Below are 57,671 nucleotides of genomic sequence, written 5' to 3'. Positions count from 1 at the left end.
ATGGAAGCGTTCCGTGAAGCAGAATCAGATGTAATGGAAGGGGCAGATTTCTTAATTGTAAAGCCAGCTCTTTCTTACTTAGATATCGTTCGTGATGTGAAAAATAACTTTAATTTACCAGTCGTTGCTTATAACGTAAGCGGTGAATATTCAATGATTAAAGCGGCGGCGCAAAATGGTTGGATTAATGAAAAAGAAGTTGTACTTGAAAAATTAATTAGCATGAAACGTGCAGGAGCAGATTTAATTATTACGTATCATGCAAAAGATGCAGCAAGATGGTTACAAGAAGGAGGTGCTAAATAATGAAAAAGTTTGATAAGTCGATTGCGGCGTTTGAAGAGGCACAAGACTTAATGCCTGGTGGCGTAAATAGCCCTGTTCGTGCCTTTAAATCTGTCGGTATGAATCCGTTGTTTATGGAGCGTGGAAAAGGTTCTAAAGTATATGATATCGATGGAAATGAATACATCGATTACGTATTATCATGGGGTCCTTTAATTCATGGTCATGCAAACGATCGTGTTGTGGAAGCTTTAAAAGCTGTCGCTGAAAGAGGTACAAGCTTCGGTGCACCAACAGAAATTGAAAATAAATTAGCAAAACTTGTTATTGAGCGCGTACCATCAATTGAGATTGTACGTATGGTTAACTCTGGAACAGAAGCGACAATGAGTGCACTACGTTTAGCTCGTGGTTATACAGGCCGTAACAAAATTTTGAAATTCATTGGTTGTTACCATGGTCATGGCGATTCGTTATTAATTAAAGCAGGCTCTGGTGTGGCGACGCTAGGTTTACCAGATAGCCCTGGTGTACCAGAAGGTGTAGCGAAAAATACGATTACAGTAGCGTACAACGATTTAGAAAGTGTAAAATATGCTTTCGAACAATTTGGTGATGACATCGCTTGTATAATTGTAGAACCAGTGGCAGGGAATATGGGTGTTGTTCCTCCGCAACCAGGATTTTTAGAAGGACTTCGTGAAGTAACAGAGCAAAACGGTGCACTACTTATTTTTGATGAAGTAATGACAGGATTCCGTGTTGCTTATAATTGTGGACAAGGTTACTACGGTGTAACACCTGATTTAACTTGTTTAGGTAAAGTAATCGGTGGTGGCTTACCGGTAGGAGCATACGGTGGTAAGGCAGAGATTATGCGTCAAGTTGCACCAAGCGGGCCGATTTACCAAGCTGGTACTTTATCAGGTAACCCGCTTGCGATGGCAGCAGGTTATGAAACGTTAGTACAATTAACGCCAGAATCATATGTAGAATTTGAGCGTAAAGCTGAAATGTTAGAAGCTGGTTTACGTAAAGCGGCTGAAAAACATGGCATTCCGCATTATATTAACCGTGCTGGTTCTATGATTGGTATTTTCTTCACAGATGAGCAGGTTATTAATTACGATGCAGCAAAATCTTCAAACTTAGAATTCTTTGCGGCTTACTATCGTGAAATGGTAGAACAAGGTGTATTTTTACCACCTTCTCAATTTGAAGGTTTATTCTTATCAACAGCACATAGTGATGCAGATATTGAGGCGACAATTGCGGCGGCCGAAATTGCAATGTCAAAATTAAAAGCATAATTTCTTAGAGAAAATCGCTCTCCATAAGGGGAGCGATTTTTTTTATTCATAAAGTAGCCTTAGGGAACATAAATCTGTAATGACATATAGTTTGGGAGGGGGAAAAGAAGTGGCACTAGATCATTCATTACGATTTTCATTAAAAGAATCTGTTTGGTTCCAAAAAGGACAGGAAGTCGAAGAACTTTTGTCAATTTCGTTAGATCCAGACGTTGAGATAGAAGAGCTTGATCATGAAGTTATCGTGAGAGGGCAGTTAGATTTAACGGGAGAGTATGTTGCAAGGCAAGATGACTCAGCTTATTCATTAAGAGAGCTATCACCAGCAAAGGCAATTGATTATGTAGAAACAAGGGAAGACGGGGTTAATGAGCTTGTCCATTCCTTTCCGCTTGAAATATCAATTCCAAGAAATCGAGTGAAAGTAATTGAAGAACTATATGTATCAATTGAGGAATTTGATTATGAATTAAAGGAAAATGGTTGCTTACAATTGTTAGCGGATATATCTATTACAGGTTTATGTGACGAGGAAAGAATTGAGGAAGAGGAAGAAGAGGACGACACGACATACGCTGAGTTAGAAGATGATTTAGAACAAGAGGATGAAAATAGGCCCGTACCATATGTAGAAGAACCATCTTATAAGGAATCAGATGAGTGGGAAGATTACGCATTTGAACCGTTTCAACTAGAGGAAAGAAAAGAGCAGGAAGTAGAGGAAGAGGAAATAGAAGAACATGAATTTGTGGAGCGTGTAGAGGAAAAAGAAACAACGCCACAATTTGAATTGTTCGGACGAAAAGATTTCAAGAAAGAAAAAGCAAAAAAACAAGAAGAGCAAGAAGAAGAAGCGTACTCACAGCGAGATGAAAATGCGCTTTATTTAACGAAATTATTTACGAAAGAACCGGAAGAAGAATTTACAAAGTTAAGAATGTATTTCGTGCAAGAAGGGGATACGATCGAATCTGTTGCAGATCGTTATGAAACGTCTGTACAAAACTTATACCGTGTAAATCAATCGGAAGATATATATTTGACTACAGGGCAAATTATATATATTCCCGTTTCAAAAGCAAAAGTGAAATAAGTGAGTGAGTTTTTTCACTCACCTCTTTTCTTTTCCTAGAAGTTATGTTTTGAACAAGAAAGGGTCATTCGTATGGATATTGAATTACGAAATCGCTATGAACCCATTGTCAGGCAATATAGATTGGATACGCAGCATATGGAAGAGCACGGAAGTGTAATGAAAATTTATACGAATCAAGGTCCGTATGCGTTAAAGAAAATACAAGATAGAAAATTAGAGCGGAATAATTTTTTGCATCACATTCAATATTTGAAAGAGAAAGGTTTTTCGAATTATGTACCTATTTATCATGCGACGGACGGAAATTATGTCTTAAGTGATGGGACATATAGTTATTATTTAATGCCTTGGTTAGAGCGTGCGGAAGGAAACGGTGAGGATAACGATCAATATCACAAAATGTTTCAGACGCTCGGAACGTTGCATCAAAAAACGGTGAAAGAGGAGACGTATACAGAAGAAGAGTTAGAAAAACATTATACAAATATATCCGACCGTTGGGAAAATGATGGTGAGATGTTAGAAGAGTTTCTTGTAGAATCTGAAGCGAAGTGGTATATGTCTCCGTTTGAATTACAATATTGTACGTATTATCACCATGTTATGAGAGCTCGCGAGTTCGCAACAAAGCAATTAAATGAATGGCATGATGCGATGAAAGAAAAGGAAACAACACGTACTACTTTCGTTCATGGGAATGTCTCGCTTAATCATTTTTTATTTGATTATGAGCGAAACGGCTATTTTATTAGTTTAGAAAAATCGCAGTTTGCAACGCCTGTGCAAGATATAGTAGATTTTTATTCGCGGTCTTTAAACACATATCCAATTGCACGGAGTGACCGCTTTGAATGGTATCAAATGTATCAAAAAAATTTCCCGTTTTCGAAAGAGGAGCAGCTTCTTATGTTTGCATATATGACGTATCCGTCGCATTTTATTCGGCAAATTCAGTCGTATACGAAAAGAAGAAAGAGTCGTAATGAAGAAAATGAGCTCCGCGGGGTGAAAAGTCTGCAGCAATCGCATTGGCTCGTTAGCAATACAGAATATTTCCTTTCGCAATTACAAGCTGCCCAGCAAGGGAACGGATGAAGAAGATAAGTAGGGAGAACCCTGCTTATCTTTTTTTATTAGTTCCATAAAGAGATAAAAGCCGTAGTTTCAAATTTATCTTGACGAATAAGGTTTCGTTTTTTACACTATTGTATATAATAATTAACAATCATATAAATGCATTGAAGGGGAAGAGTATAACATGAAACGTCTTCAGAGAGGAGAATCATTAGCTGGGAGATTCTCTAGATAGTTATGTTAGAAGGTAGCCCTGGAGCATCTTTTCTGAACGGAATAGTTCTCATTAGGAAAAGACGGATTTGTCCGTTATCAAATTAAGAGTATAAGCAAATTCTGAATTTGTTTGTAAATAAAGGTGGTACCGCGATGTCCCTCGTCCTTTTTTGGATGAGGGGCATTTTTTATTTTAAGGAGGGAAAATAATGTCAAACACGGAAAAGAATTTACCAACTAAATATGATCATATGTCCGTTGAAGAAGGCCTTTATCAATGGTGGCTTGAAGGCAAATATTTCGAAGCAACAGGAGACGAGAAGAAACAACCGTATACAATTGTAATTCCACCTCCGAACGTAACTGGTAAGTTACACTTAGGTCATGCTTGGGATACAACTCTTCAAGATATTTTAACTCGTACGAAACGTATGCAAGGTTACGATGTACTGTGGCTTCCAGGGATGGACCATGCTGGTATCGCAACGCAAGCGAAAGTAGAAGGGAAACTTCGTGAAGAAGGTATTTCACGTTACGATCTTGGCCGTGAGAAATTCCTTGAAAAAGCTTGGGAATGGAAAGAAGAATACGCTTCTCACATTCGTCAACAATGGGGAAAAGTTGGTTTAGGACTAGACTATTCTCGTGAACGTTTCACATTAGACGAAGGTTTATCTAACGCTGTTAATAAAGTATTTGTTCAATTATATGAAAAAGGTTTAATTTACCGCGGTGAGTATATTATCAACTGGGATCCAGCAACACGCACAGCTCTTTCTGATATTGAAGTAATTCATAAAGAAGTTCAAGGTGCATTCTACCATATGAATTATCCGTTAACAGATGGTTCTGGTCACATTCGTCTTGCAACTACTCGTCCAGAAACGATGCTTGGAGATACAGCGGTAGCAGTTCATCCAGAAGATGATCGCTACAAACATTTAATCGGAAAAACAGTTACACTTCCAATCGTAGGCCGTGAGATTCCGATTATTGCTGATGAATACGTAGAAAAAGACTTCGGAACAGGCGTTGTGAAAATTACACCAGCTCATGACCCGAATGACTTTGAAGTAGGTAACCGTCATGACTTACCACGTATTTTAGTAATGAACGAAAATGGAACGATGAACGAAAAAGCTGGCAAGTATAACGGTATGGATCGTTTCGAATGTCGTAAAGAGTTAGTGAAAGACTTACAAGAAGCTGGCGTATTAGTAGAAATCGAGCCTCATATGCACTCAGTAGGTCATAGTGAGCGTAGCGGTGCAGTTGTTGAGCCTTACTTATCAACACAATGGTTCGTAAAAATGGCTCCACTTGCAGAAAAAGCGGTAGAACTTCAACAAAAAGAAGAAGAAAAAGTAACGTTCGTACCAGAGCGTTTTGAAAACACATACTTACGCTGGATGGAAAACATTCATGACTGGTGTATTTCTCGTCAATTATGGTGGGGACATCGCATTCCAGCTTGGTATCATAAAGAAACTGGTGAAATATACGTAGGTACAGAAGCACCAACGGATATTGAAAACTGGAATCAAGATAATGACGTACTTGATACATGGTTTAGCTCAGCGTTATGGCCATTCTCAACACTTGGCTGGCCAAATGAAGAGGCAGCAGACTTTAAAAAGTTCTATTCAACAGATGCACTAGTAACTGGTTATGACATCATCTTCTTCTGGGTATCTCGTATGATTTTCCAAGGTTTAGAGTTTACAGGAGAGCGTCCATTTAAAGATGTATTAATTCACGGTTTAGTTCGCGATGAGCAAGGACGTAAAATGAGTAAATCTCTTGGTAACGGTATTGATCCTATGGATGTTATCGAGAAATACGGTGCAGATGCAATGCGTTACTTCTTATCAACAGGAAGTGCACCAGGCCAAGATTTACGCTTCAGCATGGAGAAAGTAGAATCTACTTGGAACTTCATTAATAAAATTTGGAACGCATCACGTTTCGTATTAATGAACATGGATGACATGAAGTATGAAGAAATCGATTTAACTGGTGAAAAATCAGTTGCAGATAAGTGGATTTTAACTCGCTTAAACGAAACAATCGAAAGTGTAACACGTAACATGGATAAATATGAGTTCGGTGAAGCTGGTCGTTCATTATACAACTTCATTTGGGATGATTTCTGTGACTGGTACATTGAGATGGCGAAACTGCCACTATACGGTGAAGATGAGACAGCTAAGAAAACAACTCGTTCTATTTTAGCTTACGTATTAGACCAAACAATGCGTCTATTACACCCGTTCATGCCATTCGTAACAGAGAAAATTTGGCAGCATTTACCGCATGAAGGCGAGTCTATTACAGTAGCAGCATGGCCAACAGTTCGCGAAGATTTACAAGATAAAGAAGCGGCAGCAGAAATGCACCTTCTAGTTGATATCATTCGCTCTGTTCGTAACATCCGTGCAGAAGTAAATACGCCAATGAGCAAAAAAGTTCAAATGCAAATTAAAGCAAAAGATGAGGCAGTACTAGCTCAACTTACGAAAAACAGCTCTTACATTGAGCGTTTCTGTAACCCAAGTGAATTAACAATTAAAACAGATCTACAAGCGCCAGAAAAAGCGATGACTGCAATCGTATCAGGTGCAGAGTTATTCTTACCGTTAGCTGATCTTATCAATCTTGATGAGGAAAAAGCTCGTCTTGAAAAAGAACTTGAGAAGTTCGATAAAGAAGTAGAACGAGTACAGAAGAAACTTTCAAACCAAGGTTTCGTAGCGAAAGCTCCTGCAGCAGTTATTGACGGAGAGCGTGCGAAAGAGCAAGATTACCTAGAAAAACGTGAAGCGGTTCGTCAACGTCTAGCGGATCTTGAGAAATAAAATATTTTTTCAGAGACTCACTATATTGGTGAGTCTCTTTTCTTTGCGTATAATAGAGGTATGAAGGTTGTCTTTTGAAAGGGGAATAACATACGTGATACATACATACGAAGAAGCGATAGGATGGATTCATAGCCGATTGAAATTTGGGATAAAACCAGGATTAGAAAGAATGCAATGGATGTTAGAAGAGCTCGGAAATCCAGAGCGTCATATAAAATGTGTTCATCTTGCGGGTACAAATGGAAAAGGTTCAACTTTAACATACATGCGCAACATGTTAGAGGGCGCGAAATATAAAGTAGGAACATTTACCTCTCCTTATATCGAAACATTCAATGAACGTATTAGTGTGAACGGAACACCAATTGCAGATGAAGAGATTGTGGAACTTGTAAATATGGTAAAGCCGGTCGTTGAAAAACTAGACGAGACGGATTTAGGAGAAGCGACCGAGTTTGAAATTATTACTGTTATGGCAATTTGCTATTTCGGTAAAGTTAATTTCTGTGATGTTGTTTTATTTGAAACAGGGCTTGGGGGAAGGTTTGATTCTACAAACGTTATTCATCCTGTTCTCACTATTATTACGAATATCGGTCACGATCATATGCATATTTTAGGGAATACACTAGGAGAAATTGCATATGAAAAGGCAGGGATTATTAAATCAGGTGTTCCAGTAATTACTGGTGTACAAGATGAAGAAGCATTGCAAGTCATTCAAAAGGTTGCGAAGGAAAATCATGCAAACGTATATGAACTTGGCAAACAGTTTACATCACTACATAAACATTCTAATGAAGATGGAGAACATTTTGATTTTGCTTGTCCATTCGCCTCATTTGAAGATGTTCGGATTTCGATGAAAGGTATTCATCAAGTAGGCAATGCTACAGTAGCGCTTATGGCCGTAATGTATTTAAAAACATATTTATCATTTTTAATTAATGAAGAGGAAATGAAAGTTGGATTACAGGAAGCGTACTGGATTGGCCGATTTGAAAAGCTACAAAGTAACCCGGATATTATTATAGATGGTGCTCATAATCCAGAGGGTATTGAAAGCCTTGTGAAAACAGTAGAGGCACATTACAAAGATAAAAATGTAGTAGTTTTATTTACTGCTCTTGGTGACAAGCAGTTACATAACATGGTAGGGCAATTAGAAGCCATTGCCGATGAAATTATTTTTACAACATTCGCCTTTGATCGTGCTATTTCTGCTGACAAACTTGCATCGTATTCACAAAAAGAATCAAAATTAATTTTTGAAGATTGGAAAGAGGCAATTGATACGAAGATTGAAATGATAGGAGAAAATGATGTTTTCATCATAACAGGTTCTCTATATTTCATTTCCGAAGTTCGAAAATATATTTGCGAAAAAAACTAGATAGTATTTGCTATCTAGTTTTTTGTTCTACAAATGAAGTCAAATGCATACATATAAGATAATTATATAGGATAATTTGGCGAATTCCTCTGACAAATATCTCGTTTTTTTGTGAAATGAATATGATATGATGCGGACAACGATAAGAGGTGAGGTGTGAGTGTATGGACAAGCAATCACGAACGATCTCGGTGAAAGTAAATGGAACAGAAGCGAAGTATGAAGAAAAGAAGAAAGATGAGTTTGAATGGATGGTAGTCGAAAGTGAAAGACCGCAAAACGTTGTACCTTTTAAAAAAGAAAAGACATCGTCTATGGCACAATACCGAAAGAAATGGAGTACAACAATAATCGCAATCGTTGCAACTGCAATTATTATCGGTACTGTATTTGGGATGGGGATAATTCATTTATTAACTGGACAAGGGACAACAGGGGAAGGTACGGTAACGGCTTCGAAGCAGACAGGTAATGAGGAACAAAAGGTGGACGGAACGGTAGAACAAAAAGCGCAGGTAGGAGCTGCATTAGAACCAATGAAACTATTTTTCGTTCAAGGAGGGCTATACTCCTCTGAAGAAAAGGGACAGGCAGCTATTGAAGAGTGGAAAAGTAATGGAGGCGTGGCTGCTTTGAAACCGAGTGGTGATAAGTATGCGTTAGTTGTTGGTGTTGCAAGTGATGAACAAGCTGTGAATCAATTAATAGGCCAGTATAAGCAAGATGGTGTTTCAGTTTTGAAAAAAAATTGGGATATTACAGATAAAGCATTACTCAAAAATGATAAAGAAGTGGGTGGGTTTTTAGCGAAAATACAGCCATTGTATACTCATTTTGAAAAATACGTTTTCGGTGTGCAAACTAGTGGAAAGAGTAACCCAAAAGATATAGAAGCAATCACAAAAGAGTGGAAAGCGATTGGAAAAGAAGGGAAAAGTATGAAGCGTGAAGATGCGAAGAAGCTTTATACGTACACGTCAGTAGCCGTGCAAACAATTAAGGAAGGGAAGAGTGATAAGGAATCTGTAGCTAAATTAAATCAAGTTATTATTGATGGCTTACTTTCATATGAAAAAATAGTTTCACAAAAAGTGAAATGATAATAAGATGAAGGAGAAAGAAGTATTTATACTTCTTTCTTTTCTTTTGAATTTAGAACAAAGTGCTTTCTTTGTGGGCAGAGTATAATCGTATTAAAAAAAATATTATTTTAATTAGAGAAAATGATATTTCTCTAATTTGTGGGAAAACTATTCCTTTGATACGATTGATAGGAATTGTTCTGCTTCATATGAGAAAGGAAGGAGAAAACATGAAAAAAATTATTTTAGCTTCAGGATCACCTCGGAGGAAGGAACTGCTTGAATTAGCTGATGTGCCATTTGAAGTTGTTGTTAGTGAAGTAGATGAGACGATTGGTGCATATTCATCACCTTCTGATATTGTTATGTCGCTTGCTTTACAAAAAGCATCTGCCGTAGCAGAAAATTATAGTGATGATATTGTATTAGGTGCAGATACAATTGTTACATATGAGTCACGTATTCTTGGAAAGCCGTCTAATGGGGCTGAGGCGAAAGAAATGTTACAATTATTATCAGGGAAAACACATGAAGTATATACTGGTGTTGCGATTATATTAAAAGAGAAAACGGTAACTTTTTATGAGCGTACAGAAGTGACGTTTTGGGAATTAACAGAAGATGAAATTGACGCATACGTTGCATCGAAGGAACCACTTGATAAAGCAGGAAGTTATGGGATCCAAGGGAAAGGATCTATTTTTGTTCAGCACATTCAAGGGGATTATTATAGTGTGGTAGGCTTGCCAATTGCACGTCTTGTTCGTGAATTAAAACAGTTTGATAGCGATGTAACCCATGCGTAAAATTGCATGGGGTTTTCTTTGAGAGAACTAATAAAAAAGAGGTGAAGAAATGAACGGTATTCGTGATGTTGTGAAAGAGGAACAGCCACGGGAGCGTTTATTATTAGAAGGAGCTGGAAGTTTATCGAATCGAGAGCTTCTTGCAGTATTACTCAGAACAGGTTCTAAAGAAGATACAGTTTTAACGTTATCAGATAAAATTTTACACCATTTTGATGGTTTACGAATGTTGAAAGACGCAACATTAGAAGAGCTAATAAGCATTCATGGTGTTGGAATCGCAAAAGCGTCGCAACTTATGGCTGCTTTTGAATTAGGGAGAAGAATGGTTCGTTTAGAATATCGGAATAGATATAGCATTCGAAGCCCGGAAGATTGTGCGAGTTATATGATGGAAGAGATGCGTTTTTTACAGCAGGAGCATTTTGTGTGTTTATATTTGAATACAAAAAATCAAGTTATACATAGGCAAACGATTTTTATTGGAAGTTTAAATACGTCGATTGTGCATCCGAGGGAAGTTTTTAAAGAAGCATTCCGTCGTGCAGCAGCCTCTATAATATGTCTCCATAACCATCCCTCAGGAGATCCTACGCCGAGCCGAGAAGATATTGAAGTAACAAAACGTTTAGTAGAATGCGGCCAGATTATCGGAATTGAAGTGCTCGATCATATTATAATAGGTGACCATAAATTCGTGAGTTTAAAGGAAAAAGGTCATATTTAAGACTATGCTTTTTACTTATTTTGTTTTATAATGTGATTTATGAGTTTTTTGTAGAAAATTATCTACAAAAAGGATACAGATATAAAAAAACGTACTGTTTTTATCATATAAAGTAAGAGAAAATGAGTCCGTGAAAACAAGAAAGGAAGATAAATAATATGTTTGGATTTGGTGGCTTTACTCGCGATCTTGGAATAGATTTAGGAACTGCGAACACGCTTGTATATGTAAAAGGAAAAGGTGTAGTTTTACGTGAGCCTTCAGTAGTAGCATTACAAACTGATACGAAACAAATCGTTGCAGTAGGTAGCGATGCAAAACAAATGATTGGTCGTACACCAGGAAACGTAGTGGCACTTCGCCCTATGAAAGACGGTGTAATTGCTGATTACGAAACAACAGCAACAATGATGAAATATTACATTCAACAAGCTCAAAAATCAAATGGATTCTTCTCACGTAAGCCATACGTAATGGTATGTGTACCATCTGGTATTACAGCTGTAGAAAGACGTGCAGTAATCGATGCAACTCGTCAAGCTGGTGCTCGTGATGCATATCCAATTGAAGAGCCATTTGCAGCAGCAATTGGTGCGAACCTACCTGTTTGGGAACCAACTGGTAGTATGGTTGTTGATATCGGTGGTGGTACAACAGAAGTTGCAATTATTTCTTTAGGTGGTATTGTAACAAGTCAATCAGTTCGTGTTGCTGGTGATGATATGGATGATTCAATCATTCAGTACATTAAGAAAAGCTACAACTTAATGATTGGTGAAAGAACAGCTGAAGCATTAAAATTAGAAATCGGTTCTGCAGGCGAGCCAGAAGGTATTGAACCTATGGAAATTCGCGGTCGTGATTTAGTAAGTGGTTTACCAAAAACAGTATTAATTCAACCAGAAGAAATTGCAGATGCATTAAAAGATACAGTAGATGCGATTGTAGAATCAGTTAAAAATACATTAGAGAAAACTCCACCTGAATTAGCGGCAGATATTATGGACCGTGGTATCGTATTAACGGGTGGCGGGGCATTACTACGTAACTTAGATAAAGTTATTAGTGAAGAAACAAATATGCCAGTTCTTGTTGCAGAAAACCCATTAGATTGTGTAGCGATTGGAACGGGTAAAGCATTAGACAATATCGACCTTTTCAAAACTGCTGCTCGATAATATTGCAAAATAAAAATCAATGAAATTAAGAGGGTGTGAACGTGCCACAGTTTTTCTTAAACAAAAGATTAATTGTTTTGTTAGTTAGTATTATTCTTCTCGTGGCATTGATTGGAATCTCATTGAAAGAACGGAACAGTTTAACATGGCCCGAGCAGTTTATAAAAGATACTGTCGGTGTTGTAGAACGTGTATTCCAAAAGCCAGCGAATTATGTTGCCGGATTCTTCGAAAACGTAGAAGATGTAAAGCGCACGTATGAAGAGAATAAAGAATTAAAAGCAAAATTAGATAACTATGCAAAGTTATCAGTTGACGTAAAGCAATTAGAAGATGATAAAAAGAAACTACAAGAGTTAACTGGTAAAACAGCGTTAAATAGCGGTTATACTGAAATTCCAGCTACTGTTGTTTCTCGTAATCCCGACAAATGGTACGATCTAGTTGGAATTGATAAAGGGGCACAACAAGGAATTAAAAAAGATATGGCGGTAATAACTTCACAAGGTTTAGTTGGACGAGTGAAAAGTGTATCTCAGTTTACATCATCAGTAGAGTTGTTAAGTTCTATGAGCCGAACAAACCGTGTTTCTGCTATTGTACAAGGACAAGAAAAAATCTTTGGGTTGATTGAAGGTTACGATAAAGAAAAACAATTACTTCTTTTCACAAAGATTGGCTCTGATGTACCAGTACAAAAAGATCAACTAGTTGTAACATCTGGACTTGGTGATATTTTCCCGAAGGGTCTTGTAATCGGAAAAATCGTTGATGTTCAGCCTGATCCATACGGTTTAACAAAAACAGCTTATGTAAAACCTGCTGCTGATTTAAATGACGTAGAGCATATTACGGTTGTCAAACGTGACACGCCTTCGGCACCGTTAGAATAGGGGGGGAAGAAGAGATGATGAAAGTTTTAAAAAGAGCAGCTCTTCCTCTTTTGCTCCTTTTTGTTTTTTTATTTGAAAATATGTTCTCTACTGTTGTTCCAACAGACGTCTTTTGGAAAGACAGTATAGCAGCACCTCATTTCTTTATAATTGTGTTATGTTTTATTACAGTGTACTATGGTCTGGTTCAAGGGATTTACTACGGACTATTATTTGGTTTCTTATTTGATACCGTATACACAGAACTTGTTGGTATATATATATTTGCTTATCCAATTTTGACATATTTAGTTTATAGTGCGATGAAGGTATTGCAATTGAATTTATTTATTGTTGTTTCTATCGTATTAGCTAGTATTGCAGCATTAGAGTATTATGTGTATGGATTTTTAACTTTGTTAGGGCGTACTCACATGTCGGCGTATGTCTTTTTCACCGATCGTCTCCTTGCTACTTTATTGCTAAATGGAATTTTCTTATTGATAGTTTGTTTCCCACTGAGACGATATTTAGTGCGTCTTTCAAAAGCGATGGAAGAAAAAGAAAAAAGGATTTTCTAATTTTATGTCGAATTGAATCGGTGGGGTGAACTTTAGTGGAAGAAAAAAAGCAACAAAATGTAACGATAAAAGGGACAAAAGATGGAATAACACTTCATTTAGATGATTGCTGTTCATTCTCTGAACTATTAAAAGAATTGGATGAAAAGCTTTCTACACATTACTATGATGGTGACGGACGTTCTTTGATTGAAGTGCGTGTTAAAGTAGGAAATCGTTATTTAACAGAAGTACAACAAGAAGAGATTCGTACGTTAATTCGCAATAAGAAGAATCTTGTTGTGGAATCAATTGATAGTGATGTTATAACAAAAGCAGAAGCAATAGCTTGGAAAGAAGAAACAGAAATTGTCCCTATTTCCAAAATTGTTCGCTCTGGACAAGTGTTACATGTAAAAGGAAATTTATTATTAATTGGAGATGTTAATCCAGGCGGAACGGTTATCGCTGGGGGGAATATTTTTGTCGTGGGATCACTAAGAGGGGTTGCACATGCGGGGTATGATGGAGATTCAGAAGCTGTTATTGCTGCATCTATTATGAACCCTATGCAACTCCGAATTAGTGATGTGACAATGCGGGCTCCGGAAGAGAAAGAGGACGGAGCGGAGGCGGCCGAATGTGCGTATATTAATGAGAACAATCACATTGTTGTCGATCGCCTGCAACTTCTCACTCATCTTAGACCTAATTTAACAAAGTTAGAAAGGGGAATTGTATAGCTGTGGGAGAGGCAATAGTAATTACATCTGGAAAAGGCGGCGTAGGTAAAACTACAACGTCTGCGAACATTGGTACAGCCCTTGCGTTATCTGGAAAGAAAGTGTGTTTAATTGATACAGATATCGGTTTACGCAATTTAGACGTAGTAATGGGGCTGGAAAATCGTATTGTATTTGATCTTGTTGATGTCGTTGAAGGGCGTTGTCGTTTACCTCAGGCTCTTATTAAAGATAAGCGTTTTGATGATCTTTATTTATTACCTGCAGCACAAACGAGCGATAAATCGGCGGTAACACCTGAACAAATGGATGAATTAATACAAGTATTACGTCAAGATTATGATTACATATTAATTGATTGTCCTGCGGGGATTGAGCAGGGATTTAAAAATGCTGTAGCAGGTGCGGATAAAGCAATCGTTGTAACAACACCAGAGGTATCCTCAATGCGTGATGCGGATCGTATTATCGGGCTTTTAGAGAAAGAGGATATTGAACCGCCGAAACTTGTCATTAACCGTGTGCGTAGTCATATGCTTCATGAACAGGATATGTTAGATGTTGATGAAATCGTACGTACATTGTCAATCGAGCTTCTTGGTGTTGTCGAAGATGATGATGAAGTTATTCGTGCTACGAATACAGGCGAACCTGTAGCGTTGCAACCGAGCGGAAAAGCAGCAATAGCTTATCGCAATATTGCAAGACGTTTGTTAGGTGAGAATGTGCCATTACAAGCATTTGAACAAGAAAAAGTATCGGTATTTACAAAGATGAAAAATTTCTTTGGAATTCGTTAAAAGCACTTCGCATAAATGCGGAGTGCTTTCTTTTTTTCTTCGCATGAATATCTTTCTTCCATAACTCATACATATGTACAAACTGTATATAACTGTTTCTATTTGAATAAGGCTCACTAAAGAAAGGAGACAGTATGAAGAATAGACGTGTGGAAGAAATTAAAAAGCGGATTGCGAAAAGGAAAGCAGAGCAAGAAAGGATGGAGGAAGATCAGTATTTTGCTGGAGGAGACTTTGATAGTGACACGGTATTTATTGAAGAAGGAGAGAAGGAAATTCACCCTCTATTTCGAAAAGAAGTTTTTCTCTTCAAAGTTTTGCTGTCAGCAATATTAGTTCTCTCAGTTGCTATTTTATTTAAGAATGCACCTTCTTCTTTTGATGGTACTAGAGCTGTCACAGAAAAAGTTATGCAAGAAGAGTTTCAATTTGCTACTATATCGAAATGGTATGAAAAGCAGTTTGGAAAACCTCTCGTTTTCTTTTCTCCAAATGAGAAAAAAGAAAAGGCTATTCAGCAAAAGGATTATGCGATTCCTGCCTCTGGAAAGGTGATGCAAGGGTTTCAAAAAAATGGCCAAGGTGTATTTGTTCAAACGGCTACAAATGCAACGGTTGAGTCAGTGAATGAAGGTGTAGTTGTTTTTGCGGGCAAGAAAGAGGAACTTGGAAATACAGTTCAAATTCAACACGCTGATGGCACGGAGTCTTGGTATGGAAATTTAAACGATATGTCAGTGAAGTTATATGATTACGTTTCAAAAAAACAAAAAATCGGAACGGTGAATAGCGACGAAAATAATAAAAACGGCAAATTTTATTTCGCGATGAAAAAGAATGAAAAATTTATTGATCCGATTCAGGTGATTTCATTTGATTAAATATAGAGAGGTTTTAACAAAAATTACAGTACATCCATTGTTTTGGGTTATTATCATTATTGGTATTTTCACGGCACGCTTTAAAGAATTAATATTACTATTTTGTATCGTTCTAGTTCATGAACTTGGGCATGCTTTTGCAGCTGCATATTATAATTGGCGTATTAAACAAATTCAGCTTTTGCCCTTTGGTGGCGTAGCTGAGCTCGAAGAACATGGGAATAAGTCATTAAAAGAAGAATTAATTGTCGTTATAGCGGGGCCAATTCAGCATATATGGATGATTGCAGTCGCTTATATTTTGTATCAAGCGGGTTGGGTAACTGATGATTTGTATCATTTCTTTGTATGGAATAATGTCGTTATTTTAGGTTTTAATTTATTGCCTATTTGGCCACTTGATGGTGGAAAAGTATTATTTAATGTATTATCATATCGTTTTCCTTATTTACAAGCACATGAAAAGATGATGAAATTGTCATGTGTTTTTTTTAGTGTAATATTAGGGTGGCAGTTATTTTGGAATAGTAATAACATTATGATGTGGGTATTACTTGTTTTTCTAGCGATTTCTTTGTATCAAGAATGGAAACAAAGACGGTACGCATTTATGCGCTTTTTATTAGAACGTTATTATGGGAATAAAAGAGATATTGAAAAAATTGCACCTATTGAGGTGAATACAGAAGATCGTTTATATACGATTTTCACGAAATTTCGTAGAGGATACAAACACTCTATTATCGTCCATGGAAAATATAAAGAGCATTACACATTGGATGAAAATGAATTGCTCTATGCGTATTTTGCTGAAAAACGAACAACTTCATCTGTTGAAGAATTGATAGGTTAGTGTTGACGATAACACTAACCTTTTATTATTGTAAAAGCAAAGAAAATTATAAAGTGAGGAAAGAATTTTGAAGACGTTATATATTAATTACACTGGTTCGGAAAAGCGTGTTGCGATAGAAGAGAAGCGAAAAGTTGTCGAGCTATTATGGAAACGTAATGAAGAGCAGGAAATTGTCGGACATATTTATGTTGGACGTATCGTAAGAACAATTGCTGGAATGAATGCGGCCTTTGTAAATATCGGATTAGAAAAACATGCATATCTTTCATACGATGATGTACCACCTTCATATCGCATACATGAGGGACAAGCAATACTTGTACAAGTTGTCAAAGAGGCAATTGATACGAAAGGGCCAAAGTTAACGGCGAAGATAGAATTTACTGGGAAATATGTCGTGTATATGCCGTATGATGAAATGCGTGCTGTTTCTCGGAAAATAAAAAATAACAAGAGAAGACAAGAGTTACTTCATATTGAAGTGGAAGGGACAGGAGGATATATATTCCGTTCTGCTTCTGAAAAAGGAACAATCGATGAAATACAAGCTGAAATGCAAGGGTTGCAACAACTATATGAAGAATTAAAAAGAAAAGAAGATCAGGGGAAGGCACCGTTACTACTTCATCGACCAGCGACGTTTTTAGATCGTGTATTTCAGGAGAACCCAATTGAAACGATTGAAAAAGTAGTTGTAGATACAAGAAGTGTGGTAAAAGAATTAGAAGAAAAAGTAGGGAAAGAAAGAGTATCCTTTTATAATGAAAAATCTTCGATGTTTAATCATTTTGGAATAGAACGTGAAATTGAGAAAGCACTTCAAAAAATTGTTTGGCTGCCAAATGGTGCCTATCTAATCGTGGAACAAATGGAGACAATGACTGTAATTGATGTGAATACGGGTAAGTTTACTGGAAAACAAAATTTACAAGATACAGTACTTCGTACAAATGAAATGGCTGTTGAAGAGATTGCTCGTCAATTAAGACTTCGTGATATTGGCGGAATGATATTAATTGACTTTATTAATATGAAAAGACGAGAAGATAAAGAAAAGGTAAGGGAAAGTCTCATAGCTGCTATGCAAGATGATCGCACTTATACGAGAGTGCTTGGGTTTACTGAGTTAGGGATTTTGGAGATGACGCGAAAACGTAAGAAACATTCGTTACGTGACGTATTATTAGAAGAATGTGCACCTTGTAAAGCGACGGGATATGTTATGTCTTATGAAACGATTGCGTATGAGTTAGAGAGAGAACTAATTACATATGGCAATATAGAAGATGAAGCAGTATTAATCGCTGCACCGAAAATTTTGCAAAAGCATTTTCTACAAAAAGAATTACAAAAAAATCTTCCATTTGAAATTTATTTCAAAGATGATAGTATCGAAAAGTACGCTATTATCCGATTTGGAAGTAAGAAAGAAATTGTAGAACGGAAAAAATAGTTAGCAGAACATTTATTGACAATAGTCTATGATTCATGATAACATCTTTATGTTATAGTTTATAGCACCTAAACGGCTATATGCTACAACCGCACAAGACAGGTTCCCTAAAGACATTTTATGTCTACCTCGTTTTTGGCGAGTCTTAGTAATTAAGAGGAGGTGCAAGTATGTACGCAATTATCGAAACAGGTGGAAAACAAATTAAAGTTGAAGCTGGTCAAGCAATCTACATTGAAAAATTAGATGTTGAAGCTGGTGAAACTGTTACTTTTGACAAAGTTCTTTTCGTTGGTGGCGAAAACGTTAAAGTTGGTAGCCCAGTTGTAGAAGGCGCAACAGTGACTGCTAAAGTTGAAAAACAAGGTCGCGCTAAGAAAATCATCGTTTTCAAATACAAAGCGAAAAAGAACAATCGTAAGAAACAAGGTCATCGTCAACCTTACACTAAGCTAGTTGTTGAAGCTATCAACGCTTAATTCAGGTTAACATGATTAAAATTACGATAAGTCGCACGAAATTAGGAAGTATCCAATCATTTAAAATGACTGGACATGCCGATTATGCGCCACATGGACAAGACCTTGTCTGTGCTGGAACTACAGCGGTTGTGTTTGGTTCTATAAATGCAGTGGAAGAGCTTTGTAATGTGCAGGCAACTATTGAACTCGGAAGTGATGGTGGATTCTTAACGTATGAATTGCCTAATGATTTAGACGTTCATGCAGCAGAAAAAGCACAAACGCTTTTAGAAGGATTGGTTGTTTCGCTAAAGACGATCGAACTTGATTACGGAAAGTATATCCGTTTAATAGAAAAAGTGCAGGAGGTGTAACGTATGTTAAGATTAGATCTTCAGTTTTTCGCATCTAAGAAAGGTGTAGGTAGTACAAAGAACGGTCGTGACTCTCAGTCAAAACGTCTTGGTGCTAAACGCGCAGATGGTCAAACGGTTTCAGGTGGTTCAATTCTTTACCGTCAACGCGGTACAAAAATTTATCCAGGTGTTAACGTTGGTCGTGGTGGCGATGACACTTTATACGCGAAAGTTGACGGCGTAGTACGCTTTGAGCGTCTTGGCCGTGACCGCAAACAAGTGAGCGTATATCCTGTTGCTCAAGAAGCATAAGAACTCACGGAAAACTCTAACCTGAGTGCAGGTTAGAGTTTTTCTATATTAAGGGGTATCTAAATGAATGAAAAATGGACAATTATAGATGCGTTGAGCCACTCAAGACATGATTGGCTCAATCGTTTGCAGATGGTTAAAGGAAACCTTTCCCTTGGAAAAGTGGAAGAGATTCATAGGCTCATCGATCGTTTTGTCCAAGAAGCGAGACAAGAATCCAATCTGATGGGGCTATCAATGCCTTTATTTTCAGAGTGGATTTTAACATATAATTGGAAACAGCAGCCGTGCTTATTGGAGTACGAAGTATTAGGGAAATTACATAACTTATCTCATCTAGATGAGACTGTATGTACATGGACGAATCAATTTTTCTCAATGCTTCAGCATAGTTTAGACGTATATGTTGAAAATTATGTTTGTATCACAATTGAATGTGACGCGGAGAATGCTCGTTTCTTTTTTGATTTTCGTGGTAAGCTAACGAGTGTAGAAGAACTACAGAATTGGCTTGCGAACCAAAACAATAAATGGTATTCCATTTCTTATACAGTACGAGACGAAGAAGTCTCAGTTATATTACAACTAATCGAAAAAAGTGTGGTGAAATAATGTTTGTAGATCAGGTCAAGATATATGTAAAAGGCGGCGACGGTGGTAACGGAATGGTTGCGTATCGTCGTGAGAAGTATGTACCTAAAGGTGGCCCAGCAGGTGGCGACGGTGGTAAAGGTGCAGATGTTGTTTTTGTTGTTGAAGAAGGCTTACGTACATTAATGGATTTCCGCTACCAACGTCATTTCAAAGCTGATCGCGGTCAGCACGGAATGAGTAAAGGTCAGCACGGTCGTAAATCTGAAGATTTAATCGTAAAGGTTCCACCAGGAACAATAGTAAAAGATGAAAAAACAGGTCAAATTCTTGCCGATTTAGTAACGCATGAACAAACAGCTGTAATCGCAAGAGGTGGCCGTGGTGGCCGTGGTAACTCACGTTTCGCAACAGCAACGAACCCAGCGCCAGAAATCGCTGAGAACGGGGAACCAGGTCAAGAACGTGATGTTATTCTAGAACTTAAAGTACTAGCAGACGTTGGACTTGTTGGATTCCCAAGTGTAGGTAAATCTACATTATTATCTGTTGTATCATCAGCACGTCCGAAAATTGCAGAGTATCACTTTACAACAATCGTTCCGAATCTTGGAGTTGTTGAAACTGGTGATAACCGCAGCTTCGTTATGGCTGACCTTCCTGGACTAATTGAAGGCGCACATGCCGGCGTTGGACTTGGACACCAATTCTTACGCCATATCGAGCGTACACGTGTAATCGTGCATGTTATTGATATGTCTGGTTTAGAAGGCCGTGAGCCATATGAAGATTATGTCACAATCAATAATGAATTAAAAGAATACAATATGCGTTTAACAGAGCGTCCACAAGTTGTTGTAGCAAACAAAATGGATATGCCAGATGCAGAAGAAAACTTACAAGCATTTAAAGAGAAAGTGGGAGACGAAGTAAAAATCTTCCCAATCTCAGCTGTAACGAAACAAGGTGTTCGTGATTTACTATTTGAAGTAGCGAACTTATTAGAAACAACACCAGAATTCCCAATGTACGATGTTGTCGAAGAGTCTGAAGCAAGTGTAATGTACAAATTTGATGCTGAAAGTCTTAAATTTGAAATTACACGTGAAAGTGACGGCACGTTTGTTATTTCTGGTTACGATATCGAGAAGACATTCAAAATGACGGACTTCTCACGTGATGAATCTATACGTCGTTTCGCTCGTCAAATGCGTGGAATGGGTATTGATGAAGCGCTTCGTGCACGTGGTGCAAAAGACGGAGATATTGTCAAAATTCTTGAATATGAATTTGAATTTATCGATTAAGACTGCCGAAATATGGCGGTCTTTTTTTTATCCCGCTATTTGTGGGCAGTAAAACTCCCATCTCAAAATTCAGCTGGGGCAAAGAAGTTAGGTGGGATCCTTACTGCCCGTAAACGCCAGATTGGTGAAGGTGGATTAAAGTTTCACTTTATATCGTAAAAGTCCGATTCTTATAGGAAAAAATCCCCACTAATTAAATTTTCAATTTATAATAGAAAAAGGAGTAATTTTAGAAGAATATTTATGGGGAGAAAGAGTACATGTATAAAATATTAATTGTGGAAGATGATGAGAAAATCGCGGGAATATTAGAGGAGCATTTAGAAAGGTATGGCTATCAATCATTTAGAGTAAGTGATTTACGTCATATAAAAGATGAGTTCGTAAAAATAAATCCACATCTAGTGTTACTCGATATTAATTTACCGTACTTTGATGGTTTCTATTGGTGTCGTCAAATTCGCACAGTATCGAATGCACCGATTATTTTTGTCTCCGCCAGAACAGGTGAAATGGATCAAGTGATGGCGATTGAGAATGGTGGGGATGATTATATTACGAAGCCATTCCATTTAGATATCGTAATGGCAAAGGTGAAGAGTGCACTTCGCCGTGGATATGGTGAGTATGCTTTGGCAGCGGAAAGTGATTGTTTAGGTGTCAATGGGTTGTTATTATTCCCATCACAGCACACAGTAGAGTGGAAAGGGCAACAAACGGAACTTACAAAAAATGAGTTTTATTTATTAGAATGTTTAATGAAACAAGCGAATCAATACGTAACGCGTGAAGAGTTGTTAGAGGCTTTATGGGATGAAGTAGCATTTGTTGATGATAATACATTAACTGTAAATGTGAAACGTGTAAGGAAGAAGCTAGAGGAGCTAGGCATTAAAAATGCAATTGTAACGAAACGTGGATATGGTTATGCGCTTCTAACTGAGTGGGGCGAAGGGCATGAAGGTTAAAAGTTACCTCATAGATCGTTTTTCCTTAATCCTTTCTTACATTATAAGCCTTTGTTTATTTGGGGTCGTATTGCAGTTGCAAAGTCTTTTAGAAAAGCGATCACTTGACTGGAGTACGTGGTTATATGGCCTTTTATTGGGGACAGTTGTGTTTAGTGTATACCTTATTTACGATTACCGAAAACGAAGTGTGTTTTTAAAGAGAATAGAAAAGTATATTGCCGGTGGACATACGTTACACGATTCGTTACTTATAGATGCTTCTTACACATTAGAGCAAGAAATGGTCGTTGAATCGTTTACGTTATTAAGGCAGCAATATATGAATGAAGTTCATAAACAGCATACGAAAGAGCAACAGCAAATGATTTTTATGAACCAATGGATTCATCAAATGAAAACCCCAGTATCTGTTATTGAATTATTGTTACAGAAATATGGTAAGGAACATCGTGAGGCAAGGGGAGCGATTGAAAGTATTCGTGAAGAAAATAACCGTATTTTAAATGGCTTAGATTTAGCGTTACATATGGCAAGATTAGATCAGTTTGCGAAGGATTATAAAGTAGAAGTAGTAAATGTTATAGATGTCATTCGAGATATTATTAATGAAAATCGAAAGTCGTTCATTCAATCTTCTGTATTTCCGAAACTGATGGTTGAAGAAGAAGCTTGTATGATTGCGTCTGATAGAAAGTGGCTTAGTATCGCCATGAGCCAAATTGTTGTAAATGCAATTAAGTATACAAAAATTTCAGAAGCAGAGAAAAAGGAAATTCAATTTCAAATTGAAGAGAAAGATCAAAAGGTGTTATTACATATTAAGGACAATGGAATTGGTATTCCAGAGCAAGATGTAAAGCGCATATTTGATCCATTCTTTACGGGGATAAATGGCCGTAAAACGAGAGAAGCGACTGGAATGGGTTTATATATTACGAAGGAAATTTGCGATAACTTACATCATGGAATGTATGTGCAATCGGCTGAAGGAGAAGGAACGACATTCACGTTCCAATTTGCAAAAGATGAAGAATATCATACATTGATGAGAAAAATGACAAAACTGTAAGATAACAAAACGTTTTGTAAGGGAAATCACTCGTTTCTTTTTCTTATTTTTCTTATAGTAAATGTAAGAAGAAAACACATAGGGGGATTAGAAATGAGTGTTCTTGAAGTAAAGGGATTAACAAAGGTGTACCAATCAAAAGGCTCAGTAGCGACGACTGCTTTACATGATATAAATTTTAAAATTGAAGAAGGCGAATTTGTAGGAATTATGGGGCCTTCAGGGAGCGGGAAAACAACGCTTTTAAATTTATTAGCAACAATTGATAAACAAACTTCAGGTCATGTGCTTGTAAATGGTGAAGAAATTAATCAAATGCGTGCTGCAAAATTAGCAGAGTTTCGTCGTACACATTTAGGATTCATTTTCCAAGATTTTAACTTACTTGATACGTTATCGATTAAAGAAAATATTATTTTGCCTCTTGTAATGGCGAAGAAATCTGTAAAAGAAATTGACGCGAAAGTACTTGAAATTGCGAAGTTTTTAAACATCGAAGAAATTTTAAATAAAAAAGTATACGAAGTATCAGGTGGACAACAACAACGTGCAGCTGCTGCGAGAGCGATCATTCATGAACCGACGTTAATTTTAGCAGATGAGCCGACTGGTAATTTAGATTCGAAGTCAGCAAAATCATTAATGGGTGCGTTGCAAGACTTACATGAACAAAAGAAAGTGACAATTGCAATGGTAACGCACGATCCAGTAGCGGCTAGTTATTGTGAACGCATACTTTTCATACGCGATGGAGAGATTTTCTCAGAAATACATAAAGGAAGAACGAAGCAAGCCTTTTTCCAAGAAATTCTAGACGTACTTGCGATGCTAGGAGGAGAATATCATGAACTTTCGCCAGCTCGCGCTTAATAACGTAAAAGGAAATTGGCGTAATTATAAAGCGTTTCTTATTAGTAGTTGTTTATCGATTGTCGTATTTTTCATGTATGCTTCCTTCATTTATCATCCAGATGTCGTCAGCGGTAATATTAGTATGAAGACGATGATTACAAAAGGGTTAGAATCAATGAATTACATCGTAGTCATCTTCTCAGCACTCTTTATTTTATATGCAAATTCAACGTTTTTACGAGCAAGAAAAAAAGAATTCGGTTTATTAACATTAATAGGTGGAACAAAGTCTCAACTTGGCAGAATGATTATATTAGAACAACTTATGTTAGGTAGTATTGCAATTGTAGTAGGTATCGGGATTGGAATGCTTTGTTCAAAACTATTTTTCCAAGCACTCAGTGTCTTACTAAAGGTTGATAAAACATTGCCGCTTGTGTGGAATGGAAAAGCAGTTCTGATTACAGCTGGCATATACTTTATCCTCTTTTTAATCCTATCATTGTTTAGTGTTTGGACAGTAGGACGTTTGCAAATTATTGATTTATTAAGGGAAGCTAGAAAACAAAAAGTAGAGCCGTTTGCATTTACATGGTTATGTGTAGCAGGAATAGGATGTATTATTGCTGCGTATGTCCTTTGTTTCCAAGTAACAATTATGAATTTTATAATGTATTTCTTACCAATCGTCGGACTGACAATTGGAGGAACGTATTTACTATTTACACAAGGTAGTACAGTCGTATTAAAAGCATTGCAAAAAAGAAAACAATCATTTTATACATATCCAAACATGTTCGTCCTTAGCAATCTTATTTATAAAATGAAAGATAATGCGCGTTTTCTATTTGTTATTTCTATCATTACAGCTGTTGTTTCTTCAGCAGTTGGTACGCTTTATGTATATTTTGAAAATATGAGTGCGAAAACGATAGATCTTACGCCACATGCTATTTCATATGAGGAAAAGGGTATAAATACGCATACCATTATTAACGAGGAAAAAGTACAGGTATTATTAAAAAAGAATGGATTTGAAGATGCACGAAAAATAACCTACGTAAAAATACCTGCAACGCAGAAAATAACGTTTTTTAACAGTGAACATGAAGTGCCAACAGCGATTATTGCAGAGAAAGAATATAATGCGGAAGTGCGTAAACAAAAAAGGGAAGAAGTTAGAGAAGTTCATAATGCACCAGGTAGTGCGACGATGATCATGAGTGATATGACAAATGATCTAGTGAAGATAGATCGTACGAAGCCATACGAAATTACAATTAATGGGCAAAAACAGTCTGTTCAGTTAAATGAACCAACTTCATATTCTGTTTTTAATGATGATGAATATCTCATTGTGAATGATCAAGATTTTGAGAAATACGCAAAACTCGTACCAGATGAAGAAAAGACGAAATATTATGGTTATTATATTGAAGATTGGAAGAGTACTGAAGACCTTGTGTTAGATTTGAAAAAGGAAATTGCGCCAGAAAAGCAAGGAGAACTGAAGAATTCAGTGTTTGCTTATAAAGATATAAGAGAATCAGGAGCAATTACAATGTTCATCGGTTTTTTCGTAGCAGTACTGTTCTTCTTCTTCGCTTGTAGCATGACATACTTTAAATGGTTTAACGATAAAGAACAAGACCGTATTCAATTTAAATCATTAAAGAGAATCGGTATGACAGATAAAGAAATTCGTAAAATTGCAATTCGTCAAATGGGTGTTATCTTCTTTATCCCGATTTTAATCGGTGCAATGCATAGTGGATTTGCTCTTCATACGTTAGGGAAAATGCTTTATATTGATTTATGGAAATCAGGTGCGATTGTAATTGGCGCATACATTGTAGCTTCTGCCATTTACTTTATGATCGCGCAAAGAGGATATTTAAAACACGTAAAAAGCTAGGGAAACCTCTAGCTTTTTGCCTATGTAGTAAGTTACAGGGGGACGATAGATGAACATTCGGCAACTAGCGCTGCAAAATATAAAGGGAAATTGGCGTAATTATAAAGTGTTTTTCTTAAGTAGTTGTTTTGCAATATTTGCGTCTTTTGCATATATGTCTGTCATTGTACATCCGTATATGCAAGAGACGATGTGGTATCAAAATGTACGCTGGGGTCTTATCATATGTAACATTATAATTATTTCTTTTTTTATCATATTTATTTTGTACTCTACTTCTATTTTCATAGAAGCGCGTAAGAAAGAACTAGGGTTATATATGTTAATGGGAGCAACGAAATCTAACGTAATAGGAGTGATTATGACCGAGCAAATATTAATTGGAATGTTTGCTAATATTTTCGGTATTGGGCTTGGCATGATCTTTTTAAAGCTCTTCTTCATGGTGTTTAGTATGTTACTTCGTCTCCCGAAAGAACTCCCTGTTATATTTGACGTGAGAGCAATTGGGGGAACGTTTATTGCGTATATGGTCGTATTTGCTGTTTTATCTTTTATAAGTGCTTTACGAATATGGAATATAAAAATCATTCGGTTATTGAAAGAATTTCGAACGGATAAAAAAGAGCGGAAAACATCAAAGTGGCTCTGTTTATTCGGTTTTGCTTGTTTAGGGATGGGATATACGTTATCGCTACAAGCGACGATGCCAACGATAGCATTATACTTTTTTCCTGTTGTTATATTAATTTCTTTTGGAACGTATTTCTCATTTACACACGGCGTTACACAAATATTAGAAATGATAAAACGAAATAAAAAGATTATGTATACATATCCGTATTTATTTATAGTAAACCAATTGTCACATCGAATGAAAGAAAATGGTCGCTTTTTCTTTCTGATGTCTATGGCAACGACGTTTGTAGTTACGGCAACCGGTACGGTGTTCTTATATTTTTCTAGTATGCAAGATATGTGGAGGGACGGAGGGGTACACTCATTTTCGTACATAGAGAAAGGTACTTCTGCTCATGAAGTCTTTGAGGAAGGTACGGTTGAAAAACTGCTGCATCAATATGGGTATGATGATTTTCAATACATGAGTTTTGTTGGAGTGTATGCATCTTTTCAGTCCAATAAGGGGGAAACAGAAGTAACGCCGCTTATAAAGGAAAGTGAATACAATCAAGAGGCAAGAAAACAAAAGCAGAGAACGTATCATCCTAAAAAAGGAACAGTTACACTTGTTTATTATAATAAGCGGAATCATCCGAATTTATATGATCAAAAAGGGATTCAATTACAAGTAATGAATCAAACGCATCAATTGGTATTTAACGGTCAGAAGGAAGGGGTACAATTTAACTATCACCCTTCATACATTAATGGTCTGTTTTTCGTCATGAATGATGAAGATTTTAACAGTATAGCAAATACAATTCCGGATTCTGAAAAAATGATATATAGAGGCTACACATTACCAAATATCGAAAATACAAAGAAATTAAATGCAGATTTACGTAAACATATGAAACAAGATAATAATAATGCATTTCGAAGTAATATGGAATTCTATGTGAGTATGAAAGAAGGCGGTGATATTACTCTATTTGTAGGTTCATTCATTAGTATATTATTCTTTCTTACTTCATGTAGTATCGTATATTTTAAATGGTTTCATAATATTGCATCGGATCGTAAACAGTATGGTGCGCTCTCCAAACTTGGAATGACGAAGGAAGAAGTGTGGAAAATTTCTCGTTGGCAATTGTGTATGCTATTTTTTGCGCCAATTATAGTAGGAAGTATGCATAGTGCAGTTGCGTTATATACGTTTCATAATACTTTCTTTATGGACGGTTCATTAAGAAAAGTAGGTTTGTTTATTCTGTATTATATCGCTGCATGCATCATTTATTTCTTTTTTGCTCAAAGAGAATATAGGAAACATTTAGACTAGCGGATGTTAGTCTTTTTTTAATATTCGAAATTTACATAGAAGAATATAAAAAAGTATGGTATAACAGTAAGAAAACGAAAAAGAGGGGAAAAGACGATGATTCGAGTAGGATATTTAGGACCAGAAGCAACATTTACAAATATGGCGGTGAGTCGTTTTTTTCCGGAAGCGGAGCATGTACCGTATCGAACGATTCCAGATTGTATAGATGCAGCTGCAAATGAAAATGTGGACTTCGCAGTTGTACCGTTAGAAAATGCGATTGAAGGTTCAGTAAATATAACTGTCGATTACCTTGTACATGAGCAACCACTTTCTATTGTAGGAGAAATTACAGTACCGATTCAGCAACACTTACTTGTACATCCCCGGTATGCAGAAGTGTGGGAAGAAGTATATGCTGTACATTCTCATCCACATGCTATTGCACAGTGCCATAAATTTTTAAATGAGGAATTAAAAGGGGTAACCGTTCGTGATATGACATCAACAAGCGCTGCTGCGCAATATGTGAAAGAACATCCTGAAGAAAAAATCGCCGCCATTGCAAATGAAGCAGCGGCAGAAAAATACGGATTAACAATTGTAAGGCGTGACATTCATACGCATAAAAACAATCATACGCGTTTCCTTGTTCTGCATAAGAAAAAGAAAGCAGTACTCCCAAACAACGGAGAAAATCGCGGAGAGAAAACGACACTTATGATAACGTTACCTGCGGATTATGCAGGAGCGCTATATCAAGTGTTATCAGCTTTCGCATGGAGAAAATTGAACTTATCAAAAATCGAATCTCGCCCAATGAAAACAGGTCTTGGAAATTACTTTTTCTTAATCGATGTCGATAAAGCATACGATGACGTATTATTGCCAGGCGTAACGATGGAACTTGAAGCGCTCGGTTTTTCTGTTACTGTGCTGGGGAGTTATTCTTCTTATTGGTTGTAAAAAGCGAGGAGGCTGTTAAACTTGCTTGAAACGAAACGTTGTTTATTAAATACAGTTCATGAATTAGATTACGAAAGTATAAAAGAACTATATTTAAATGAAGAAGTGAGAAAATATCTTGGTGGACCGCGTGAAGAAGAGTCGATTAGAGATGTTTTGAATGATATGTTGCATCCGGAAGAAAACTGTTGGTATTGGATTGTTAAAGAGAAGGAAACAAAAGCATTTTTGGGAGTAGTATCGCTCGATCCAAATGATGTTAATAAAGATATTGAAGTATCTTATCAATTTTTACCGATGTACTGGGGAGTTGGCTATGCAACAGAAGTTGTTCAGGCTGTAATTCAGTATGGTTTTCGGGAATTACATTTATCAAAAGTAATTGCAGTAACACAAATGGCTAATATACCTTCGCGTAAACTTTTAGAACGGTTACGTATGAAATTAATTCAAACGTATTATCGGTTTGGGGCAGAGCAAGCTGTCTATTCTATTGAATCAACGGAGATAATTTTGCTAGATTAATAAAATCCCACCTGCAGAAGGTGGGATTCTTTATTTTAACTTCGCAAGCCGATCCTCTAACTGATCACGCCAAATGTCTGCTAGTTCTGGTACAGCAAGAATCTTCTCAATGCCATCTCTATCTTTTCTATTATGGAAATAGATTTCGTTAGAGAAAAGAACAGAAACATTACTCGGTTGACGCTCTAGTAATGTCATTTTAGAATCTTTACGTACAGCACCTTCTTGAAGAACGCGGCATAAGTATCCAGTATATCCAGTTGCTACAATGCGAGGAAGTATGCCAGGAATACCGAGGCGTTTTGAAATAGTGCTACAAGGTACTCTCGATTGTGTTACTTGAATGATTGCTTCACCTAGTTGATATGTATCTCCGATGCAAACATCACGCTCTAACATATTTGTTACGGTAATGTTTTCGCCAAATGTGGAAGCTGGAAGTGTTGTTTGGAATTCTTCTTCCCATAGTGCGTAATGTTCGTATGGATACACACAAACAGCGCGGTCAGGTCCCCCGTGATGTTTTAAATCTGCTACATCATCACCACGGAATCCATCTTTTGAGAGAAAGGCCTCTTCTGTAGGATCTTTACATATACCTGTTATCATTTCTTTATCTTCGCCATATTTCATTTGTTTCGGTTTACCGGTGCTAAAGTGAACGAGTTCAATTCCCATATTTGACCTCCTTTACAATTGATTACAATATTATATCATTTACAAAATAAAAGCACAGAGAATGATGAAAAACTCTGTGCTTTACATTAATTAATAAACGAGAAATCCAGCACGGTCTAGTGCCTCACAAGCAGCATCTAATTTCTCTTTAGAATCTGCTTCGATTGTATGTAAGTGAATACCATCTGTTAGTTGCGAAAGGTAGGAAGCGTTTGTGTTCTCGATTTTTTGTAAATATTGCTCTACATCAAAGCGATTACTTACCATGATCGATGCTGTTAAATCGCCGTATACAGGATGCTCAACTTTTACGTCTTTAATCGTAACACCGTGGTCCACTAACATTGTAAGTTCTTGGCGTACTTCGGCTGGTTTGTGTTGGCATACGATTACGCGTTCAAAAGCTTGTTGCTTCGCTTGTGGTTTTAAATATAAATATCCTTGAGCAGTCGCAATAATGGGTTCATTTCGTGCTTTTAGTAAGGAAATATCTTGTACGATAACTTGCCTACTTACATTTGTTTTTTTAGATAACTCACTCCCCGATAATGGTTCATTTGCAGCGAGAAGCCATTGAAGAATAAGCTGACGTCTTTCTTCACCTAAAATCTTTTTTTGATCATTTTGTTTCATTATGATTTAACACCTCTATAAAATTGATTTCCAATTGTGTGTAGTGCATGAATAGTTGTATCAATTTGTTCTTTCGTTGTGTGATGTCCGAAAGAAAAGCGGACATATTGTTTTGCCTCTTCATACGTTTTTCCAATTGCGACCATTGTTTTTGAAGGTTCTTGTTTACCGACTTGGCAAGCACTTCCGGTGGAAATGGCAATACCATGACGATTACATTCTAGCATTGTATATTGACCTTCTATTCCTTTTATTGTAACCCCAATAATATGTGGTAAACAAGAAGTAGAATGACCTTCTACTTCAATTTCTAGAGGAAGTGTTTGTAATTGCTTTAAAAAATAGGATCGTAACTCTTGAAAACGGAAGCTCTCTTTCTTTTGATTTTTTAATATATGCTCTGCAGCCGTTAAAAAAGCAGCGATGCCAGGAACGTTCACTGTACCAGGGCGAAACCCTTTTTCATGAGAAGTTCCCGGAAATACTTGTTCCCAGCGCATTTGCGGATTTATATAGCAAGCGCCGACACCTTTTGGGCCGTATATTTTATGTGCTGAAACAGAAAGGCTATCAATCCCCATCTCAAAAACATGGATAGGCAGTTTACCAAATGTTTGCACACAATCCGTATGAAATAAAACATTATATCTTTTTAAAAGTGCCCCGATTTCTGTAATGTTTTGAACGGTTCCGATTTCAGAGTTTCCATGCTGTATGCTTGCTAGAACAGTATTTTCCGTAATAGTTGCTTCTAAATCTGCTAAATGAATTAGCCCGCTTTTATCAACAGGAATTTCAGTAATTGTATAGCCTTGCGATTGTAAGGATTGAAAATAACTTCGAATCGATGCGTGTTCCATAGGTGTCGTAATAATATGTTTCTCATTTCTAGCATTTAGAAGTGATTGAATCGCAAGATAGTTAGACTCTGAACCACCGCTTGTGAAGAATACACCTTGTTCCTTCCCACCGATCATTTCTGCAAATGTTTCTCTACAAACTTGTAATAAAGAAGATGCACTTCCACCAATATCGTGTAAACTTTGTTCATTTCCGAAATATGTTTTCGTCGCTTGTATATATGTTTCTAAAGCTTCTTCGCTCATAGGTGTTGTTGCTGCGTAATCAAGATATATCATCATGTGAATTCCTCTCTTCAGTAAGAGTGATGTTTATTTTCGTTTTGAGAATGATATTGAAAATAAGAATTGTAAAAAAACTCTTGTCATTATTTTAAAACTATGTAAATATAGGTGTCAAGACAGTTGAAAAGTGTAAAGTAGGAGGCAACAATTATGCCAAGTGCAGATGTCTTGATTATTGGAAGTGGCGTTGCGGCACTTCGTGTTGCAAAAGAGCTTTGTCACGAAAAGAATGTGATAATTATCACAAAAAAAACAGGACGCAATAACAATACATATTTAGCTCAAGGGGGAATTGCAGCGGCTGTTGCTGCATATGACGATCCGAGTGGGCATTTTGAAGATACATTAGTGGCAGGTTGTCATTATAACAATGAAGAGGCAGTTCGGTATTTAGTTGAAGAGGGGCCGAAAGAAATAAATAAGCTTATTACAAATGGGATGAAATTTGATGGGGATGAAAAAGAGCTCCACCTTGGTAAAGAAGGAGCGCATCGAAAACGTCGTATTTTACATGCGGGAGGAGATGCAACTGGCAAAAATTTATTAGAACATTTAATTCAAGAAGTAGTTCCGTACGTTACTGTTGTAGAGCAAGAGATGGTGCTCGATTTTATGATAGAAAATAATAAATGCATAGGGGCTTTAACACGAAATAGTGAAGGAGAGCTGAAGCGTTATTATGCTGATTATACGGTGTTAGCATCAGGCGGAATAGGTGGTTTGTATGCCTTTACGTCGAATGACGAGACAATTACAGGAGATGGACTTGCGATGATATATCGAGCTGGTGGTGAACTAGTTGATCTAGAATTTGTACAATTTCATCCGACAATGTTATACGTGGGCGGGCGATGTTGCGGTCTCGTTTCTGAAGCAGTCCGCGGGGAAGGAGCTGTCCTTATAAATGAAAAGGGACAGCGTTTTATGATGGATATACATCCCGGGAAAGATCTTGCTCCGCGTGATGTAGTGGCAAGAGCTATTCATGAACAACTTCTTGCGGGTGAAAAAGTGTACTTAAACATCGAAACTATTCAAAACTTTGAACAGCGTTTTCCGACTGTTTCATCATTATGTAAAAAGAATGGCGTTGACTTAAAAGAGAACCTTATTCCGGTCGTACCGGGTGCTCATTTTCATATGGGCGGCGTGAAGACGAATTGTGATGGGGAGACGTCCATTTCCAACTTATATGCGGTCGGTGAAGTGGCGTGTAATGGAGTTCATGGTGCGAACAGATTGGCGAGTAATTCATTATTGGAAGGTCTTGTGTTCGGAAGGCGGATAGGAAAACACATTTTAGCTAGACCAGCACAAGAAAGAAAAAGTATATCAGAAGAAAGAGAAAAAAGTTTTATAGCTCTTAATGATTTACCTTTGAAAGAAGAAATACAAGAATACATGATGAAGTATGTTGGGATTGTGCGAACAGAGAAAAATTTATCATATGCTATGAGATGGTTTAGTAGATACGGTGTGAGAAATATGATATTACAATATGATGCTCTTACAGATGAAGAGATTACGCTTATTAATATGTTAACAGTTTGTGAGCTTATAACAGTATCAGCATTGCAAAGAGAAGAAAGTATTGGTGGTCATTATCGCAGTGATTATCCAGAAAGAAATAAAGTAAGGAAAGAGATTATTCGAGTGAGAAGAAAACTACAACTGGTTTAATGAGGAGAAGAGGGGTTTTATGAACACATTAAAAATTAAGGAAGCGCTAAATAGATTTTTTCTAGAAGATATAGGAGAAAGAGATGTAACATCGCAGCTTATCTTTCCCGATAATGCAATTGCAAAAGGAACGTTTCTTGTAAAGGATACAGGGGTCTTTGCGGGGAGTTTAGTGATAGAAGAGGGTTTTAAACTAATTGATGAAAAAATTGAAGTTACACTCCATAAAAAAGATGGGGACTTAGTAGAAAAAGGTGAAATTATAGCAACAGCTAAAGGGCCTATTGCATCTTTATTAACAGCGGAGCGCGTTATATTAAATATTATTCAGCGTATGAGCGGGATAGCAACGATGACTCGTAAAGCAGTACTTACGTTAGATAGCAATCATACGCGTATTTGTGATACGAGAAAAACGATGCCGGGACTACGTATGTTTGATAAATATGCGGTAGTGTGCGGAGGTGGATTTAACCACAGATTCGGTTTGTATGATGGTGTCATGATTAAAGACAATCATATTACGTTTACTGGATCGATTACAAAAGCTGTTACATCGGTGAAAGAAAGATTGGGACATATGGTGAAAGTAGAAGTCGAAACAGAGACGGAGGCGCAAGTGAGAGAAGCGGTAGAGGCCGGCGCAGATATTATCATGTTCGATAATCGCACGCCAGATGAGATTCGTGAGTTTTCAAAAATTGTACCGAGTGCCATCGTTACGGAGGCTTCAGGTGGCATTACAATTGAAGATTTATCGAAATACGGAAAAACAGGAGTGGATTATATTTCACTTGGGGCGTTAACACATTCAGTGAAAGCACTTGATATTAGTTTTAATATTGAGGCGTGATGAGAGTGGTTTAGAGGGGGAGAATCATAAATGGGTATTTTAGAGAAAGTGCAGCCAATCGAAGTAATGTTACCAGAGCGTTATCAAACGATGTCTACATTAGAAATGGAAGAGCGTGTTCGCGAAATTAAAGAAAAAATGGGTGAATTGCTATTTATCCCAGGGCATCATTATCAAAAAGATGAAGTGGTACAATTTTCAGATGCGGCAGGGGATTCGTTGCAACTTGCACAAGTTGCGGCGAGTAATAAAGAGGCGAAATATATTGTGTTTTGTGGTGTGCACTTTATGGCGGAAACAGCAGATATGTTAACGACAGAGGATCAAGTTGTCATCTTACCAGATATGCGTGCAGGGTGTTCAATGGCGGATATGGCAGATATTGAACAAACAGAAAGAGCGTGGAAAGAGCTCGCGAAATTATTTGGGGATACGATGATTCCACTAACGTATGTAAATTCAACAGCTGCTATTAAAGCATTTTGCGGTCGTAATGGAGGGGCAACAGTAACCTCTTCTAATGCAAAACAAATGGTGTCTTGGGCGTTTACACAAAAAGAACGTCTCGTCTTTTTGCCAGACCAACATTTAGGAAGAAATACAGCGTACGACTTAGGCATCCCATTAGATAAAATGGCAGTATGGAACCCGCATACAGATTCATTAGAGTACGATGGAGATCTAGAAGAAATTCAAGTGATTTTATGGAAAGGTCATTGTTCTGTTCATCAAAATTTTACTGTGAAAAATATTGAAAGTGTGCGAAAAAATCATCCGGATATGAATATTATTGTTCACCCTGAATGTTGTTATGAAGTTGTTGCTGCATCCGATTATGCAGGATCAACGAAATATATTATTGATATGATTGAAGCTGCTCCAGTGGGAAGTAAGTGGGCGATTGGTACAGAGATGAATTTAGTGAACCGAATTATTCAGCAACATCCAGATAAAGAAATTATGTCGTTAAATCCGTTTATGTGTCCGTGCTTAACAATGAACCGAATTGATTTACCTCACTTACTATGGGCGCTTGAGAATATAGAAAGAGGAGAAGAAATTAACGTTATTCGTGTAGAAAATAAAGTAACCGAAGAAGCAGTTCTGGCATTAAATCGTATGTTAGAACGCGTTTAAAGCAACGGGATTTCCGTTGCTTTTTTTGTACATATAATCATAACAAGAATGAAATAGGCATACATTGTGTTGAGGAAATCATTGTGATTTTTTTATCCCGCTATTTGCGGGCAGTAAAACTTCTCACTTCAAACTTCGGCTGATGCAAAGAAGTTTGGTGAGGGCTAATAATCAGTGCGGGAGAACACCCCACTGATTAAAGTTTCACTTTATGCTTATTCCACTTCAAATGATATTGAAAATCGAAGAAGTGATGAAAGTGAAAAGAAGTTAATGTTATTTAGAAAGGGTTACTTCATGAGATTTGTTACTTATAGATAAGTTATACAGGAGGGGGAAAATTTGAAAATTCATATCGTGCAAAAAGGGGATACCCTTTGGAAAATTGCAAAAAAGTACGGAGTGGATTTTGACACGCTGAAAAAAACAAATACACAGCTTAGTAATCCAGATTTAATCATGCCAGGTATGAAAATTAAAGTGCCATCAAACGGCGTTCATGTGAAACAACAGCCTGGAGCGGGTTCTACGCCGCCAAAACAATATGTAAAAGAGGTGCAACAAAAAGAGTTTGCATCAACATCAACTCCACTTGGAATAGAAGATGAAGAGGAAATTACGTATCAATCAGCACCTATTACACAAGAGCCAGCTATGCAACAAACGCAAAAAGAAATGCAGGTAAAACCGCAAAAAGAAATGCAGGTAAAACCGCAAAAAGAAATGCAGGTAAAACCGCAAAAAGAAATGCAAGTGAAACCACAAAAAGAAATACAGGTGAAGCCGCAAAAAGAAGTACAACAAGAAAAGCCGATTCAAAAAGAAAAACCAGTTGAAATGCCGTCTGTTATTCAAAAACCACCTGTTATAGAGAAAGTAGAAAAGCAAAAGTCAACTACGAAGGAGAATACTAAATTTTCCATTAATGTATTGCCACAGCCACCGCAACCGCCAATTAAAGCGAAAAAAGAATATAAAATTTCAGATGTAATAAAAAAGGGAAGCGAGTTAATTGCTCCTCAAATTAATAAAATGAAACCTAACAACGTCATTTCTCCGCAAACGAAAAAAGAAAATATAGGAAATGTCTCACCACAAGTGAAAAAAGAAAACGTAGGAAACATAATTTCACCGCAAGTGAAAAAAGAAAATATAGGGAACGTAGTCTCACCGCAAGTGAAGAAAGAAAATGTAGGGAATATAGTCTCACCGCAAGTGAAAAAAGAAAATATAGGGAACATAGTCTCACCGCAAGTGAAGAAAGAAAATGTAGGGAATATAGTCTCGCCACAAGTGAAGAAAGAAAACATAGGGAATATAGTCTCACCGCAAGTGAAGAAAGAAAATATAGGGAACATAGTCTCACCGCAAGTGAAGAAAGAAAATGTAGGAAATATAGTCTCGCCACAAGTGAAGAAAGAAAATATAGGGAATATAGTCTCACCAAACGTATCAAAAGAAAATGTTACTATCCCGCAAGTAATACCGCCAAATATACAAGTGCCGAACATAATGCCAATAATGGATAATAACCAACCACCAAATATAATGCCAATAATGGATAATAACCAAATGCCGAATATAATGCCAATAATGGATAACAACCAAATGCCGAATATAATGCCAATAATGGATAACAACCAAATGCCGAATATAATGCCGATAATGGATAACAACCAAATGCCAAACATGATGCCAATAATGGATAACAACCAAATGCCAAACATGATGCCGATAATGGATAACAACCAAATGCCAAACATGATGCCGATAATGGATAACAACCAAATGCCAAATATGATGCCGATAATGGATAACAATCAAATGCCAAATATGATGCCGATAATGGATAACAACCAAATGCCAAACATGATGCCGATAATGGATAACAACCAAATGCCAAATATGATGCCGATAATGGATAACAATCAACCGCCAAACATGATGCCGATAATGGATAACAATCAACCGCCAAACATGATGCCGATAATGGATAACAATCAACCACCAAATATGATGCCATATCAAATGCCGTATCAACAGCCAATGATGCCGCCATATCCGCAGTATCAGCAACAAAATCCATACAATCAAATGCCGTATCAACAAATGGCGCCGCAATATACTTCTATGCCAAATCCAAATATGATGCCAATGGATAATAATATGCCACCACTCGTGCAAGGTGAAGAAGATTGTGGATGCGGAGGAGAAAGTAGGTTATATAGCCCACAACCAGGTGGACCGCAATATGCTAATCCATTATATTATCAACCAACTCAGCCGGCATATGCACCACAGCCAGGAACGATGTATTATCAACCAGATCCACCAAATGTATTTGGAGAGCCAGTTTCGGAAGAAGAGGACGAAGAGGAAGTTTAAAAAAAGGTGGGATTATTCCCGCCTTTTTTGCATTCATGTTAATTAAAAAAATAAAGTTTTTTCATCAAGTGTTAGAAAATTCCTAGTGAAATATTAACAGTGTAAAAAACTACTCTGTTACTCATCATAAGAGGGAGCTTTTCAGAAGAGAAGTTCATTCTAACAGAGGGGGTTTTTGTATTGAATACGAAAGTAAAAGTGATTGCTGCTTCTTTGTTAGTTACCAGTGCATTAGCTGCATGTGGTACACCAAAAGATAATAATGCGATGGATGGACGTAACTACAATTACGAGCGTACATCTTATAATGATACACACCAGTATCGTGATAATGTAGCGCGTAATGATCGTTATACAGATTATGTAACATATAGAAACGGTCGTAACGATACAGGATACAATAATTATTACCGTGATGTAAATTACAATGGGCAAATTGCTAATCCACATCCAACTCGTAATATTACAATGAACAATTCATACATTAACAATGATGGTAAAACAGCAGAAAAAATTACAAATCGTGTGAAACGTATGAATAACGTAGACCGCGTGTCTACAGTTGTATATGGAAACGACGTAGCGATTGCGGTAAAACCAAGTAATCCAGTATCGAATGAAACAGCGCTCGCAAACGAAATTCGTCAAGCTGTTGCAAATGAAGTTGGAAATAGAAACGTATATGTTTCTGTAAGAAATGACATGTTTACTCGTGTCGATGCAATGAGTACACGTCTACGTAACGGTACAGTTACAAACGATTTTAATCGTGACATAGTGAATATGTTCCGAGACATTCGTTACGGTCTGACGGGTACAGTACGATAGTAAAACAAAAGAGGAAGGGATAGCCCTTCCTCTTTATTCATCGTCGTCTTGTAAACGGCGTTTTTTTATAAAATAACTAACAGAGTAAGACGCTAAAAAGCATATGAAGAAAATACTACCTGTAAGAATAGCTTCAAACAGAGGTCTTTCTGGACTGAAAATAATATAAATAATAGCTATGATAATTCCAACAATAAGAGAGCGTAAAACAAGTTTGTAATAAGGAGTTAACTTTATTTCCTTTTCACTTTCTTCTACATCGATTGAAATACTTAACTGTAAATAACTAAGTACAATACTTGTAAGAATAAATAATAACCATAATGGAGATTTCGTAATTTGATCCATTCCTTCCGTGAATCCGATATAGCCTAAAATTCCGATTATGCCAAGGGATTGAAAAAGGAAGGCAATACGTATGTTTTTTAACGTTTGAAGTATGAGGCGTTCATCCTTTATTTTTTTCACAATATCCATCTCCAGTTTATTATGATTTCGCTGTTATACTTATTGTAACATATACATTACATTTATCAATTTATAATTTACATCAATTCCATTTAAGTGAAAGAGGAAATAAAATGTTTTTATAAACATGTTGCACTTATACTTTATTAATGTTATATTAGCAAAGCGATGAGCTAATTTACGTAAGACGAGAGATATGCTTAAGTGCTAAACACGCGAATGTGGTCGCCTGGTCTCTCGCCGTAAACGCATCAAGACGCCTGCTTTGCAGGCGTCTTTCATTTTATATAAAAGTAAATGATACATGCAGATAGGATAAATTCTTATCTGCATTTTTTATTTTCTCTAGAAATTTAATACTAATGTTTATATGGATAAAACCCCCATTTCCGGAAAAACTACAAATGAAAGTATGATTTTGCCTAGAAGAGGTGAACGGAAATGAAATGGATACTAATTGCATTGCAAGCTTTCGTTATGATGTTTTGCTTAGCTTATGGATCCGATGTGAGGGCAGAAGTAGTAGAAAAAGAACCTCAAGTTACAATTTTATTAGAGCGCATGTATGTTGATGGAGAAGTAAGTGAGGAAATACTGACAGAAAAAGTAGCGGATTTAGAAAAGTTTTTGCAGCAATATAAGGAATGGCAACTTGTTGATCGTGATGATGTACAAATTGTATTACAAAAGAAAGTTGATGATATTTCTCCTTTACTGAAAACGAGCGGTTATTTTGGTGTTTCAGAGGAAGGGATATTACAAATTTTCAAAGGGGTACCGAAAAGTGATAACGCGATCCACTCCTTCTTTCAAATTGATATGAAAAAGCTTGAGAGTTATGAGCGTGCGAAATTGAAACGTGGTATTCGCATAAAATCAAAAGAAGGTTTTGTGAAGACAATCGAAAAAATGAAGCAGTATGCAGTGCAAAATAAGAAAAAAAGCAGCTCATGATGAGCTGCTTTTTCTTATTTATTTTTAGCTAAAATTTCTTTTGCAATTTCATCAATTAGCATGTCTTTTCCAATTGGATTGAATGCTTTCGTATTGAAGACTTCATTTGATACTTCGTATACGTGATTGCTTTTTACTGCTTTATTGTCTTTCCAAACGGCACTGTTTTTATAGTCTTCGTACACTTTATCAGCTTCACCGCCGAAGTTTACGATAAACATTTGGTCAGGCTGGAATGCAACAAGACCTTCTAGTGATACTTGTGCCATCGTTTGCTTTAAATCTGTACCTTTTGTTGCTGGAAGTTTTAAATCGTTAAAGATGATGTCACCGTATCCGAAGCTACCGTATACACGGAAGTTTTGAGGTGTAACTGCGACGAACATAAAGTTTTCATCTTTTGTTTTTTCTTTAATTTTTTTTGATAAAGAGTCTGCTTTTTTATCGTAGTCTGCAATCCATTTGTCAGCTTTCTTTTCTTCGTCAAATAGTTTACCTACTTCTTTAAACTTACCACGCCAGTCTTCTAGATTTGTTTCTAGAACAACTGTCGGTGCAACTTTTTCTAGTTGATCATAAATTTTCAATTGACGATTGTTTAAAATAATTAAGTCTGGTTTTAAAGCTGTAACAGCCTCTAGGTCAACTTTAGGCGCCCAGTACCAGCCGACTGCCTTTACGCCGTCTAGCTTGTCCGTTAAGTGATTTTGGATTTTATCTTTATACGTGTTTGCTGTGCCAACAGGTTTATGTCCAAGGATTAATAATTCCTCTGTTGATCCAGATAAATCAACAATTCTCTTTGGATTAACTGGAATTGTTGCTTCCCCTTTAGCATGTTTTACAACTTTTGTTTTCGGTTGTTCTTTTGCTTTTGATTCTTCTTTTTGAGAAGAACAGCCAACGATAGAAAGAACAACTAGCATAATAGTAAATAAAATAAATAGCTTTTGTTTCATCCTGATGTAACCCCTTTAATTAATATTGATAATCATTATCGACCTCTGTATATTAAGGGGCTTTATACTTTCTGTCAATGGAAAATAACAGAAGTTTCAAATAGAGAACATTTGTTGGGGCATTCTCGCTTTTCTATTGTTAAATATGTTAAAATGGAATACATGATTTGAGAGGGAGAGATCGTATTTTGTTTGAATATGTTACAGGTTACGTGGAATATGTAGGACCGGAATATGTCGTAATTGATCATAATGGAATTGGTTATCAAATTTTCACACCAAATCCGTATGTATTTCAAAGAAGTAAGCAAGAAATTCGTGTCTATACATATCATTATGTGAGAGAAGATATTATGGCACTTTACGGATTTAAAACACGTGAAGAGCGTTTATTATTTACAAAGTTGTTAGGTGTGTCTGGCATTGGGCCAAAAGGCGCTCTTGCAATTTTAGCTTCTGGTCAAACAGGACAGGTCGTTCAAGCGATTGAACATGAAGATGAGAAGTTTCTAGTGAAGTTCCCGGGCGTCGGAAAGAAAACAGCGCGCCAAATGATTTTAGATTTAAAAGGAAAACTAGCAGATGTTGTACCAGATGCGTTTGTTGATTTGTTCTCAGATGTTGAAAGTTTTGATGAGAAGAAAGGTTCCTCAGTTGAACTTGATGAAGCACTGGAGGCACTGCGTGCACTTGGTTATGCAGAACGGGAAGTTTCTCGTGTTGTACCAGAGTTATTAAAAGAATCATTAACGACGGATCAATATATTAAAAAGGCACTTAGTCTTTTACTAAATGGTAAGAGGTGAGTATAATGGACGAACGTCTCCTTTCAGGGGAATCTGGATACGAAGATGCGGATTTAGAGTATTCATTACGGCCACAGACGCTCCGTCAGTATATTGGCCAAGATAAAGCGAAACATAATTTAGAAGTGTTTATTGAAGCGGCGAAAATGCGTGACGAAACGTTAGATCACGTACTTTTATATGGACCACCTGGACTTGGTAAAACGACGCTTGCGAATATTATTGCCAATGAAATGGGTGTTAACATTCGAACGACGTCAGGTCCCGCAATTGAAAGACCAGGAGATTTAGCAGCGGTATTAACAGCACTTCAGCCTGGAGATGTATTGTTTATTGATGAAATTCATCGTTTGCATAGATCAATCGAAGAAGTACTATATCCTGCGATGGAAGACTTTTGCCTTGATATCGTAATTGGAAAAGGACCGTCAGCACGGTCTGTACGCTTAGATTTACCTCCATTTACATTAGTTGGAGCGACAACACGTGCCGGAGCATTATCAGCGCCGCTCCGTGACCGTTTCGGTGTGCTTTCAAGATTAGAGTATTACACAGTGGATCAGCTTTCTGCGATTGTTGAACGTACAGCAGAAGTGTTTGAAGTTGAAATCGACTCATTAGCTGCACTAGAAATTGCAAGACGTGCTCGTGGCACACCTCGTATAGCGAATCGTTTATTACGACGTGTACGTGATTTCGCACAAGTTCGCAGCGACGGAACAATTGCAATGGAAATTACACAAATGGCGTTAGAACTACTGCAAGTAGATAAATTAGGTCTTGATCATATTGACCATAAATTATTACTTGGTATTATTGAAAAGTTCCGCGGTGGTCCAGTTGGACTAGAAACAGTTTCGGCGACGATTGGGGAAGAATCTCATACGATTGAAGATGTGTATGAGCCGTATTTATTACAAATTGGCTTTTTACAACGAACTCCAAGAGGCCGGATTGTAACACCGCTTGCATATGAACATTTCGGAATGGAGATGCCAAAAGCATGACGGAGATGCCAAAGCTGCTTATTACAGCCGGTATTTTACTCATTGTTGTTGGTCTAGCTTGGAAGTTCATAGGAAGGCTTCCAGGCGATATTTTTGTGAAAAAAGGTAACGTTACCTTTTATTTTCCTATCATTACATGTATTGTGTTAAGTATTGCATTATCTTTTATTATGTATATAATAAATCGATTCAAATAAGAAATAGGTGGATACAGTTATGGATATTAATCTGTTTGATTTTCATTTACCAGAAGAACTTATTGCACAAGTCCCGTTAGAAGATCGTGAAACATCAAGATTAATGGTGTTAGACCGTGAAACTGGTGATATTGAGCATAAACATTTTACAGACATTCTTTCTTACTTACATGAGGGAGATTGCTTAGTTTTAAATGAAACGAAAGTTATGCCTGCTCGCTTGCACGGTGTGAAAGAAGATACAGGCGCGCACATTGAAGTGCTTCTTTTGAAACAAGAGGAAGGCGATAAGTGGGAAACGCTTGTTAAGCCAGCGAAACGTGTAAAAGAAGGAACTGTAATTTCTTTTGGTGAAGGGAAATTAAAAGCAACTTGCATAGGAACTGCAGATCAAGGTGGACGTCAGCTTGAATTTTCATATGACGGCATCTTCTATGAAATTTTAGATGAACTTGGGGAAATGCCACTTCCTCCATATATTAAAGAGACACTGGAAGATCGCGATCGCTATCAAACAGTATATGCGAAAGAAATCGGTTCAGCAGCAGCACCGACAGCGGGACTTCACTTTACAGAAGAGTTACTTGAGAAGTTAAAGCAAAAAGGCGTTCAGTTAGCATTTATTACACTTCACGTAGGACTTGGAACATTTAGACCGGTTTCTGCAGATACGATTGAAGAGCACCATATGCACGCAGAATATTACCATATGTCTGAAGAGACAGCGGCATTATTAAATCGTGTGAAAGAGAATGGTGGACGTATTATTACTGTAGGTACGACATCAACTCGTACGTTAGAAACGATTGCGACTGATCATAGTGGTAAGCTTTGCGCAGCTTCTGGCTGGACAGATATTTTTATGTACCCAGGATATGAATTTAAAGCAATTGATGGTTTAATTACAAACTTCCATTTGCCGAAATCAACACTAATTATGCTTGTAAGTGCATTTTCAAATAGAGATAATGTACTTCATGCTTATAATGAAGCAGTAAAAGAAAAATATCGTTTCTTTAGCTTCGGTGACGCAATGTTCGTTGCATCTCACGCTAAAATGAGAAACAAATAAAAGGAGTAAATTATGACAGCAATTCGTTATGAATTTATTAAAACTTGTAAACAAACGGGTGCGCGTTTAGGTCGTGTACATACGCCGCACGGTTCATTTGATACACCAACATTTATGCCAGTGGGGACACTTGCAACAGTTAAGACAATGTCACCAGAAGAATTAAAAGCGATGGATTCTGGCATTATTTTAAGTAATACGTATCATTTATGGCTACGTCCAGGTCACGAAATTGTTCGTGAAGCAGGTGGTTTGCATAAATTTATGAACTGGGACCGTGCGATTTTAACGGATTCTGGTGGTTTCCAAGTATTCAGTTTAAGTGACTTCCGCCGTATTGAAGAGGAAGGCGTTCACTTCCGTAACCACTTAAATGGAGATAAATTATTCTTATCACCAGAAAAAGCGATGGAAATCCAAAATGCATTAGGTTCAGATATCATGATGGCATTTGATGAGTGTCCACCGTTCCCAGCTACTTTTGAATACATGAAAAAGTCTGTAGAGCGTACGAGCCGTTGGGCAGAGCGTTGCCTAAAGGCGCATGAGCGTCCGCAAGACCAAGGTTTATTCGGTATTGTACAAGGTGGGGAGTTTGAAGAGCTTCGTCGCCAAAGTGCGAGAGATCTTGTTTCAATGGACTTCCCTGGCTATGCTATAGGCGGTCTATCTGTTGGTGAACCGAAAGATATTATGAATCGTGTTCTTGAGTTTACAACACCACTTCTTCCTGATGATAAACCACGTTACTTAATGGGAGTAGGTTCTCCTGACTCGTTAATTGATGGTGCAATTCGTGGTGTTGATATGTTTGATTGTGTACTTCCAACTCGTATCGCTCGAAATGGTACATGTATGACAAGTGAAGGTCGCCTTGTTGTAAAAAATGCGAAATTCGCTAGAGACTTCGGTCCGCTTGATCCAAACTGTGATTGCTACACATGTAAAAATTACTCTCGTGCGTACATTCGTCACTTAATGAAATGTGATGAAACGTTCGGAATTCGTTTAACGTCTTATCACAACCTTCATTTTCTGTTAAACTTAATGGAGCAGGTGAGACAAGCTATTCGTGAAGACCGTCTTGGCGATTTCCGCGAAGAGTTCTTTGAACAGTATGGCTTTAATAAACCGAATGCTAAAAACTTCTAATACATAATTTAAAAGGAGGAAAAAAATATGAATCCAGGTATGATGAATATCATTATGATCGTTGCGATGTTTGCGATTTTCTATTTCTTATTAATTCGCCCGCAACAAAAGCGTCAAAAAGCAGTTGCTCAAATGCAAAACGAATTAGCAAAAGGTGATGCTATCATAACAATTGGTGGCTTACACGGTACAATCGAATCAGTAGATGAAACGAAAATCGTTGTTAAATCTGGTGGTTCACACTTAACTTTCGATCGCAATGCGATTCGTGAAGTTGTGAAAAACTAATGAGGAAGGCCCTGCATGAAATGTGCAGGGCCTTTTTTTAGTTATTTTGTTTTGACATATTTACACCAAAAATACCACCGAGTGTACTCGCGCCCATTAATGCCAATTGGTAAAGTAACTGTGAGTTCGATAAAGTTTGAGAGAAACCTAAATAGTTAACTAGAAAAACAAGCATAGCGAATGTAAGTCCCGTTGTGAAACCTACTAGCCAACCTTTCCCTTGTGCCTTTTTTCCAGCAATAAACCCAGACATAAGCATAGATAGAAGAGCTAGTATCAAAATAGTAACGGTTAATGTCCCTTCATTCATATTCGTAAACTTTAATAATAGAGCTATAACCATGCTAGTAATAGAGGCGAGGATAAGTAGGGTAATAATACCGAAGCCGATTGCAGTTGATAATTTTTTCGTTCCATCCATTTATGAATTCCCCCTTTTTAATACAAGCATATTTTCATTTTGATCAAGTTAGACTAGTTTCTTTTTTGTAGGGGAATCTATAAATAAAAAAGGAGATGTAGAAATGGAATGGGTATCAATAATTGGCCGGACGATGCTTTTGTATATCATTATCTTAATTATTTTCCGTCTTATGGGTAAACGTGAAATTGGAGAGCTAAGTGTATTAGATTTAGTCGTATTCATTATGCTTGGAGAAATGGCCGTAGTAGCAATTGAAAATACCGATAAATCACTTTGGCATCAATTAGTTCCGATGATTTTTCTTATGTGCATACAAATCATTTTGTCAATTATATCTTTAAAGTTTCAACGTTTTCGACATTTAATAGAAGGTGAACCGGCTATTCTTATAAATGCGGGAAAGATTGATGAAAAAAAGATGCGGAAACAGCGCTATAACATAGACGATTTAATGATGCAACTAAGGGAGCAAGGGGTCGGGGATGTGCGGGATGTGGAATATGCTATTTTAGAACCGTCAGGGAAGTTGTCTGTTTTTCAAAAGCAAAAAAGTAAAAAGAGTAAAAATGATACGCCGATTTTTACACTCCCATTAATTATTGATGGAGAAATTCAATTCAATCATTTGCAAATGATTGAACACACAGATGAATGGCTCATTGGGAAATTAAAAAACTTAGGTTATAACGATATAGCACAAATTTTATACTGCAGCTTTCAAAATGGCCAATTTTTTGTTGATTTGAAAGAAAACTAGAGGCTTACCGTATTAAATAGTAAGCCTATTTACTTCAAAAATGAAAGTTTCCGAATGATAGGGAGGCGACTCAACTCTTCTTTTCGAATGAGTTTGAAAGCAAAGAGGAGGAAAATATAAACGATTGTTGTTAAAGTGATTTCCCATAATGTTTGTACGCCAAGTGAATGAGAGAAAATAATATATTTATGAAGGTAAAAACCGAAGGCACCTGCAATGCCGATGGCAAGTCCTCCAAAAATATAGTCTTTTGCATAAATAGTAAATTTAATTTTCTTTAAAACAGTAGCATAGTGAAGGAATGTTACCGTCACTATATTTGCTGCGATTGCGAGAGCAACCCCCATCATTTGGAACTCTGGGCGCGAAGCGAGTGCAAAAATAACGATTAATTTTACGATAGCGCCAATAAATGTGTTCATCATAGCAGCTCTTGCTAAGTTTAAAGCTTGCAACACAGATGTAAGTGGGCTTTGAAAATAATGAAATAAAAAGCAAGGTGCAAGAAGTTGGATGAACGCTGTTGCACTGTCCGATCCATACATAAGCGTTAAGACGGGTGAAGCAAATACATATAAAATAACGACTGACCATCCGCCAGTAATTAAGGAAATTCGAAGTGCTTGTTGTAAACGGTGTTCCACTAATTTGTGCTGTCTCTTTGCCATCGCTTCGCTAATGGAAGGGACGAGTGCTGTAGAAAGAGCGTATGTAATAAAGGCAGGTAGTGATAGAAGCGGGAAGGCATAACCGTTCAATATACCGTATTGCTGTGTTGCGACAGAAGCGGCAACCCCGGCAATTGCTAAGCTTTGCATAACGACGATAGGTTCAAAGAAATAGGAAACGGAACCGATTAAACGGCTTCCTGTAGTTGGAAGTGCGATATCCATAAGAGAATAAAATGTATTTTTGCTCTCCTTTACCGTAGTGAAAAAACCAGAGCGTATAGATAAATGTTTTTCGCGCTGGAATAAAGTAAGTAAAAATAATAAAGATGCAACTTCGCCAAGAACGGCTGATAGCATGGCGCCAGCTGCAGCATATTCTACGCCGTAAGGTAAAAATAACCGAATGCATACAGCGATAATTGTAATGCGGACAACTTGTTCTATAACTTGAGCATAGGCGCTAGGTTTCATATTTTGTTTCCCTTGAAAATAACCGCGTAAAACAGAAGAAACTGCAATAACAGGGACGACAGGTAAAATAGCCATTAATGGATAGTACGTTCTTTCATCGGTTAATAATGTTTTTGCTAGAACAGGCGTGAGGAGCATAATTCCAATTGTTAAAATGATACTAATAACGGATGTAACAGCTAGGGAGACAGTTAATATTTTTTTGACTCTTTGTTTATCGTTCACTGCTTCTGCTTCTGCTACAAATTTTGCAATTGCAACAGGAAGGCCAATTTGTGTTAATGTAATTGCTAAAATGAAGGTGGGAACAGCCATCATATAAAGGCCAACGCCTTCTTCTCCTAAAATACGTGCCATTACAATGCGGTTAATAAATCCAAGGATTTTTGTAATAAAGCCAGCTATCATTAAAATAAATGCACCTTTTAAAAAGCTTTGTCTCGTCATGGTCTTCTCCTACCTTCTCAAAATCAGTGGAATGATTTACAATAATTTATATGCACGTATGAGACAAGAATGACAAGCATTTAAGAGAGTGCAGTATTGAGGGAACTCTTGAAAGTGGTTATTGCTGTCCATTAGAGCGGGATTAAAAGCGACTTTTCGTGCTGAAATCAGAAGGAGATGTTATATATGTTGGATAAAGAGGCTTTGGTAGAATCATACCGCGGACAGTTACAAGTCGTTTTAGAAAGTAAAGTAGAAGAGTTTCAAATGTTCGGTTACGACCGAGTGACAGATAATGATATTTGGAAGTTTCTCAAGGCGAAAAAGTGGAAAAAGATAGACAGTGATGTTAGGTTATATGAATTAGTAAATGATGTATTAAGAGTAAGTACTAATGAATATATGAATTATTTAACTGTTGAAGCATATCAAGCGCCACTTTGGTCGTTTGATGAATATGAAAATAAATAACCGACTGTAATTGGTTTGTTCTTCCTTTTGCAGTATAATGATAGGTATTGATAAAGAGGAATTAATTATGTCTAAGATTATATATAAAGGAGGTAGTGAAGAGGAAAAATAAATAATGAAAGTGTAGGCATGGTGACAAACTTACCTACACAGCTAGTGATGAACTAGCGGAAATACATGTATTTTATAGAAAGTAAGTCTACTAACTAGGCGTATGCACACGTGTAAAAATGAATCATAAGAGATTTGTTGAAAGTGTTAGTAGCAGAAAGAGGGTACATATGGCAAAGCGTGGTACAAGAATTGCCGCCTTTTTCCTCATCGTTTTATTAATTGGTGGAGTAATTGGTGCGGCAGGAAAAGACATAGCAAAAGGAATTAGTCTAGGACTAGACCTTCGCGGTGGTTTTGAAATTCTGTATGAAGTAAAACCAGCCAAAAAAGGTGATAAAATCGATCGTGATGCACTTGTCAGTACAGTAGGTGCTCTTGAAAATCGTGTCAATGCACTCGGTGTAAGTGAGCCGAACATTCAAATCGAAGGAGAAGATCGAATTCGCGTACAGCTTGCTGGTGTACAAGATCAGCAAAAAGCACGTGACATGTTATCAACACAAGCAAAATTAACATTCCGTGATGTGAATGACAACCTTCTTATGGACGGAGCGGATTTAAAAGGCGGCGGAGCAAAGCAAACATTTGATGAGCAAGGCCGTGCAAGCGTAGGTCTTACACTAAAAAGCGCTGACAAATTCCGTGAAGTAACTGAAAAAATTTCAAAAATGCCACCACCAACGAATTTAATGGTAATTTGGCTTGATTTTGAAGAAGGAAAAGATTCGTATAAAGCAGAGTCTGCAAAACCGAATCCGAAGTTTTTATCAGCAGCAACAGTAAACCAAGTATTTAACCAAGCTCAAGTATCTATCGTAGGTGGAAACTTTACAGTGGAAAGCGCGAAAGAACTTTCATCTTTATTAAATGCAGGTGCACTTCCTGTTGATTTAAAAGAAATGTATTCAACATCTGTTGGAGCGAAATTTGGGCAACAAGCATTAGAGCAAACGATTTTCGCTAGTGCGATTGGTATTGCTATAATCTTCTTATTTATGCTTGTATTCTACCGTTTACCAGGACTTGTAGCGGTTATTATGTTAGGTTTATACATTTTCGTTACATTGCTTGTCTTTAACTGGATGCATGCGGTTCTTACGTTGCCAGGTATTGCAGCGTTAGTGCTCGGGGTAGGTATCGCAGTTGATGCGAATATTATTACGTACGAGAGACTGAAAGAAGAGCTGAAAATTGGTAAGTCGATGATGTCAGCATTTCGTGCTGGTAACCATCGTTCATTATCAACAATTTTAGATGCGAACATTACAACACTTGCAGCAGCTGGTGTATTATTCGTTTATGGTAATAGCTCTGTAAAAGGATTCGCAACAAGTTTAATTGTTAGTATTTTAGTCGGTTTCATTACGAACGTATTCGGTACGCGTTTCTTACTAGGTTTACTTGTAAAGAGCCGTTACTTCGATAAAAAACCATCTTACTTTGGTGTTAAGGAAAAGGATATTATTCCATTAACAAAAGGTGTAGTACATCCACCGACAAGATTTGATCGTATTAATTTCGTAAATATCGGTCATAAATTCCTTATCTTCTCGATGGTAGTTGTAATTGCAGGTGCAATTATACTACCGATTTTCAAACTGAATCTTGGGATTGACTTTGCAAGTGGTACACGTATCGACTTGCAATCTAAACAAGCACTTACTGTGTCAGATGTTCATAAAGATTTGGAAGAATTGAAAATTGATGTGAAGGAAGAAGATATTGTACCGACTGGGGACGACAATAAAGGTTTCGCCGTTCGTACATTAGGAGTTTTATCAAAAGATGAAATTGCGAAAGCAAAAACATTCTTCCATGATAAATATGGTACAGAGCCAAACGTAAGTACAGTTTCACCAACAATCGGTAAAGAAATCGCACGAAATGCATTTATCGCAGTATTAATTGCTTCGGTAGTTATTATCTTATACGTAAGTATTCGATTCCGATTTACGTATGCATTATCTGCAGTACTTGCATTACTACATGACGCATTCGTTATGGTTGTTATGTTTAGTCTTTTCCAGATAGAAGTAGACTTAACGTTTATCGCTGCGGTATTAACGATTATCGGTTATTCTATTAATGACTCAATTGTTACCTTTGATAGAAACCGTGAATTATACAAACAGAAAAAACGAGTTCGCGATATAAAAGACCTAGAAGAAATCGTAAATGCAAGTATTCGTCAAACGCTTGGACGTTCGATTAACACCGTATTAACAGTGTTATTCCCGGTAATTGCGTTACTTATCTTCGGTAGCGAGTCACTACGTAACTTCTCGTTTGCTTTACTTGTTGGATTAATCGTAGGTACGTATTCTTCTGTTTTCGTTGCCTCTCAAATTTGGTTACTACTTGAAAACCGTCGTTTGAAAAAGGGGAAAAACAAGAAGAAGGTTGAGAAAGTAGAATCTGAACCGCAAGTATAAAAAAGGTGATGTCTCTTTATGAGGCATCTCTTTTTTCGTTTGTGGATACAATAAGGTAGCAACTTTTGAAAGAAGAAAGTGGAAGAAAGTGGTAAGGTTATCGCTGTTTTTGTTAAAATAAAGTGACACTTTAATAAGTGGGGGTTTTGTTCATCCCCACTTATTATTAGCCCTCACTAATCGGGCTTTTACGGGCAGCACGACTCCCACCTAACTCCTCTTATTTGCCGGATTTTGAGGTGGGGGGGCTTACTGCCCACAAATAGCGGGATAAAAAGATAGGTTAAGAAAAGAAGGGATTTTAATTATGGAAAAAGATGAACGTTTTAAACAGGCCGAGTTTGGTGCTATTGTCGGAATCGTTGGTAATATTATATTAGCGATTATAAAAGCGGTAATCGGTTATATTGGAAACAGTAAGGCGCTATTGGCGGATGCTGTGCATTCTGGGTCAGATGTAATTGGTTCGTTAGCTGTACTTTTTGGATTACGAGCAGCGAAGCAGCCGCCTGATGAAGATCATCCGTACGGTCATGGCAAAGCGGAATCGATTTCAGCGATTATTGTTGCGGTATTATTATTTATTGTTGGACTAGAGATAGCGATTTCGTCTATAAAAGCTTTTTCACAAGAACTAGAACCGCCGAAGGGAATTACAATTTTTGCTGTCATTTTTTCTATTGTCGTGAAAGAAGGAATGTTTCAATATAAATTCCGATTAGGGAAAAGGATAAATAGTGATGCAATTATTGCAAATGCATATGAGCACCGTTCGGATGTGTTTTCCTCAATTGCAGCTTTAATCGGCATTTGTGCAGCTATCATCGGTGGTAAATTAGGTTTAGATTGGCTTGTATATGCCGATCCGATTGCAGGATTATTTGTTTCAATTCTTGTTGCGAAAATGGCGTGGAGTATTGGGGCAGAAGCGATTCATGCAACGCTTGATCATGTTCTTCATGAGGAAGATGTTATTCCGCTTAGAGAAGCAGTACTTCAAATAGATGGTGTGAAAAAAATCGGTTCTTTATATGCGAGGGAGCATGGTCATTACGTTATTGTTGATATTAAAGTTTCTGTAGATCCATACATTACTGTAGAAGAAGGGCACCGCATTGGAAAGCATGTGAAAGAAACGCTTATGAAACAAGATAACGTACAAAATGTTTTTGTACATATAAATCCGTATTCACCAAATTAAATAGCATTAATATTTTAGTATATGGATATTGCATCGTAGCTTGCATCATATTGTCACCCCTTAATCTGTCTTGTATAATGGATAGGTTAAGGGGTGATTTCGTGTTACAACCGAAGACGCGTTGGAAAGAAAAAGAATATAGTGAAGAGCGAGTGAGTGAATTAGCAAGTAAATTGCAATTATCACCTCTTGTTGTTTCGTTATTCCTCGGTAGAGGATTAGATACAGAAGATAAGATTTTAGATTTTTTAAATACAGAAAATCAAGAATTTCACGATCCATTTTTATTAGAAGGAATGGATAGAACGGTAGAACGTGTAAATAAGGCGATTCAAAATGGAGAGCAAATATTAATATTTGGTGATTACGATGCGGACGGAGTAAGTAGTACGACTGTCTTATATCTTGTGCTTCAAGAATTAGGTGCAGAGGTAGAATTTTATATTCCAAACCGTTTTATAGAAGGGTATGGACCAAACGAAGAAGCGTTTCGTTGGGCGCATAGCGCTGGGTTCTCGCTAATTATTACCGTAGATACTGGTATTGCAGCGGTACATGAAGCGAAGGTAGCGAAGGACCTTGGAATAGATCTTATTATTACAGATCACCATGAGCCACCGCCAGAATTACCAGAAGCACTTGCAATTATTCATCCGAAATTAGAAGGCGGTGTTTATCCGTTTCACTATTTAGCGGGTGTTGGTGTTGCGTTTAAAGTTGCACATGCACTTTTAGGGCGCGTTCCAGAACATTTATTGGAAATCGCAGTAATCGGTACAGTAGCTGATTTAGTATCGCTACATGGTGAAAACAGATTGTTAGTACAGCGCGGGCTTAAACATATGCGTATGACAAGAAATATTGGTTTGAAAGCTTTATTTAAAGTTGCTAACGTTTCGCAAAGTGAAATTACAGAAGAAAGTATTGGCTTCTCAATTGCACCGCGTATTAATGCGGTGGGACGTTTAGAAGATGCAACACCTGCTGTTCATTTATTATTATCAGACGATCCAGAAGAAGCGAAAGAGCTTGCTGAAGAAATTGATGAGCTGAACAAACTTCGAAAAGATATTGTAAAGCAAATTACAGAAGAAGCTATCGCCGAAGTTGAAAATAATTTTCCGCCTGAAGAAAATAAAGTGTTAGTACTAGCGAAAGAAGGTTGGAATCCAGGTGTAATTGGGATTGTTGCTTCTAAATTAGTTGAACGTTTTTATCGTCCAACGATTGTATTGTGCATTGATCCTATAAAAGAAACGGCAAAGGGTTCAGCGCGTAGTATTGCAGGGTTTGATTTATTTGCTAACTTGTCTGATTGTAGAGAGTTATTGCCACACTTCGGAGGACACCCGATGGCAGCCGGAATGACGCTACATATGAATGATGTAGATGAATTAAGACGTAGGTTAAATGGGCAAGCTGATGTGATTTTAACTGAGGAAGATTTTATTCCAATTACAGCAGTTGATGCTTTTTGTAAGGTGGAGGATGTAACTCTTGCTGCAATTGAGGATATGCAAAAGTTAGCGCCATTTGGTGTTGGAAATCCGAAACCACGTATTGCGGTGAAAGATGCTGAATTAGAAAGTATTCGTGCAATCGGATCAGATGGTTCACATTTGAAAATGGCACTTCGTGACGGACAGGCAACACTGGATACAATTGGATTCGGATTTGGTGCGTATGCAAAAGAAATTTCTCCAGTTGCGAAAGTTTCTGTAATAGGAGAGGCATCCATTAATGAATGGAATAATTTTAAGAAGCCACAATTAATGGTACAAGATATTGCTGTAGAGGCATGGCAATTATTTGATTGGCGTAGTATGCGTAATGTGGAAGCGAATTTAGCAGAACTTCCGAAAGAAAAAATAACAATGGTGTATTTTTCTGAAGAGGTATTGAATAAGTTTTCTTTAGAAGACTATAAAGAACATCTTGTGCATGCATCAGAGGTAACTCATTTAGATGATCAATACATCGTTTTGCTCGATTTGCCAAAAGGAACAGATGAATTGCATGATTTATTTAAAGTAGGATTCCCATCTAGAATCTACACGTTATTTTATCAAGAGAACAATCATCTATTTAGTACAGTCCCAACGAGGGAACATTTTAAATGGTATTATTCTTTCTTAAATCAAAAATCACCATTTTCTTTAAGACAATATGGGGAACAACTATGTCGCCATAAAGGTTGGTCAAAAGATACAGTAAATTTCATGACACAGGTGTTTTTTGAGCTAGAATTTGTTACAATAAAAGACGGTGTCATTTTTATGGCCGAACAAAAACAAAAGCGTGATTTAATTGAATCGAACACATATCGTGAGAAAATGAGCCACTTACAATTAGAAAAAGAATTGGTTTATAGCACATATCAGCAACTATATACATGGTTTGAAACGATTCGTAATCATAAATAAGTAGAACAGTTAGGGTAAAGGATTTGTATCTACAAACCTTTTATATCTGAGGAGGATTCAGAAATATGGATTTCAAGCAACATATCGCAATTGTACCGGATTATCCGAAAGAAGGTATTGTGTTTAAAGACATTACACCTTTAATGAACGACGGTAAAGCATACAAAGCAGCAACAGATGCAATCGTTGAGTATGCAAAAGAAAGAGATATCGATGTTGTAGTAGGACCAGAAGCTCGTGGTTTTATTATCGGTTGCCCAGTTTCTTATGCATTAGAAGTAGGATTTGCGCCAGTTCGTAAATTAGGAAAATTACCACGTGAAGTAATTACAGTTGACTACGGCAAAGAATATGGTACAGATGTTTTAACAATCCATAAAGATGCAATTAAACCAGGTCAACGTGTATTAATTACTGATGATCTATTAGCTACAGGTGGAACAATTGAAGCAACAATTAAGCTAGTTGAAGAACTTGGCGGAGTTGTAGCAGGGATTGCATTCTTAGTAGAGCTTACTTACTTAGATGGTCGTAAAATGTTAGATGGTTACGATGTATTAGTATTAGAAAAATACTAATCACTATATAGGTAAAACTACGGTGATAAAAAGTACCCGTGAATCTCTTGGAGAGGAGCGGGTACTTTTGTATAATTGAACAAAAAAATAAGGTGAAATGTCAGTAAAATCTTTTCCTTTTCACAATTCACAATCATTGGGTTATAATGATAGAATATAATTTATTCTATTTAATAAATACAAAGTCAATTTTCAATAAAAGGTGATTCGATGGCAAATGAGCAAGTACTAACAGCTGAACAGGTACTCGAGAAAGCAAGTCAATATTTAGCGGATGAAGATATTGAGCTAGTGGCACGTGCTTATGAATATGCACGCGATGCACATAGCGAGCAATATAGAAAATCGGGTGAACCATATATTATTCACCCAATTCAAGTTGCAGGTATTTTAGTTGATTTACACATGGATCCAGCTACAGTATCGGCAGGTTTCTTGCATGATGTAGTGGAAGATACAGAGATTACATTAGAAGATATTGAACGAGAATTTAATAAAGAAATCGCTATGCTTGTCGATGGTGTTACAAAGCTCGGAAAGATTAAATATAAATCTCATGAGCAGCAACAAGCAGAGAACCATCGCAAAATGTTTATCGCAATGGCTCAAGATATTCGAGTTATTTTAATTAAACTAGCTGATCGTCTTCATAACATGCGTACATTGAAACATTTGCCTCAAGAGAAGCAGCGTCGCATTGCGAATGAAACGTTAGAAATCTTTGCACCTTTAGCACATAGACTCGGAATTAGTACTATTAAATGGGAGTTAGAGGATACGTCACTTCGCTATTTAAATCCGCAACAATATTATCGTATCGTAAATTTAATGAAGCGTAAACGTGCAGAGCGTGAAGAATATTTAGATGAAGTAATGACTGGCATTCGCGAGAAATTAAAAGAGGTTTCAATTCAACCTGAGATTTCTGGAAGACCAAAACATATTTACAGTATTTATCGTAAAATGGCATTGCAAAATAAACAATTCAATGAAATTTACGATTTACTAGCTGTACGTGTCGTTGTGAATAGTATTAAAGATTGCTATGCGGTGCTTGGAATTATTCATACATGCTGGAAACCAATGCCAGGTCGTTTTAAAGATTATATTGCAATGCCGAAAGCAAATTTATATCAATCTCTTCATACGACTGTAATTGGACCAAAAGGTGATCCGCTAGAAGTACAAATTCGTACGAAAGAAATGCATGAGATTGCAGAATTCGGAATCGCGGCACACTGGGCGTATAAAGAAGGAAAAACAGCAGAAACAACAGGTACATTAGAGAAGAAACTAACTTGGTTCCGTCAAATATTAGAATGGCAAAATGAAGCTTCTAATGCAGAAGAATTTATGGAGTCATTAAAAATTGATTTATTCTCTGACATGGTATTCGTCTTTACACCAAAAGGCGATGTAATGGAATTACCACTTGGCTCTGTTCCAATTGATTTTTCGTATCGTGTCCATTCGGAAATTGGAAACAAGACAATTGGTGCAAAAGTAAATGGAAAAATGGTAACCCTTGATTATAAATTAAAAACGGGTGACATCATTGAAATTTTAACATCGAAACATTCGTATGGCCCAAGCCAAGATTGGGTGAAACTTGCTCAAACATCTCATGCGAAAAATAAAATACGTCAATTCTTTAAGAAGCAGCGTAGAGACGAAAATATTGAAAAAGGCCGTGAACTTGTTGAAAAAGAAGTACGTGGTCTAGAGTATGAGATGAAAGAAGTGTTAGCTCCTGACAATTTAAAACGTGTTGCTGAGAAGTTTAACTTTGCAAATGAAGAAGATATGTTTGCAGCAGTTGGATATAACGGAATTACAGCGGCGCAAATTGTTACGCGACTAACGGACAAGTTCCGTAAACAACGTGAAGAAGAAGACATCGTTGAAGTTAAAGAAGTTCGTAAACCGATGAAAATTCGAAAATGGGATTCTGGTGTAAAGGTAAGCGGTGCTGATAATTTA

54 protein-coding genes, 1 pseudogene and 2 other annotated features (2 of these 57 running past the window's edge) are annotated in these 57,671 nt (G+C 37.0%); of the genes and pseudogenes, 48 read left to right on the top strand and 7 right to left on the bottom strand.

Annotated elements, in window-relative coordinates:
* The 29 genes from hemB to BAU27_RS20080 form a co-directional block, all read left to right on the top strand.
* On the top strand, window positions 1-306 hold the 3' portion of the coding sequence (hemB, locus tag BAU27_RS20220) for a porphobilinogen synthase (protein WP_071745772.1). Its footprint begins 684 nt before the window's first position; the window shows 306 of its 990 coding nt (coding positions 685-990); its start codon lies beyond the left edge, outside the window; its stop codon occupies window positions 304-306.
* The gene (gene hemL / locus BAU27_RS20215) at window positions 306-1,595 is read left to right on the top strand and encodes a glutamate-1-semialdehyde 2,1-aminomutase (RefSeq protein ID WP_071771738.1); all 1,290 of its coding nucleotides are present in this window, start codon (window positions 306-308) and stop codon (window positions 1,593-1,595) included. The genes hemB and hemL overlap by 1 nt, the downstream gene beginning before the upstream one ends.
* Before the next feature lie 79 nt (window positions 1,596-1,674).
* Entirely contained in the window at window positions 1,675-2,688 is a 1,014-nt protein-coding gene (gene spoVID / locus BAU27_RS20210) for a stage VI sporulation protein D (RefSeq protein ID WP_071771737.1), read from the top strand.
* Window positions 2,689-2,760: 72 nt separating this feature from the next.
* A complete protein-coding gene (gene ysxE, locus BAU27_RS20205) occupies window positions 2,761-3,786 on the top strand; it encodes a spore coat protein YsxE (RefSeq protein WP_071771736.1) in 1,026 nt (341 codons plus the stop codon).
* Window positions 3,787-3,920: 134 nt separating this feature from the next.
* Window positions 3,921-4,152 (top strand) — a binding site (T-box leader).
* A gap of 38 nt (window positions 4,153-4,190) precedes the next feature.
* Window positions 4,191-6,836 (top strand): valine--tRNA ligase, encoded by a 2,646-nt coding sequence (locus BAU27_RS20200; protein WP_071745768.1) that lies wholly within the window; start codon window positions 4,191-4,193, stop codon window positions 6,834-6,836.
* Window positions 6,837-6,930: 94 nt separating this feature from the next.
* Window positions 6,931-8,232, top strand: coding sequence for a bifunctional folylpolyglutamate synthase/dihydrofolate synthase (locus BAU27_RS20195; RefSeq protein WP_071771735.1), 1,302 nt, complete (start codon window positions 6,931-6,933; stop codon window positions 8,230-8,232).
* Between the two features lie 164 nt (window positions 8,233-8,396).
* Window positions 8,397-9,332, top strand: a complete 936-nt coding sequence (locus BAU27_RS20190) for a stage II sporulation protein B (protein ID WP_071771734.1) — start codon at window positions 8,397-8,399, stop codon at window positions 9,330-9,332.
* Window positions 9,333-9,544: 212 nt separating this feature from the next.
* Window positions 9,545-10,120: a Maf family protein gene (locus BAU27_RS20185; protein WP_071745805.1), complete on the top strand. Its 576-nt coding sequence runs from the start codon at window positions 9,545-9,547 to the stop codon at window positions 10,118-10,120.
* A gap of 49 nt (window positions 10,121-10,169) precedes the next feature.
* The gene (radC, locus tag BAU27_RS20180; RefSeq protein WP_071745765.1) at window positions 10,170-10,847 is read left to right on the top strand and encodes a DNA repair protein RadC; all 678 of its coding nucleotides are present in this window, start codon (window positions 10,170-10,172) and stop codon (window positions 10,845-10,847) included.
* Between the two features lie 158 nt (window positions 10,848-11,005).
* Window positions 11,006-12,025 carry a cell shape-determining protein MreB gene (gene mreB / locus BAU27_RS20175; protein WP_000466738.1) on the top strand — a complete coding sequence of 340 codons (1,020 nt, stop codon included), beginning with the start codon at window positions 11,006-11,008 and terminating at the stop codon, window positions 12,023-12,025.
* Window positions 12,026-12,066: 41 nt separating this feature from the next.
* Entirely contained in the window at window positions 12,067-12,918 is an 852-nt protein-coding gene (gene mreC / locus BAU27_RS20170; protein ID WP_071745764.1) for a rod shape-determining protein MreC, read from the top strand.
* 14 nt (window positions 12,919-12,932) lie between these two features.
* Complete coding sequence (gene mreD / locus BAU27_RS20165; protein WP_000978711.1) at window positions 12,933-13,478, top strand: rod shape-determining protein MreD; 546 nt, start codon at window positions 12,933-12,935, stop codon at window positions 13,476-13,478.
* Window positions 13,479-13,513: 35 nt separating this feature from the next.
* A complete protein-coding gene (gene minC, locus BAU27_RS20160) occupies window positions 13,514-14,200 on the top strand; it encodes a septum site-determining protein MinC (RefSeq protein ID WP_071745762.1) in 687 nt (228 codons plus the stop codon).
* Between the two features lie 2 nt (window positions 14,201-14,202).
* Window positions 14,203-15,000 (top strand): septum site-determining protein MinD, encoded by a 798-nt coding sequence (gene minD, locus BAU27_RS20155; protein WP_000503308.1) that lies wholly within the window; start codon window positions 14,203-14,205, stop codon window positions 14,998-15,000.
* A gap of 134 nt (window positions 15,001-15,134) precedes the next feature.
* Complete coding sequence (locus tag BAU27_RS20150; protein ID WP_071745761.1) at window positions 15,135-15,881, top strand: M23 family metallopeptidase; 747 nt, start codon at window positions 15,135-15,137, stop codon at window positions 15,879-15,881.
* Complete coding sequence (locus BAU27_RS20145) at window positions 15,874-16,734, top strand: M50 family metallopeptidase (protein ID WP_071745760.1); 861 nt, start codon at window positions 15,874-15,876, stop codon at window positions 16,732-16,734. Before BAU27_RS20150 ends, BAU27_RS20145 begins: the two co-directional genes overlap by 8 nt.
* Before the next feature lie 67 nt (window positions 16,735-16,801).
* Window positions 16,802-18,190, top strand: a complete 1,389-nt coding sequence (locus BAU27_RS20140; protein ID WP_071771733.1) for an Rne/Rng family ribonuclease — start codon at window positions 16,802-16,804, stop codon at window positions 18,188-18,190.
* A gap of 77 nt (window positions 18,191-18,267) precedes the next feature.
* Window positions 18,268-18,346: a sequence feature (ribosomal protein L21 leader region), on the top strand.
* A 14-nt stretch (window positions 18,347-18,360) separates the two neighbouring features.
* Entirely contained in the window at window positions 18,361-18,669 is a 309-nt protein-coding gene (gene rplU, locus BAU27_RS20135) for a 50S ribosomal protein L21 (protein ID WP_000270907.1), read from the top strand.
* Window positions 18,670-18,680: 11 nt separating this feature from the next.
* Window positions 18,681-19,025 carry a ribosomal-processing cysteine protease Prp gene (locus tag BAU27_RS20130; protein ID WP_001973720.1) on the top strand — a complete coding sequence of 115 codons (345 nt, stop codon included), beginning with the start codon at window positions 18,681-18,683 and terminating at the stop codon, window positions 19,023-19,025.
* Window positions 19,026-19,028: 3 nt separating this feature from the next.
* Complete coding sequence (gene rpmA, locus BAU27_RS20125; protein ID WP_000944957.1) at window positions 19,029-19,319, top strand: 50S ribosomal protein L27; 291 nt, start codon at window positions 19,029-19,031, stop codon at window positions 19,317-19,319.
* Between the two features lie 63 nt (window positions 19,320-19,382).
* Entirely contained in the window at window positions 19,383-19,931 is a 549-nt protein-coding gene (locus tag BAU27_RS20120; RefSeq protein WP_071745758.1) for a sporulation initiation phosphotransferase B, read from the top strand.
* On the top strand, window positions 19,931-21,217 hold the full coding sequence (gene obgE / locus BAU27_RS20115) for a GTPase ObgE (protein ID WP_000497121.1): 1,287 nt from the start codon (window positions 19,931-19,933) through the stop codon (window positions 21,215-21,217). Before BAU27_RS20120 ends, obgE begins: the two co-directional genes overlap by 1 nt.
* Before the next feature lie 260 nt (window positions 21,218-21,477).
* Entirely contained in the window at window positions 21,478-22,185 is a 708-nt protein-coding gene (locus BAU27_RS20110) for a response regulator transcription factor (protein ID WP_071745757.1), read from the top strand.
* Entirely contained in the window at window positions 22,175-23,257 is a 1,083-nt protein-coding gene (locus BAU27_RS20105) for a HAMP domain-containing histidine kinase (protein ID WP_071771732.1), read from the top strand. The genes BAU27_RS20110 and BAU27_RS20105 overlap by 11 nt, the downstream gene beginning before the upstream one ends.
* Before the next feature lie 93 nt (window positions 23,258-23,350).
* Window positions 23,351-24,127: an ABC transporter ATP-binding protein gene (locus tag BAU27_RS20100; protein WP_000114521.1), complete on the top strand. Its 777-nt coding sequence runs from the start codon at window positions 23,351-23,353 to the stop codon at window positions 24,125-24,127.
* Window positions 24,102-26,024 (top strand): ABC transporter permease, encoded by a 1,923-nt coding sequence (locus BAU27_RS20095; protein ID WP_071771731.1) that lies wholly within the window; start codon window positions 24,102-24,104, stop codon window positions 26,022-26,024. The genes BAU27_RS20100 and BAU27_RS20095 overlap by 26 nt, the downstream gene beginning before the upstream one ends.
* Before the next feature lie 49 nt (window positions 26,025-26,073).
* On the top strand, window positions 26,074-27,987 hold the full coding sequence (locus BAU27_RS20090; protein ID WP_071771730.1) for an ABC transporter permease: 1,914 nt from the start codon (window positions 26,074-26,076) through the stop codon (window positions 27,985-27,987).
* Between the two features lie 96 nt (window positions 27,988-28,083).
* Window positions 28,084-28,935 (top strand): prephenate dehydratase, encoded by an 852-nt coding sequence (gene pheA / locus BAU27_RS20085; protein ID WP_071745753.1) that lies wholly within the window; start codon window positions 28,084-28,086, stop codon window positions 28,933-28,935.
* Window positions 28,936-28,956: 21 nt separating this feature from the next.
* Window positions 28,957-29,460: a GNAT family N-acetyltransferase gene (locus BAU27_RS20080; RefSeq protein ID WP_071771729.1), complete on the top strand. Its 504-nt coding sequence runs from the start codon at window positions 28,957-28,959 to the stop codon at window positions 29,458-29,460.
* A 30-nt stretch (window positions 29,461-29,490) separates the two neighbouring features.
* On the opposite strand, the gene BAU27_RS20075 is transcribed toward BAU27_RS20080, so the two are convergent.
* The 3 genes from BAU27_RS20075 to BAU27_RS20065 form a co-directional block, all read right to left on the bottom strand.
* Entirely contained in the window at window positions 29,491-30,138 is a 648-nt protein-coding gene (locus BAU27_RS20075; protein WP_071771728.1) for an MOSC domain-containing protein, read from the bottom strand.
* Between the two features lie 90 nt (window positions 30,139-30,228).
* Complete coding sequence (locus BAU27_RS20070; RefSeq protein WP_071745750.1) at window positions 30,229-30,771, bottom strand: transcription repressor NadR; 543 nt, start codon at window positions 30,769-30,771, stop codon at window positions 30,229-30,231.
* Window positions 30,771-31,913, bottom strand: coding sequence for an IscS subfamily cysteine desulfurase (locus BAU27_RS20065; RefSeq protein WP_071771727.1), 1,143 nt, complete (start codon window positions 31,911-31,913; stop codon window positions 30,771-30,773). The genes BAU27_RS20070 and BAU27_RS20065 overlap by 1 nt, the downstream gene beginning before the upstream one ends.
* Before the next feature lie 153 nt (window positions 31,914-32,066).
* Between BAU27_RS20065 and nadB the strand changes: the two genes are divergently transcribed.
* From nadB to BAU27_RS20040, 5 genes and pseudogenes are all read left to right on the top strand, one after another.
* On the top strand, window positions 32,067-33,596 hold the full coding sequence (gene nadB / locus BAU27_RS20060; RefSeq protein ID WP_071745748.1) for an L-aspartate oxidase: 1,530 nt from the start codon (window positions 32,067-32,069) through the stop codon (window positions 33,594-33,596).
* A gap of 19 nt (window positions 33,597-33,615) precedes the next feature.
* Window positions 33,616-34,449, top strand: coding sequence for a carboxylating nicotinate-nucleotide diphosphorylase (gene nadC, locus BAU27_RS20055; RefSeq protein ID WP_071745747.1), 834 nt, complete (start codon window positions 33,616-33,618; stop codon window positions 34,447-34,449).
* Window positions 34,450-34,479: 30 nt separating this feature from the next.
* Window positions 34,480-35,586, top strand: a complete 1,107-nt coding sequence (gene nadA, locus BAU27_RS20050; RefSeq protein ID WP_071771726.1) for a quinolinate synthase NadA — start codon at window positions 34,480-34,482, stop codon at window positions 35,584-35,586.
* A 342-nt stretch (window positions 35,587-35,928) separates the two neighbouring features.
* Window positions 35,929-36,121: pseudogene (gene safA, locus BAU27_RS33580) on the top strand (SafA/ExsA family spore coat assembly protein); the annotation flags it as partial.
* 2,030 nt (window positions 36,122-38,151) lie between these two features.
* On the top strand, window positions 38,152-38,799 hold the full coding sequence (locus tag BAU27_RS20040; RefSeq protein WP_071771724.1) for a YhcN/YlaJ family sporulation lipoprotein: 648 nt from the start codon (window positions 38,152-38,154) through the stop codon (window positions 38,797-38,799).
* Window positions 38,800-38,832: 33 nt separating this feature from the next.
* Here BAU27_RS20040 and BAU27_RS20035 read toward each other — a convergent pair whose 3' ends face one another.
* Window positions 38,833-39,267 carry a branched-chain amino acid ABC transporter substrate-binding protein gene (locus BAU27_RS20035; RefSeq protein ID WP_071771723.1) on the bottom strand — a complete coding sequence of 145 codons (435 nt, stop codon included), beginning with the start codon at window positions 39,265-39,267 and terminating at the stop codon, window positions 38,833-38,835.
* Between the two features lie 441 nt (window positions 39,268-39,708).
* On the opposite strand from BAU27_RS20035, the gene BAU27_RS20030 reads away from it, so the two are divergent.
* Window positions 39,709-40,221, top strand: coding sequence for a BofC C-terminal domain-containing protein (locus BAU27_RS20030; RefSeq protein WP_071771722.1), 513 nt, complete (start codon window positions 39,709-39,711; stop codon window positions 40,219-40,221).
* Between the two features lie 14 nt (window positions 40,222-40,235).
* On the opposite strand, the gene BAU27_RS20025 is transcribed toward BAU27_RS20030, so the two are convergent.
* Entirely contained in the window at window positions 40,236-41,180 is a 945-nt protein-coding gene (locus BAU27_RS20025) for an iron-hydroxamate ABC transporter substrate-binding protein (RefSeq protein ID WP_071747451.1), read from the bottom strand.
* A 188-nt stretch (window positions 41,181-41,368) separates the two neighbouring features.
* Here BAU27_RS20025 and ruvA point away from each other — a divergent pair, with 188 nt between their 5' ends.
* From ruvA to yajC, 6 genes are read left to right on the top strand one after another with little or no spacing between them, the layout of a single operon-like run.
* Window positions 41,369-41,986 (top strand): Holliday junction DNA helicase RuvA, encoded by a 618-nt coding sequence (gene ruvA, locus BAU27_RS20020; RefSeq protein ID WP_000464514.1) that lies wholly within the window; start codon window positions 41,369-41,371, stop codon window positions 41,984-41,986.
* A 5-nt stretch (window positions 41,987-41,991) separates the two neighbouring features.
* The gene (gene ruvB, locus BAU27_RS20015; protein WP_071771721.1) at window positions 41,992-42,993 is read left to right on the top strand and encodes a Holliday junction branch migration DNA helicase RuvB; all 1,002 of its coding nucleotides are present in this window, start codon (window positions 41,992-41,994) and stop codon (window positions 42,991-42,993) included.
* The gene (locus BAU27_RS20010; protein WP_000138161.1) at window positions 42,990-43,190 is read left to right on the top strand and encodes a DUF2905 domain-containing protein; all 201 of its coding nucleotides are present in this window, start codon (window positions 42,990-42,992) and stop codon (window positions 43,188-43,190) included. The genes ruvB and BAU27_RS20010 overlap by 4 nt, the downstream gene beginning before the upstream one ends.
* A 19-nt stretch (window positions 43,191-43,209) precedes the next feature.
* Window positions 43,210-44,262 carry a tRNA preQ1(34) S-adenosylmethionine ribosyltransferase-isomerase QueA gene (gene queA / locus BAU27_RS20005; protein ID WP_071771720.1) on the top strand — a complete coding sequence of 351 codons (1,053 nt, stop codon included), beginning with the start codon at window positions 43,210-43,212 and terminating at the stop codon, window positions 44,260-44,262.
* 12 nt (window positions 44,263-44,274) lie between these two features.
* The gene (gene tgt, locus BAU27_RS20000; RefSeq protein WP_071747448.1) at window positions 44,275-45,414 is read left to right on the top strand and encodes a tRNA guanosine(34) transglycosylase Tgt; all 1,140 of its coding nucleotides are present in this window, start codon (window positions 44,275-44,277) and stop codon (window positions 45,412-45,414) included.
* A gap of 27 nt (window positions 45,415-45,441) precedes the next feature.
* Window positions 45,442-45,702: a preprotein translocase subunit YajC gene (yajC, locus tag BAU27_RS19995; RefSeq protein WP_071771719.1), complete on the top strand. Its 261-nt coding sequence runs from the start codon at window positions 45,442-45,444 to the stop codon at window positions 45,700-45,702.
* A 37-nt stretch (window positions 45,703-45,739) separates the two neighbouring features.
* Here yajC and BAU27_RS19990 read toward each other — a convergent pair whose 3' ends face one another.
* On the bottom strand, window positions 45,740-46,123 hold the full coding sequence (locus tag BAU27_RS19990) for a TIGR04086 family membrane protein (RefSeq protein ID WP_071747446.1): 384 nt from the start codon (window positions 46,121-46,123) through the stop codon (window positions 45,740-45,742).
* A 103-nt stretch (window positions 46,124-46,226) separates the two neighbouring features.
* Here BAU27_RS19990 and BAU27_RS19985 point away from each other — a divergent pair, with 103 nt between their 5' ends.
* Window positions 46,227-46,883 (top strand): DUF421 domain-containing protein, encoded by a 657-nt coding sequence (locus BAU27_RS19985; RefSeq protein ID WP_071747445.1) that lies wholly within the window; start codon window positions 46,227-46,229, stop codon window positions 46,881-46,883.
* Between the two features lie 29 nt (window positions 46,884-46,912).
* Here the strand turns inward: BAU27_RS19985 and spoVB are convergent, their stop codons facing one another.
* A complete protein-coding gene (spoVB, locus tag BAU27_RS19980; RefSeq protein ID WP_071771718.1) occupies window positions 46,913-48,472 on the bottom strand; it encodes a stage V sporulation protein B in 1,560 nt (519 codons plus the stop codon).
* Between the two features lie 186 nt (window positions 48,473-48,658).
* On the opposite strand from spoVB, the gene BAU27_RS19975 reads away from it, so the two are divergent.
* From BAU27_RS19975 to relA, 6 genes are all read left to right on the top strand, one after another.
* Window positions 48,659-48,943, top strand: coding sequence for a post-transcriptional regulator (locus BAU27_RS19975; RefSeq protein ID WP_002112000.1), 285 nt, complete (start codon window positions 48,659-48,661; stop codon window positions 48,941-48,943).
* Window positions 48,944-49,224: 281 nt separating this feature from the next.
* Window positions 49,225-51,489, top strand: coding sequence for a protein translocase subunit SecDF (gene secDF / locus BAU27_RS19970; RefSeq protein ID WP_071771717.1), 2,265 nt, complete (start codon window positions 49,225-49,227; stop codon window positions 51,487-51,489).
* 307 nt (window positions 51,490-51,796) lie between these two features.
* Entirely contained in the window at window positions 51,797-52,690 is an 894-nt protein-coding gene (locus BAU27_RS19965) for a cation diffusion facilitator family transporter (RefSeq protein WP_071747442.1), read from the top strand.
* Window positions 52,691-52,791: 101 nt separating this feature from the next.
* Entirely contained in the window at window positions 52,792-55,113 is a 2,322-nt protein-coding gene (recJ, locus tag BAU27_RS19960; protein ID WP_071771716.1) for a single-stranded-DNA-specific exonuclease RecJ, read from the top strand.
* Window positions 55,114-55,178: 65 nt separating this feature from the next.
* Complete coding sequence (locus tag BAU27_RS19955) at window positions 55,179-55,691, top strand: adenine phosphoribosyltransferase (RefSeq protein WP_000346217.1); 513 nt, start codon at window positions 55,179-55,181, stop codon at window positions 55,689-55,691.
* Window positions 55,692-55,901: 210 nt separating this feature from the next.
* Window positions 55,902-57,671 carry the 5' portion of a GTP diphosphokinase gene (relA, locus tag BAU27_RS19950; protein WP_071747440.1) on the top strand. 414 nt of this gene lie beyond the right edge of the window, so 1,770 of the gene's 2,184 nt are visible here — the first part of the coding sequence; it begins with the start codon at window positions 55,902-55,904; its stop codon lies off the right edge, out of view.

Source organism: Bacillus sp. NH11B (genome assembly GCF_001884205.1).
Classification (GTDB): Bacteria; Bacillota; Bacilli; order Bacillales; family Bacillaceae_G; genus Bacillus_A; species Bacillus_A proteolyticus.
This window is presented reverse-complemented; position numbering and strand designations above follow the sequence as displayed.

Bases quoted from the DNA above. Each gene is read 5' to 3' on its own strand.
- hemL (WP_071771738.1), top strand. From the start codon at position 306: ATGAAAAAGTTTGATAAGTCGATTGCGGCGTTTGAAGAGGCACAAGAC.
- spoVID (WP_071771737.1), top strand. From the start codon at position 1,675: ATGACATATAGTTTGGGAGGGGGAAAAGAAGTGGCACTAGATCATTCA.
- ysxE (WP_071771736.1), top strand. From the start codon at position 2,761: ATGGATATTGAATTACGAAATCGCTATGAACCCATTGTCAGGCAATAT.
- BAU27_RS20200 (WP_071745768.1), top strand. From the start codon at position 4,191: ATGTCAAACACGGAAAAGAATTTACCAACTAAATATGATCATATGTCC.
- BAU27_RS20190 (WP_071771734.1), top strand. From the start codon at position 8,397: ATGGACAAGCAATCACGAACGATCTCGGTGAAAGTAAATGGAACAGAA.
- BAU27_RS20185 (WP_071745805.1), top strand. From the start codon at position 9,545: ATGAAAAAAATTATTTTAGCTTCAGGATCACCTCGGAGGAAGGAACTG.
- radC (WP_071745765.1), top strand. From the start codon at position 10,170: ATGAACGGTATTCGTGATGTTGTGAAAGAGGAACAGCCACGGGAGCGT.
- mreB (WP_000466738.1), top strand. From the start codon at position 11,006: ATGTTTGGATTTGGTGGCTTTACTCGCGATCTTGGAATAGATTTAGGA.
- mreD (WP_000978711.1), top strand. From the start codon at position 12,933: ATGATGAAAGTTTTAAAAAGAGCAGCTCTTCCTCTTTTGCTCCTTTTT.
- BAU27_RS20150 (WP_071745761.1), top strand. From the start codon at position 15,135: ATGAAGAATAGACGTGTGGAAGAAATTAAAAAGCGGATTGCGAAAAGG.
- rplU (WP_000270907.1), top strand. From the start codon at position 18,361: ATGTACGCAATTATCGAAACAGGTGGAAAACAAATTAAAGTTGAAGCT.
- BAU27_RS20130 (WP_001973720.1), top strand. From the start codon at position 18,681: ATGATTAAAATTACGATAAGTCGCACGAAATTAGGAAGTATCCAATCA.
- rpmA (WP_000944957.1), top strand. From the start codon at position 19,029: ATGTTAAGATTAGATCTTCAGTTTTTCGCATCTAAGAAAGGTGTAGGT.
- BAU27_RS20120 (WP_071745758.1), top strand. From the start codon at position 19,383: ATGAATGAAAAATGGACAATTATAGATGCGTTGAGCCACTCAAGACAT.
- obgE (WP_000497121.1), top strand. From the start codon at position 19,931: ATGTTTGTAGATCAGGTCAAGATATATGTAAAAGGCGGCGACGGTGGT.
- BAU27_RS20110 (WP_071745757.1), top strand. From the start codon at position 21,478: ATGTATAAAATATTAATTGTGGAAGATGATGAGAAAATCGCGGGAATA.
- BAU27_RS20105 (WP_071771732.1), top strand. From the start codon at position 22,175: ATGAAGGTTAAAAGTTACCTCATAGATCGTTTTTCCTTAATCCTTTCT.
- BAU27_RS20100 (WP_000114521.1), top strand. From the start codon at position 23,351: ATGAGTGTTCTTGAAGTAAAGGGATTAACAAAGGTGTACCAATCAAAA.
- BAU27_RS20095 (WP_071771731.1), top strand. From the start codon at position 24,102: ATGAACTTTCGCCAGCTCGCGCTTAATAACGTAAAAGGAAATTGGCGT.
- BAU27_RS20090 (WP_071771730.1), top strand. From the start codon at position 26,074: ATGAACATTCGGCAACTAGCGCTGCAAAATATAAAGGGAAATTGGCGT.
- pheA (WP_071745753.1), top strand. From the start codon at position 28,084: ATGATTCGAGTAGGATATTTAGGACCAGAAGCAACATTTACAAATATG.
- BAU27_RS20075 (WP_071771728.1), bottom strand. From the start codon at position 30,138: ATGGGAATTGAACTCGTTCACTTTAGCACCGGTAAACCGAAACAAATG.
- BAU27_RS20070 (WP_071745750.1), bottom strand. From the start codon at position 30,771: ATGAAACAAAATGATCAAAAAAAGATTTTAGGTGAAGAAAGACGTCAG.
- BAU27_RS20065 (WP_071771727.1), bottom strand. From the start codon at position 31,913: ATGATGATATATCTTGATTACGCAGCAACAACACCTATGAGCGAAGAA.
- nadB (WP_071745748.1), top strand. From the start codon at position 32,067: ATGCCAAGTGCAGATGTCTTGATTATTGGAAGTGGCGTTGCGGCACTT.
- nadC (WP_071745747.1), top strand. From the start codon at position 33,616: ATGAACACATTAAAAATTAAGGAAGCGCTAAATAGATTTTTTCTAGAA.
- nadA (WP_071771726.1), top strand. From the start codon at position 34,480: ATGGGTATTTTAGAGAAAGTGCAGCCAATCGAAGTAATGTTACCAGAG.
- BAU27_RS20030 (WP_071771722.1), top strand. From the start codon at position 39,709: ATGAAATGGATACTAATTGCATTGCAAGCTTTCGTTATGATGTTTTGC.
- BAU27_RS20025 (WP_071747451.1), bottom strand. From the start codon at position 41,180: ATGAAACAAAAGCTATTTATTTTATTTACTATTATGCTAGTTGTTCTT.
- ruvB (WP_071771721.1), top strand. From the start codon at position 41,992: ATGGACGAACGTCTCCTTTCAGGGGAATCTGGATACGAAGATGCGGAT.
- BAU27_RS20010 (WP_000138161.1), top strand. From the start codon at position 42,990: ATGACGGAGATGCCAAAGCTGCTTATTACAGCCGGTATTTTACTCATT.
- queA (WP_071771720.1), top strand. From the start codon at position 43,210: ATGGATATTAATCTGTTTGATTTTCATTTACCAGAAGAACTTATTGCA.
- tgt (WP_071747448.1), top strand. From the start codon at position 44,275: ATGACAGCAATTCGTTATGAATTTATTAAAACTTGTAAACAAACGGGT.
- yajC (WP_071771719.1), top strand. From the start codon at position 45,442: ATGAATCCAGGTATGATGAATATCATTATGATCGTTGCGATGTTTGCG.
- BAU27_RS19990 (WP_071747446.1), bottom strand. From the start codon at position 46,123: ATGGATGGAACGAAAAAATTATCAACTGCAATCGGCTTCGGTATTATT.
- BAU27_RS19985 (WP_071747445.1), top strand. From the start codon at position 46,227: ATGGAATGGGTATCAATAATTGGCCGGACGATGCTTTTGTATATCATT.
- spoVB (WP_071771718.1), bottom strand. From the start codon at position 48,472: ATGACGAGACAAAGCTTTTTAAAAGGTGCATTTATTTTAATGATAGCT.
- BAU27_RS19975 (WP_002112000.1), top strand. From the start codon at position 48,659: ATGTTGGATAAAGAGGCTTTGGTAGAATCATACCGCGGACAGTTACAA.
- secDF (WP_071771717.1), top strand. From the start codon at position 49,225: ATGGCAAAGCGTGGTACAAGAATTGCCGCCTTTTTCCTCATCGTTTTA.
- BAU27_RS19965 (WP_071747442.1), top strand. From the start codon at position 51,797: ATGGAAAAAGATGAACGTTTTAAACAGGCCGAGTTTGGTGCTATTGTC.
- BAU27_RS19955 (WP_000346217.1), top strand. From the start codon at position 55,179: ATGGATTTCAAGCAACATATCGCAATTGTACCGGATTATCCGAAAGAA.